This window comes from Chitinophaga sp., from assembly GCF_017745275.1.
GTDB lineage: Bacteria > Bacteroidota > Bacteroidia > Chitinophagales > Chitinophagaceae > Chitinophaga.
On sequence record NZ_JAGHZS010000004.1, the window covers coordinates 519,045 to 576,715 of the forward strand.

General features: G+C 45.5%; 42 protein-coding genes and 1 tRNA gene (2 of these 43 cut by a window edge). 13 read left to right on the forward strand and 30 right to left on the reverse strand.

Annotated features, from left to right (window positions below; translation table 11 throughout):
- Together J7623_RS14870 and J7623_RS14875 are read left to right on the forward strand one after the other, a co-directional pair.
- Positions 1-1,617 carry the 3' portion of an ATP-binding protein gene (locus J7623_RS14870; protein ID WP_291921407.1) on the forward strand. 432 nt of this gene lie to the left of the window's left edge, so only the last 1,617 of its 2,049 coding nucleotides appear in the window; its start codon lies off the left edge, out of view; the stop codon is at positions 1,615-1,617.
- Between the two features lie 8 nt (positions 1,618-1,625).
- The gene (locus J7623_RS14875) at positions 1,626-2,318 is read left to right on the forward strand and encodes a uracil-DNA glycosylase family protein (RefSeq protein WP_291921409.1); all 693 of its coding nucleotides are present in this window, start codon (positions 1,626-1,628) and stop codon (positions 2,316-2,318) included.
- Positions 2,319-2,336: 18 nt separating this feature from the next.
- Here the strand turns inward: J7623_RS14875 and J7623_RS14880 are convergent, their stop codons facing one another.
- The 9 genes from J7623_RS14880 to J7623_RS14920 all read right to left on the reverse strand — a co-directional run bounded on the left by J7623_RS14880 (position 2,337) and on the right by J7623_RS14920 (position 11,616).
- Complete coding sequence (locus J7623_RS14880) at positions 2,337-2,552, reverse strand: hypothetical protein (protein ID WP_291921412.1); 216 nt, start codon at positions 2,550-2,552, stop codon at positions 2,337-2,339.
- A gap of 47 nt (positions 2,553-2,599) precedes the next feature.
- Positions 2,600-2,884, reverse strand: a complete 285-nt coding sequence (locus tag J7623_RS14885; protein ID WP_291921415.1) for a hypothetical protein — start codon at positions 2,882-2,884, stop codon at positions 2,600-2,602.
- 2 nt (positions 2,885-2,886) lie between these two features.
- Positions 2,887-3,192 (reverse strand): hypothetical protein, encoded by a 306-nt coding sequence (locus tag J7623_RS14890; RefSeq protein WP_291921417.1) that lies wholly within the window; start codon positions 3,190-3,192, stop codon positions 2,887-2,889.
- A gap of 375 nt (positions 3,193-3,567) precedes the next feature.
- Positions 3,568-4,398, reverse strand: coding sequence for an SDR family NAD(P)-dependent oxidoreductase (locus J7623_RS14895; protein WP_291921420.1), 831 nt, complete (start codon positions 4,396-4,398; stop codon positions 3,568-3,570).
- 34 nt (positions 4,399-4,432) lie between these two features.
- Positions 4,433-5,482, reverse strand: a complete 1,050-nt coding sequence (cbiB, locus tag J7623_RS14900; protein WP_291921423.1) for an adenosylcobinamide-phosphate synthase CbiB — start codon at positions 5,480-5,482, stop codon at positions 4,433-4,435.
- The gene (locus tag J7623_RS14905; protein ID WP_291921427.1) at positions 5,467-6,489 is read right to left on the reverse strand and encodes an aminotransferase class I/II-fold pyridoxal phosphate-dependent enzyme; all 1,023 of its coding nucleotides are present in this window, start codon (positions 6,487-6,489) and stop codon (positions 5,467-5,469) included. Before J7623_RS14905 ends, cbiB begins: the two co-directional genes overlap by 16 nt.
- 12 nt (positions 6,490-6,501) lie before the next feature.
- Complete coding sequence (locus J7623_RS14910; RefSeq protein ID WP_291921430.1) at positions 6,502-7,977, reverse strand: cobyric acid synthase; 1,476 nt, start codon at positions 7,975-7,977, stop codon at positions 6,502-6,504.
- Positions 7,978-8,114: 137 nt separating this feature from the next.
- Positions 8,115-10,724 (reverse strand): M1 family metallopeptidase, encoded by a 2,610-nt coding sequence (locus J7623_RS14915; protein ID WP_291921432.1) that lies wholly within the window; start codon positions 10,722-10,724, stop codon positions 8,115-8,117.
- Positions 10,725-11,046: 322 nt separating this feature from the next.
- Positions 11,047-11,616: a DUF308 domain-containing protein gene (locus tag J7623_RS14920; RefSeq protein WP_291921435.1), complete on the reverse strand. Its 570-nt coding sequence runs from the start codon at positions 11,614-11,616 to the stop codon at positions 11,047-11,049.
- A 169-nt stretch (positions 11,617-11,785) separates the two neighbouring features.
- Here J7623_RS14920 and J7623_RS14925 point away from each other — a divergent pair, with 169 nt between their 5' ends.
- Both J7623_RS14925 and mgrA read left to right on the forward strand, forming a co-directional pair.
- Entirely contained in the window at positions 11,786-12,697 is a 912-nt protein-coding gene (locus tag J7623_RS14925; RefSeq protein WP_291921438.1) for an acyl-CoA desaturase, read from the forward strand.
- Positions 12,698-12,875: 178 nt separating this feature from the next.
- Positions 12,876-13,868 (forward strand): L-glyceraldehyde 3-phosphate reductase, encoded by a 993-nt coding sequence (gene mgrA, locus J7623_RS14930; RefSeq protein WP_291921441.1) that lies wholly within the window; start codon positions 12,876-12,878, stop codon positions 13,866-13,868.
- Positions 13,869-13,888: 20 nt separating this feature from the next.
- Here mgrA and J7623_RS14935 read toward each other — a convergent pair whose 3' ends face one another.
- Positions 13,889-14,959, reverse strand: a complete 1,071-nt coding sequence (locus J7623_RS14935; protein WP_291921444.1) for an NADH:flavin oxidoreductase/NADH oxidase — start codon at positions 14,957-14,959, stop codon at positions 13,889-13,891.
- 268 nt (positions 14,960-15,227) lie between these two features.
- Between J7623_RS14935 and J7623_RS14940 the strand changes: the two genes are divergently transcribed.
- The 3 genes from J7623_RS14940 (at position 15,228) to J7623_RS14950 (ending at position 22,113) form a co-directional block, all read left to right on the forward strand.
- Complete coding sequence (locus tag J7623_RS14940; RefSeq protein ID WP_291921447.1) at positions 15,228-19,973, forward strand: PKD domain-containing protein; 4,746 nt, start codon at positions 15,228-15,230, stop codon at positions 19,971-19,973.
- Positions 19,974-20,144: 171 nt separating this feature from the next.
- Positions 20,145-21,398: a hypothetical protein gene (locus J7623_RS14945; protein WP_291921450.1), complete on the forward strand. Its 1,254-nt coding sequence runs from the start codon at positions 20,145-20,147 to the stop codon at positions 21,396-21,398.
- A 1-nt stretch (position 21,399) separates the two neighbouring features.
- Positions 21,400-22,113 (forward strand): phytanoyl-CoA dioxygenase family protein, encoded by a 714-nt coding sequence (locus tag J7623_RS14950; RefSeq protein ID WP_291921453.1) that lies wholly within the window; start codon positions 21,400-21,402, stop codon positions 22,111-22,113.
- A 100-nt stretch (positions 22,114-22,213) separates the two neighbouring features.
- Here J7623_RS14950 and J7623_RS14955 read toward each other — a convergent pair whose 3' ends face one another.
- The 4 genes from J7623_RS14955 to J7623_RS14970 form a co-directional block, all read right to left on the reverse strand.
- Complete coding sequence (locus J7623_RS14955) at positions 22,214-24,022, reverse strand: RagB/SusD family nutrient uptake outer membrane protein (protein ID WP_291921456.1); 1,809 nt, start codon at positions 24,020-24,022, stop codon at positions 22,214-22,216.
- Positions 24,023-24,049: 27 nt separating this feature from the next.
- Positions 24,050-27,601, reverse strand: coding sequence for a TonB-dependent receptor (locus tag J7623_RS14960; RefSeq protein ID WP_291921459.1), 3,552 nt, complete (start codon positions 27,599-27,601; stop codon positions 24,050-24,052).
- A 56-nt stretch (positions 27,602-27,657) separates the two neighbouring features.
- Positions 27,658-28,695 carry a FecR domain-containing protein gene (locus J7623_RS14965; RefSeq protein ID WP_291921462.1) on the reverse strand — a complete coding sequence of 346 codons (1,038 nt, stop codon included), beginning with the start codon at positions 28,693-28,695 and terminating at the stop codon, positions 27,658-27,660.
- Between the two features lie 66 nt (positions 28,696-28,761).
- Entirely contained in the window at positions 28,762-29,373 is a 612-nt protein-coding gene (locus J7623_RS14970) for a sigma-70 family RNA polymerase sigma factor (RefSeq protein ID WP_291921465.1), read from the reverse strand.
- A gap of 591 nt (positions 29,374-29,964) precedes the next feature.
- Between J7623_RS14970 and J7623_RS14975 the strand changes: the two genes are divergently transcribed.
- Both J7623_RS14975 and J7623_RS14980 read left to right on the forward strand, forming a co-directional pair.
- Positions 29,965-31,479 carry a glycoside hydrolase gene (locus J7623_RS14975; protein ID WP_291921467.1) on the forward strand — a complete coding sequence of 505 codons (1,515 nt, stop codon included), beginning with the start codon at positions 29,965-29,967 and terminating at the stop codon, positions 31,477-31,479.
- 154 nt (positions 31,480-31,633) lie between these two features.
- A tRNA-Pro gene (locus tag J7623_RS14980) sits at positions 31,634-31,707 on the forward strand.
- Between the two features lie 165 nt (positions 31,708-31,872).
- Here J7623_RS14980 and J7623_RS14985 read toward each other — a convergent pair.
- A complete protein-coding gene (locus J7623_RS14985; RefSeq protein ID WP_291921470.1) occupies positions 31,873-32,280 on the reverse strand; it encodes a helix-turn-helix domain-containing protein in 408 nt (135 codons plus the stop codon).
- A gap of 92 nt (positions 32,281-32,372) precedes the next feature.
- Here J7623_RS14985 and J7623_RS14990 point away from each other — a divergent pair, with 92 nt between their 5' ends.
- The 3 genes from J7623_RS14990 to J7623_RS15000 are packed head-to-tail and all read left to right on the forward strand — an operon-like array spanning position 32,373 to position 35,089.
- The gene (locus J7623_RS14990) at positions 32,373-33,176 is read left to right on the forward strand and encodes an SDR family NAD(P)-dependent oxidoreductase (protein ID WP_291921473.1); all 804 of its coding nucleotides are present in this window, start codon (positions 32,373-32,375) and stop codon (positions 33,174-33,176) included.
- 56 nt (positions 33,177-33,232) lie between these two features.
- Positions 33,233-34,060: an alpha/beta hydrolase gene (locus tag J7623_RS14995; protein ID WP_291921476.1), complete on the forward strand. Its 828-nt coding sequence runs from the start codon at positions 33,233-33,235 to the stop codon at positions 34,058-34,060.
- A gap of 27 nt (positions 34,061-34,087) precedes the next feature.
- A complete protein-coding gene (locus tag J7623_RS15000; RefSeq protein WP_291921478.1) occupies positions 34,088-35,089 on the forward strand; it encodes an NADP-dependent oxidoreductase in 1,002 nt (333 codons plus the stop codon).
- A gap of 310 nt (positions 35,090-35,399) precedes the next feature.
- Here the strand turns inward: J7623_RS15000 and J7623_RS15005 are convergent, their stop codons facing one another.
- The 3 genes from J7623_RS15005 to J7623_RS15015 all read right to left on the reverse strand — a co-directional run bounded on the left by J7623_RS15005 (position 35,400) and on the right by J7623_RS15015 (position 37,974).
- Positions 35,400-35,738: a hypothetical protein gene (locus J7623_RS15005; RefSeq protein WP_291921481.1), complete on the reverse strand. Its 339-nt coding sequence runs from the start codon at positions 35,736-35,738 to the stop codon at positions 35,400-35,402.
- A gap of 919 nt (positions 35,739-36,657) precedes the next feature.
- Positions 36,658-36,774 (reverse strand): transposase, encoded by a 117-nt coding sequence (locus J7623_RS15010; protein WP_291921484.1) that lies wholly within the window; start codon positions 36,772-36,774, stop codon positions 36,658-36,660.
- 108 nt (positions 36,775-36,882) lie between these two features.
- Positions 36,883-37,974, reverse strand: coding sequence for a galactosyltransferase-related protein (locus J7623_RS15015; protein ID WP_291921486.1), 1,092 nt, complete (start codon positions 37,972-37,974; stop codon positions 36,883-36,885).
- A 257-nt stretch (positions 37,975-38,231) separates the two neighbouring features.
- Here J7623_RS15015 and J7623_RS15020 point away from each other — a divergent pair, with 257 nt between their 5' ends.
- Positions 38,232-39,002, forward strand: coding sequence for a 4'-phosphopantetheinyl transferase superfamily protein (locus J7623_RS15020; RefSeq protein WP_291921489.1), 771 nt, complete (start codon positions 38,232-38,234; stop codon positions 39,000-39,002).
- A 9-nt stretch (positions 39,003-39,011) separates the two neighbouring features.
- On the opposite strand, the gene J7623_RS15025 is transcribed toward J7623_RS15020, so the two are convergent.
- The 12 genes from J7623_RS15025 to J7623_RS15080 all read right to left on the reverse strand — a co-directional run.
- Positions 39,012-41,150, reverse strand: a complete 2,139-nt coding sequence (locus tag J7623_RS15025) for a hypothetical protein (RefSeq protein ID WP_291921492.1) — start codon at positions 41,148-41,150, stop codon at positions 39,012-39,014.
- Positions 41,151-41,169: 19 nt separating this feature from the next.
- A complete protein-coding gene (locus J7623_RS15030) occupies positions 41,170-42,921 on the reverse strand; it encodes a carbamoyltransferase N-terminal domain-containing protein (RefSeq protein ID WP_291921495.1) in 1,752 nt (583 codons plus the stop codon).
- The gene (locus J7623_RS15035) at positions 42,918-44,174 is read right to left on the reverse strand and encodes a glycosyltransferase (protein ID WP_291921498.1); all 1,257 of its coding nucleotides are present in this window, start codon (positions 44,172-44,174) and stop codon (positions 42,918-42,920) included. The genes J7623_RS15030 and J7623_RS15035 overlap by 4 nt, the downstream gene beginning before the upstream one ends.
- Positions 44,175-44,220: 46 nt before the next feature.
- Entirely contained in the window at positions 44,221-45,780 is a 1,560-nt protein-coding gene (locus tag J7623_RS15040; protein WP_291921501.1) for a glycoside hydrolase family 44 protein, read from the reverse strand.
- Positions 45,781-45,863: 83 nt separating this feature from the next.
- Positions 45,864-46,616 (reverse strand): hypothetical protein, encoded by a 753-nt coding sequence (locus J7623_RS15045; protein WP_291921504.1) that lies wholly within the window; start codon positions 46,614-46,616, stop codon positions 45,864-45,866.
- Positions 46,617-46,685: 69 nt separating this feature from the next.
- Complete coding sequence (locus J7623_RS15050; protein ID WP_291921506.1) at positions 46,686-49,166, reverse strand: M1 family metallopeptidase; 2,481 nt, start codon at positions 49,164-49,166, stop codon at positions 46,686-46,688.
- A gap of 117 nt (positions 49,167-49,283) precedes the next feature.
- The gene (locus J7623_RS15055; RefSeq protein WP_291921509.1) at positions 49,284-51,734 is read right to left on the reverse strand and encodes an outer membrane beta-barrel protein; all 2,451 of its coding nucleotides are present in this window, start codon (positions 51,732-51,734) and stop codon (positions 49,284-49,286) included.
- A 191-nt stretch (positions 51,735-51,925) separates the two neighbouring features.
- A complete protein-coding gene (locus tag J7623_RS15060) occupies positions 51,926-53,323 on the reverse strand; it encodes a M56 family metallopeptidase (protein WP_291921514.1) in 1,398 nt (465 codons plus the stop codon).
- Positions 53,324-53,333: 10 nt separating this feature from the next.
- Complete coding sequence (locus J7623_RS15065; protein ID WP_291921517.1) at positions 53,334-53,711, reverse strand: BlaI/MecI/CopY family transcriptional regulator; 378 nt, start codon at positions 53,709-53,711, stop codon at positions 53,334-53,336.
- Positions 53,712-53,796: 85 nt separating this feature from the next.
- Positions 53,797-54,702: a glycosyltransferase gene (locus tag J7623_RS15070; protein ID WP_291921519.1), complete on the reverse strand. Its 906-nt coding sequence runs from the start codon at positions 54,700-54,702 to the stop codon at positions 53,797-53,799.
- 53 nt (positions 54,703-54,755) lie between these two features.
- Positions 54,756-56,336 carry a condensation domain-containing protein gene (locus J7623_RS15075; protein ID WP_291921522.1) on the reverse strand — a complete coding sequence of 527 codons (1,581 nt, stop codon included), beginning with the start codon at positions 56,334-56,336 and terminating at the stop codon, positions 54,756-54,758.
- 11 nt (positions 56,337-56,347) lie between these two features.
- On the reverse strand, positions 56,348-57,671 hold the 3' portion of the coding sequence (locus tag J7623_RS15080; protein WP_291921524.1) for a non-ribosomal peptide synthetase. The gene runs 5,234 nt beyond the window's last position; only the last 1,324 of its 6,558 coding nucleotides appear in the window; the start codon falls outside the window, past its right edge; it ends in the stop codon at positions 56,348-56,350.

Here is a 57,671-nt window from a genome sequence, read left to right on the forward strand (position 1 = left end):
GTGATCACCACGGAAACTGCGCAGACCAAAGGCAGGAAGAAGTTGTTTGGCCGCCTGAAAGACGCCATCAGCAACAAGGCTAATATTCAGCAAACAAATAAAGAGGTCCGGATTGTACAGCATGATGTTTCCTCTAATAATAAAGCATTTACAAAAGAACAACTGCAAAAAATACAGGACGCCTATACGAAGTTTATAAAGGAAGCTACCGAAAGCCACAATAACCTGAAGCAGAAAGAATATGCACTGGTTGTAGCCAATGAGCGGTTGTTTACTGAACTGCTGCACCAGATGGCAGCATTGAAGCAACAGATGCTGGATGAAACGGATAAACGGCGCCTGCAACTGGGACAGGATATCGATCATTCCCTGTATAAACTGGATAAACACAATTACTGGGAAATCCCTTTAATCCTGTTAATGGCCGGTATTATTATTTACGGCCTGATTCGTTTATATCGTTATGACCTGGCACTGTTAAGAGCCAAGCAGGATGCGGAAAAATTTGCGCAGCAGAAAAGTGATTTTGCTGCCACCATCAGCCATGAACTGCGTACCCCGGTACAGTCGATCCTTGGCTTTACCTATTTACTGGAACAGGACAAAACACCGGAAACGGTATCGGCTATACGTCACTCCGCCGATATGCTGTTGCAGGTAGTGAATAACGTGCTGGACTACACGCGGATGGAAGCTGCGGAGCCGGTACTGCGGCAGGAGAAATTTGCGCCCCGTACCGCCATCGAGGAAGTGTGCAACTCATTGGCTGTGCAGGCGGAAATGAAATCGCTTTCCCTGATCGTGAATATTTACTTCCCTTCCACCCTGCTGGTCATGGGGGATGCTTTCCGGCTGAAGCAGGTGCTGGTAAACCTGGTGGCGAACGCCATCAAGTTTACGGAACAGGGCAGCGTTACCGTTACTGCGCATGTGCGGGAAGATAACCTGTTGCAGGTCAGCGTAAAAGATACCGGCCCCGGTATTTCCCATAAAGAATTACCTTTGGTATTCGACGCTTTCTCCCAGGGAACTAATCATTATCATAAGGGCAGTGGATTAGGATTACATATTTCCAGGAAAATTATTGATCTTCACAATGGTAAAATCCATGTGGAGAGCCTTCCAGGGAAAGGCACTACTTTTTATTTTGAAATCAGGTACCAGTTGATAACACCCTCTCCTGCTACCAAAAAAATTATTGTCCCCGTGAGCAATACGTCCCCAGGCCCCATTATTCCAGCGGGCATAAGATTGTTAGTGGTAGAAGACAGCATCCTGAACCAGAAGCTACTGGCGCTTATGCTGGACCGCATGCAGGCATCCTACCTGATTGTTTCCTCCGCAGAAGAGGCGCTGGAAGTATACCAGCGGGAATCGTTTGATTTTGTGCTGACCGACATCGACCTACCGGGCATAGATGGCCTGATGCTGACAGCTATGATCCGGGAACTGCCCGATAAAAAGAAGGCTGCGGTCACCATTATTGCCATTACCGGTAATGTATTGGAAGATGATATTGCGCTGTATCTCCGCTCCGGGTTAAATGATTACATCATGAAGCCTTACCGCGAAGAGGACATCCTGGAGAAAATTACACGCCATCATCAAATGGCGTAAATTGCCGCATGACTATCGCCGATCAGATTATTGCATTCAACGGTCACCTGCATTTTCCGGGCAAACTGCCAGCGGGTATCCGTGTCATGAATCCTTTTAAAGAAGGACCTGGTATCATGGATATCATGACCCGGTTTTATAAGAAATTTTATGACGATAAAAAGCCCCGGCAACTCATCCTGGGCATCAATCCCGGCCGGTTAGGCTCCGGATCAACCGGCGTTCCTTTTACAGATACCAAACGAATGCTGGAGAAGTGTGGCATCGAAATCAAGGGGCTAAAAACCCATGAACCTTCCTCTGTATTTGTATATGATGTGATAGATGCCTATGGTGGCGTAAAACCCTTTTATCAGCATTTTTATATCAGCAGTATTTGTCCGCTTGGATTTACCTCCCTGCAACCGGGTGGGAAAGAAGTGAATTATAATTATTACGACAGCGCAGCGCTTACCAAAGCGGCCTACCCTTTCATTGTGAGTAGCTTAAAGGAACAGTTGGAATGGAATATTGACCGGGAAGTTTGTTACTGTATGGGTACGGGGAAAAATGCAGCATTCCTGCAGGCGTTAAATGCGCAGGAAGGTTTCTTCAAAACGATTGTGCCATTGGAGCATCCACGGTTTGTGATGCAGTATAAAAGCAAAACCAAAGACCAGTACGTTGATAAATACCTGTCGGCTTTTGCGGAACATCAATAACCACGCTTTGTGGATTTTTTACGCTGTTTGCTGGCTGATCTGATCGGCGATACTGTTGAGTAAACCCATTTCGAAACGATGACCGTTGTCTGTAGCGCCTGGTGCGCGTACATATCCGTCTTCATCTTTCTCCATCATTATTTCCTCCCCGTTTACATCTACTAAAAAGCGTTCTGCAGAACTGGCCTTTACATAAAAGCGGCCTCCGGATGTTTTAATCATAAAAGTATTCATAAGATCTTTTTTTTAAAGATCTTTCAGCAAATCACGGACCAGCTATGTCAGGACAAAAAATAATAATATTGGTTCCAGATCAGTTCAAATTCCGCCTGCGTTATCAGTTCAGGAAAGAATTGCTTATCGCCGCTGATGTCGGCTATTTCAGGCATTACAAGATCCGACAACGCCGTGCCTCCAAAATGAAAATTGCAATTGGCGATACCGAAACTTCCGTCTTCGTAAATTTCGATCTTACGGTTTTCAAAACGCTGATTGTCAATTTCACTGTAGAGAAATATGGGTTGATCTTCAAAACGATGCAGCCATGAAATTTTCAGGTATTCCATGACTATACTTTTACCAGGCGGCAATCCCAGGTATCCTTGGGTTGTTCTGTAGCAGTATCCGGCGTTACCACGCCCGTTATCTGGTAAATATTTCCCTCTTCGTGTAAGCGGTCCCCTATCTGTGGAGTAAGGTCATCTTTAAACCGGATAGTGGCAATAATACCGAAGGATTTGTAACTGTGAATTTTTACAATATTCGCAGATCTTACCGGCAGCAGGTATTCGGCCTTCTTGCGATTGTGGCTCCGGTAAAGGGTAAACATCAGCCCTAATGCAAGGGCAAACAGGCTAAGTAGCAGCAGATTCACGGCTTTAATCAGGTTTAGGTGATATAATCTTTCAATGGTTAAAAAGTACCTCCCGTTGGCATAGTGAGGTAATATACCAATATAGCGATTTTAATATATGTAAACAAATTTTTTTTGAGCCGAAGGCATAAAGCGGAAAGCAAAAAGCTATTTTAGCGGATGATCTGAGCGGATTTTGTCTTTAAGCAGTATACTGATTTGCTTTTGAGGAATTAAAAAAATAGCGGAGATGGATGAGCAATATCCCCATCCATCTCCGCTATTTTCATCTGTCTATCAAAATATTAAAAATAGAAAGCGGGAAAATCAGCCCAATCCTGGTTGAAAACAAAATCCGCTCAGATCATCCGCTAAAATAGCTTTTTGCTTTCCGCTTTATGCTTTCTGCTCACTAAATACCATCAAGGGATCATCGTATTTGAACGGATACCCCAATGCATACCGGAGTTTGCGGGAGCTGACTATTTTATATGGCTGTTCTTCTGCCGGTAAACGGCGTGGAACCTGTATTCCCATAGCCTGTGCGGCTGCTTTATAATAGTTGCATCGTTGCGGATGCCCGGTGGCGCAGGCATTGAATGTTTCGCCCCAGATCTCTTTTTCTATAATTGTCCGGATCACGCCAATGCAGTCGTCCCGGTGAATAACGTTCATCGGTTGCTCATTATTCCGTTTGCCTTCACGGATGCGATTGGCATCTGGCAGGCGATCGTAGCCGATTAATCCGCCGAAACGCAGAATGGTGGTTTCAAAGCGGGTGGCCATGATCAATTGTTTCTCCGCAGCCCGCAGTGCAAGGCCGTTGGGGGTTTCCGGCAATTCCTGGCTTTCTTCTGTAACAAGTCCGTTGATATCAGCGTATACAGAGGTAGAGCTGATGAATATAACTTTGCTGATAGTCGTAGTTTCCAGGAAACTGCTCAATAAAGCAATTTCTTCTACATGTGCCTCCGCCCCTCTTTCTTTACGGGGAGGAATATTAATGATGAGTATATCTGCGTCCCAGAAGGCATCAGGGCCGGTGAGTACATCTGTTGATAAAACAACTTCATATGCTTCCAGGCCCAGGGCGGTGAGTTCCGCCACACCGGCGGCAGATGTTCTGGCGCCTTTTACCGCATAACCAGCTTCCTGGAGATGCAGTGCCAATGGCTTACCCAGCCAGCCACAACTTAAAATACTGATCTTCGTTTGCTTCGTGTGCATATTAAAACTTTACCATGGCCTAACCACTTTCTTACTATATCCGTAATAAAATACAGTTTGGATTTTGTGGAGCTATATTCTCTGTCAACCCATATGGTGCTGAAACTGCCGGCCGCGAAGTTAAAACATCCGGTCTATTGTTGGCATTCCAGATCAGGTAATATTTTAGGGCAGCGATGCAGATGACCACCACGAAAGTAACGGCATGATTGATATACATCACCTTTTTGAATTCCTGGTGCTCAATGTCGCGTTCATTTTCGCCGATATAAGGCTTATTCACCAACTCGCCGCCATAGGTATTGGGGCCACCGAAGCGGCAGTCGAGAATCCCTGCCAGTGCGGCTTCCGGGTAACCTGAGTTGGGGCTGGCATGTGCTGATCCATAACGGAGCATGAAATGCCAGGCGCGACTGCTGCCATATAACAAAATCATCAGCAATGCGGTAATGCGGGCGGGGATGAAATTCGCTACGTCATCCAGCCGGGCGGCAAAACGGCCAAAGTAGCGGTACTGCTCATTTTTGTAGCCGATCATCGAATCCAGGGTATTGATCATTTTATACAGCATCATGCCCGGTAACCCGAATATGGCGTAGAAGCAAAGCGGCGCAACCACTCCATCGCTCAGGTTCTCCGACATAGATTCCAGCACTGCGATACGAATCTGCTGTGGTGATAATTGTGCCGTGTCACGTCCTACAATCCACGACAGCCGCGCCCGGCCAGCTTCTACGCCCTCATTATGCAACGTATCAAATACGGCTTTGCCTTCCTGCAACAGGCTTTTATTGGCCAGTGCAAAAAATACGAAAACGCTGCTGAAGCCATACCAGGCCAGTGGCCAGCGCTCCAGCCCCCGTTGTACGAAATAGAAAAAACAAAAAACAGTGGTACATAGGATCATGGTGAGTAAAGCGCCTTTCCAAAAACGGGCCGCTCCTTTGTTCAACCATTGGGTGCCCCATTGAATCATGGTACCGTATAGCTTCACCGGGTGAGGCCAGCTACGCGGGTCGCCCAGTAATAAATCAGCGGCATATCCTAACAGTAACGGTAATACGAATTTTAATACAGGCTCCATTGGCGCAATGCGGTAATCAGTAATGTATTATCGGCGGAACGCTGACAGGCCACGCGGCAATGTCCTTGTTCCAGCCCGTAAAAGTTGGAGGCATCCCGGATGAGGATACCATGGTTTTCCATCAGCCATGCTTTCAGCGAAGCCGCGGTTCCTGTCAGTGTTTCGAACAGAAAAAAATGTGTATGCGTTGGCGATACCCTGAACTCCGGCATTTTGCGAATGCCTTCCCAGAAATGAAAAGTATCCTGTAAAAGAGATTCCTTTGATAATGCAAATTGTGCAGGATGTTCCAGGATATAATAACCTGCCTCCAGTGCGAGGCTGTTTACCGACCAGGGCATTCTAAAGGCACGTACGCGGTCCAGCAGTTGCTTTCTTCCTGCAATATATCCCAGGCGTAAACCAGGAATACAACAGGTTTTGGTAAGCGACCGGAGCACCAATACATTTGGTAAACGGTGCAGATGAGGCACAACGGTAGCTGCCCCCAGCGTAAATTCAATATAGGCTTCATCGATAATAAACACGGTGTGTTTGTTCCGCTGAATCAGCCTTTGCAGCGCCTGATCATCGAGCGCCTGCCCGGTAGGGTTGTTAGGATTGCAGAGAAAAACCAGGTCAGTGCTGAAGCTGGTATCGGGCGTTAGCTTATCCCACAACAGGTATTGCACCTGGTGACGATACAATTTACAGGCATCCGCATATTCGGCGAAAGTAGGCGCTACGATAGTTGTTGTAGCACCTGCAAAGGCCTGGGCTACAAGGTAAATCGCTTCTGTACCACCGTTGGTAACCAGGATGGTGCCGGCAGGCAAACCCGCCTGTTCTTCCAGCATGCGCTGCAATTTTGCTGCGCCCGCATCAGGATAGTGATCAATGCCGCTTACCTTATTACTAAGATGAGTTTTCAATCCTTCCCGGAGGCCGCCGTACCAAACATTAGAGCTGAAGTCCGCTTTAACGGGCTGGTCAAACAAATAACCATCGTCGCCATGTCCCTGTATCATAAGATCATAAAGTTATAATTCCAGTGCCTTATAAACAGCTGAAATGTCAAGATGTTCACGAATATGTGTGGCCAGTTTGTTATATTGTTCCTCTTTAAATTTTTTATAGTCGAACGCTTTTACTACCGCGGATTTATCACATTGCGACAACAAATCGCTGATGATCGTATCATTGTCGAGGATACCATGCAGGTAAGTACCCCAACACCGGGCATGGAGGAAATAGCCATCTGTGGAGCCGTTGGTCAGTTCATTGAGCGGAGCAGGCTGCCGGGCAGTGGTTTCGCCCATATGAATTTCATATCCTTCACAAATCTTTTCCTGGCCGCGGTAACGGAAGTGACGTTGCTGTGTAGTTTTTTCACGGGTGAGTACGGTGGTTACCGGTAACAGGCCCAGGCCCGGAATGCTGCCGGCAGGGCCCTCTACGCCAAATGGGTCTGCAATCTCCTCTCCCATCATCTGGTAGCCACCGCAAATGCCGATGACCACTTTATTTCGTTTATACGCCTCCGTTATAGCTCCGGCGGTGCCGTTATTTTTAATAGCCACCAAATCGCTGATGGTATTTTTACTGCCGGGAATGATAATGATATCCGCGGCTATGATCTCCGCGGGATTATCGGTATAAAAAATATGTACGCGCTCATCTTTTTCCAGCGCGTTAAAGTCGGTGAAGTTAGACATATGCCGTAGTAATACTACGGCAATATTAATGCGACCTGCCATGCGCTGCCGGTGTTTCAATGATCCGGCTACGGAGTCTTCTTCTTCAATATGGATATCGTGATAATACGGCAGCACCCCTGTAACCGGCACGCCGGTAAGGCTTTCCAGTTGTTTGCGCCCGTCATCAAACAGGCGGATATCACCACGAAATTTATTGATGATGATACCTTTGATCAGTGTTTTCTCTTCCGGAGGCAACAGGGCAATGGTACCATATACACTCCCAAAAATTCCGCCGCGATCAATATCCGCAATGAGGTATACTGCGGCGCCGGCATGCAAGGCGATGCGCATATTGGTGATATCGCGGCTACGAAGATTTAGCTCAGAAATGCTACCGGCACCTTCCATGACAATGGGGTTATAACGCCCCGCAAGCCGGTTAAAGGATTGTTTTACTTCTTCAAATAAGGCGTACTTATCTTTCTCCATAAAATATTCCCAGGCCGACTGACTACCGGCAGGTTTACCATGTAGTACCAGTTGTGCACGCTGATCGCTGGTAGGTTTCAGCAGTACCGGGTTCATATCTGTATGCGCGGGTACACCGGCTGCTTCTGCCTGTACCGCCTGTGCACGGCCTATTTCCAGTCCGTCGGGAGTTGCATAGCTATTGAGCGACATATTCTGCGCCTTGAAAGGAGCAGGTGTATACCCATCCTGCCGGAAAATACGGCAAAACCCGGCGGTAATCACGCTCTTTCCCACGTCAGAGGCGGTACCCACAAACATGACCGGCCGAAGATCTTTTTTATGCATGGGACGAAGATAGAATAAAGAAGCAGAAAGCAGAAAGCAAAAAGCTATTATAGCGAATGATCAAAGCGGATATTTATATATTCTACGCTTTAATCATTCGCTATAATAGCTTTTTGCTTTAAGCTTTCTGCTTTCTGCTATTTAAAAATATCATCGCTTAATCCACCATTCACCGTGGCTGTTTTCAGTTGCAGGTTGGTATTGTATCCACCCATGCTGGTAGCCATTTTGAACGGGAATTTGATGCCGCTAACTTCGCGGTAATCGCTGTAGTCGACAGTAGATTCCCCGCCGCCGCCTTCTTGCCCGGCGAGTGTTACTGCACGTACTTTCAGGCCGGTTTTAGTATCGTAGTAGTTACGGAATAATGCGCCACTGGGAGTTGCGATATTTACCACGTAGGCTTGCGAACCATTTACATCTTCTGTTACAGGAGCTACTTCCACCTTGGCATTATAGTCTGGTGCTGTAAAATACAGTTCCTGGAACAAAAGGTTTTTATCTTTCAGGATGGCTTTATCAGTAGCCGACAACGGCATATCTTTTCCCGAATTCGACATGGTAATGTTATTACCATTCGCCACCAGCTTCATGGCCATCAGGTTAGCGATCGGAATAAATACCTGGGTCAGTACCTTATCGGGTTGTTTGTGTTTCATGGTGTACTCGAGTGCGGTACCCGCTACTTCTCCCTCTTCCAGTAAAGACAGGTCTTTAACGGCTTTCAGCTTATCGGCGCCACCAATAGCGTCAATATACTTTTTCAGTATAGCCGTAGCCGTAGTACCTGCAGGTATAGGCTGACCGGCATCGGCTTTCCAGCTATTGTTGGAAGGATTGACATCCGGGAAATTACCTGCCGGATCAATTACTACGCTGGCGAGTTTCACGGTAGACGGATAGTGGAATGTCCAGGTGGCGCCCCGTTGCCATACTTCTACCGGCAAACGCACGGTATCTGATTTACCATTTACGTCTTTAATGGCTATTACTACCGGCATCGGTAATTGTTCCAGGTTCTGGATGGTGATCATTGCACCTTGTGCAGGATCATTTTTCACGTATTGTACACCTTTCACGCCCTGATCCAGCTTCCAGGTATTAAAGAACCAACCACGCCAGAACCAGGCCAGGTCTTCGCCGGAAGCATTTTCCATGGTACGGAAGAAGTCCCACGGGGTGGGGTGTTTAAATGCCCAGCGTTTGATGTATTCGCGGAAAGCGTAATCGAAACGTTCTGGTCCGAGGATTTGATCGCGGAGCAAATTCAGGCCCATTCCGGGTTTGAAGTAAGCAGCCACACCGAGGTAGCTCATATCGAGTACATCGGGAGTAGTTAAAATAGGTTCAGCCCTGTTAGAGAACAGCATTGGTGCAATTCGCTGTGCCGGCTGCGGCACTTTGAATTCTCCTTTGTTGAATTCAGCGGTGGAGATCCCGTTGATGAAGGTATTGAAGCCTTCATCCATCCACGCATATTTGCGTTCGTTGGAACCTACTATCATCGGGAACCAGTTGTGACCGAATTCGTGATCGGTTACGCCCCACAAGCCGCCTTTTGTAGATCTCCAGGAGCAGAATACGATACCGGGATATTCCATTCCTCCTACGGTACCGGCTACGTTGGTAGCTACCGGGTACGTATATACGTACCATTGTTTGGAATAATGTTCAATACATCCTTTCACAAATTCGGTAGATCTGCCCCAGGCATTGTTGCCGGCCACTTCTACAGGGTAGAGTGACATGGCAAGGGATTTTTTACCACCGGGCAAATTGATACGGGCAGCATCCCAGATAAACGCAGCGGAAGCACCCCAGGCTACGTCGCGGGAGTTCTGGCATACGAAATGCCAGGTGCGGTTGCCTTTCGCGGTGCCGGTATTAATTTCTGAGCTGTCGCGGATAACCACCGTCTGATCGCTGTTGCGGGCTTTTGCAAGGCGGCTGATTTCTTTCGGTGTCAGTACCTGTGCTTCGTTGACCAACTGGCCGGAGCCACTCAGGATCATGTTGGCAGGTGCGGTAATGCTGTAATCAAAGTTCCCATATTCCAGGTAAAACTCTGATGCGCCCATGTAGGGAATATTATTCCATCCGAGTATGTCGTCGTACACGGACATACGAGGATACCATTGTGCAATTTCGTATATCCATCCGTTAGTGGTACGCAGGCGGGAGGTACGATCGGTGCCATATTCCGGAACGGTGTAGGCATATTCAATTTTTATCTGCAGGGAGGTACCGGATTTCATGGCATCAGCCAGTTTGATCTGCATACGGGTATCGTTCACCAGGTAATTGGCGGCAATGGTTTTACCATTGCTGATGATGCTCACATTTTTCAGTTCAAAGCCCTGGGTGTAGGTTTTGTTCGCAAAGCGATCGCCGGAAACGGCTACCGTAGCGGAGCCACGGGAGTCTTGCCGGTATATATTCTGATCCAGTTGCAGCCACAGGAAAGGCAGGTGATCCGGACTGTTGTTCTTGTAAGTAATGACAACGGTACCACTGATACGATGTTGTAAAGTATCCAGGGTGACGTCTAATTTATAATCGGCAGCATTCTGCCAGTATTTGGGGCCTGGTTGTCCGCCGGCACTGCGGTACTCGTTACCGGGTGTAGGATAAAACAACGGAGCAAAAGCCTCATGTTGGTCGTATTTTGACGTGGTTTGGGCTGTTCCCTGCTGTATCCCGCCACATAGTAACATGGATGCGATAGCATAGATTTTGTTGAGTTTCATCGGAAGAGATTAGATTATGATAGATCGAATATATCAAAAAAAGCATAAAGCATAAAGCCGAAAGCAAAAAGCTATTTTAGCGGATGATCAGAGCGGATTTTGTCTTTAGACAGGATTATACTGATTACTTTTTTGATTAAAAAGATAAGGGAAGATAGATGAATAATATTACTCATCCATCTTCCCTTATCTTAATTATCTTCTAAACTATCTTCTAATATTCTAAAAATAAAAATCAGTATAATCAGTATAATCAGCCTAATCCTGTCTAAAGACAAAATCCGCTCTGATCATCCGCTAAAATAGCTTTTTGCTTTCGGCTTTATGCTTTCAGCTCCTTTTTTATATGCCTTAAGCGGAAGGCAAACACAATGCTGAGAATACCGGTGGCCCAGAAGGCGGTGGCCATGAGTCCCAGGATGGCGGCTACGCCCAGGGCGGGATTATCAAGTATTACAATCGCGATAATAATTAAGAGTATTCCTCCTATCAGCAGCCAGCCCCAGTTAGGGATTCCTTCGGTTTGCAGTTGTATGGAAAAGCCAATGAGGCTGATACCTTTGAACATAAACCAGAAGGCCAGGAATAATGGGAGTACAGCCATACTGATAGCAGGATAGCCTATCAGTATCCCTCCTATCACCACATCTACGATCCCCGACGCCAGTGACCATCCCCATCCCGTATGAGAGGCCCGGTTGCCGAGGGCAAACGCGATTTCAAAAATCCCGGTTACAAATAATGTGACGCTGAAAAAAATACTGAGTAATACGTAGCTGCTGAATGGATTGGAGAAAACAATGAAACCGGCAATGAGAAAGATAATCCCATTGAGCAGATAGAGCCACCAATACTTCACATTATTACGAATAGCAGAGATGATTTGTGACATAATCGTTACTTTAATGTTAAATAATGGGTAGTAGTACTGTTCCTCTAACACTATGTATCGTAAAAAGTTCGGTGGAATTTCATCCACGGAAAAACGACAGAAAGCACATAACTTTGTCAAAATGATTAAAATCATAGTTTAAACAAAAGACGGAAATTATCTTTGCGGCATGAATAAGGCGATTAAGCAAGACAGAAAGCCACCTAATTGGTGGCACCAGGTAGATTTCATGGGCATACACGCTGTGCCTCTATTAGCTTTCTTTACCGGCACAACAGCATTTGACTGGATTTTATGTGGCGTATTGTATGTAGTCCGCATGTTCTTTGTAACGGCGGGTTATCATCGTTATTTCTCGCATCGTGCCTTTAAAACGTCGAGATTCTTCCAGTTTATCCTGGCTGGTGGTGCGCAGAGCAGCTTGCAGAAAGGCGCCTTATGGTGGTCAGCCAATCACCGTATCCATCACAAACACAGTGACACCCCGGAAGATCCGCATTCAGCAAATGTTTACGGTTTCTGGTATGCACATATTGGCTGGATCATGGGACCGGAATATAAACCTACCCGTTTTGACCTGATCAAAGATCACAAAGCCAAAGAATTATTGTGGCTGAACAAGTGGCATATGGTGCCTGCAGTAGTACTGGCTATTGCCGTGTATTTTGTGGGTAATAAAGTAAATGGTACCGGTTGGTTCGACTGGCACGCAGGTTTATCTACCTTGCTGATCGGGTTCTTCCTGAGCACGGTGATATTATACCATGGTACTTTTACCATCAACTCTCTCATGCATAAAATTGGTAATAAAAGATATTATACAGGAGATGAATCCCGCAACAGTGCTATCCTGGCTTTGGTTACGCTCGGTGAAGGCTGGCATAACAACCACCACTATTATCAGAGTGCTGCCAGACAAGGATTCTACTGGTGGGAGTTTGATATCACCTACTATGTTATCAAAACATTAGGCTTCCTCGGTATTGTATGGGAAATACGCCCGGTACCTGACAAACTGAAAAACAGTAATAAGCTGAAGCAACTGGCTTCTGAGCGGGTACCAGTGGAAGAAGTACATTAGTAAAGAGCAGAAAGCGGAAAGCATAAAGCAAAAAGCTATTGAGGCGAATGACATGAGCGAGTATTAGATTACTTATTCGTTTATGTCATTCGCCTCAATAGCTTTTTGCTTTATGCTTTCCGCTTTCCGCTTTCTGCTCTTTATTTTCTATCTTGTCTCCCTAAAATCTAAAACATCCATGCAATACGCTCCAGCAGCCAACAGATACAGTCAAATGACCTATAACCGTTGCGGCAAGAGTGGCGTTCAGCTACCGGCCGTTTCACTGGGATTATGGCACAACTTCGGTTCCATCGACAATTTTGAGAATGGACGCAGTATTATCCGCAATGCCTTTGATAAAGGGATTACTCATTTCGACCTGGCTAACAACTATGGCCCGGTGCCGGGTAGCGCGGAGGAAAATTTCGGCCGGATACTGAAACAGGATTTTACCGGCCATCTCCGGGATGAACTGATTATTTCCACCAAGGCCGGGTATACTATGTGGCCTGGCCCATATGGGGACTGGGGTTCCCGCAAATACCTTGTTTCCAGCCTGGATCAGAGCTTACGCCGGATGCAGTTGAACTATGTAGACATCTTCTATTCTCACCGCCCGGACCCGGCTACGCCAATAGAGGAAACCATGGGTGCCCTGCATAGTATTGTGCAACAGGGAAAGGCGTTATACGTAGGACTTTCCAACTATACGGCCGAGCAAACCAGTACCGCCGTTGCAGTGTTGAAATCGCTGGGAACACCTTGCCTGATTCATCAGCCCAAGTACAGCATGTTTGAACGTTGGGTAGAAAATGGGTTGCTGGATGTGCTGGAAGCGAACGGAGTGGGTTGTATTCCTTTTTCGCCGCTGGCACAGGGTTTACTGACCGACCGTTACCTGAACGGTATCCCGGCTGGCTCACGTGCCAGCAAGCCGAGTGGCTTTTTGCAGGAAGGCGATGTAACGCCGGCAAAAATTGAACAGGTAAAAAAATTAAACCAGTTAGCGCAACAACGTGGACAATCTCTCGCCCAGATGGCGCTGGCCTGGATACTGAAAGACAAACGTATTACCACCGTGTTAATTGGTGCCAGCTCTGTAGCACAACTGGATAATAACCTGGATACGTTGAAAAATACTGTTTTTACGAAAGAAGAACTGGATGCCATCGAAGCCATCCTCAAATAATTCCCGGACGTGCAAAGATGCTACCGGCGCATCTTTGCACGTTCATATTGTATTGGCCATTTTATTTCCGCGTGTAATGCATGCGCTGCATGCAATGGGAAATACGGATTTCTCAACAACTCCCTCGCCATGAGCACCATATCTGCCCGGCCTTCTGCAATAATACTTTCCGCTTCTTCTGCTGTTGTAATCATTCCTACCGCCCCGGTGGGGATACCTGCTTCTTTCTTCACTTTCTCCGCAAACGACGTTTGATATAAAGGCCCTGTTTTGATTTGCTGGTGCGCCGCAAGCCCACCGGACGAGCAGTCGATCAGGTCTACCCCTTTATCTTTCAGAATACGGGCCAGTTGTACGGATTCTTCCGGGTTCCAGCCACCTTCTGCCCAGTCGGTGACAGAGATTCTGACCAGTAGCGGGTATTGCTCCGGCCACACCGAACGTACGGCAGTTACCACTTCCAGCAGGAGGCGTATCCTGTTTTCAAAGCTGCCGCCATATTCATCAGTACGGTGGTTGCTGAGGGGAGATAGAAAATTGTGCAACAGGTATCCATGCGCAGCATGCAACTCCACCACTTCAAAACCGGCCTGTAAGGCCCGTACAGTGGCCGCCTTAAAGTCTTTCACTATTTTACGTATCCCCGTTTCCGTAAGCGCTTCCGGTAATGGATATACGTCGTTGAACGGGATGGCGCTGGGGGCTACTACCTGCCAGCCACCCGCTGCTGCGGGGAGTGTGCCGCTCCCCTCCCAGGGCCTGAGTGTACTGGCTTTGCGGCCTGCATGCGCCAGTTGTATCCCTGGTACGGCTCCCTGCGCGGCAATAAAGGCGGTGATACGATGCAACATAGGAATATGTTCGTCTTTCCAGATCCCCAGGTCATGAATAGAAATACGCCCTTCCGGCGATACAGCGGCAGCTTCGGAAAGTACCAGCCCGGCGCCTCCTACTGCCCTGGTGCCAAGATGCACCAGGTGCCAGTCGTTCGCAAAACCATCTTCGGACGAATACTCGCACATAGGAGATACCACTATGCGATTCCGGAATTCAACTTTTCTCAATGAAAAAGGTGTAAACAAATGCGACATAATCTGTTGCTTTTAAGTTCGTTAAAATTAAGCATAAATCATATAGCGAAAACATACTCATCAAGTGGCATACTACACCGGAAAAATGTCCGGAAATGCGTATTTTTAGGGCCTTATACCTATAATTACGATGTATCTGTTCCCTGCCAAGTGCAACATTGTTGGAGCCCTGTTGCTATTTCTGTTTGTGAGTTTTTTTAGTGTCCAAGGTGCTTATGCGCAACAGAAGGCGGATTTCTCGGCTTCTGTTGTGAGCGATTGCGAATCGGTGAGCACAACATTCAACGATTTATCTACCGGCACACCCGTAGCCTGGCTATGGGACTTTGGTAACGGGAATACCAGTACGAAAAAGAAGCCATCCGCTACTTATGTGAAAGTAGGCAGCTATGCCGTGACCCTAAAAGTAACTTACGCCGACGGCAGTACGCAAACCACCACCAAACCAGATTTTATCCACGTAAGAGCAAAGCCCACAGTTGACTTCAGCGTATCTCCCACCAAAGGTTGTGTTCCATTCACGCCAACCTTTACAGATAAGTCCAAACCAGGAGATGGCACCTTACAGAGCTACAGCTGGGATTTTGGCGATGGTGGCGCCGCAGAAAATGCAGCCGGTACGGTTACGCATAATTATACAGTACCGGGTATATACAGTGTGCTCCTCACCGTTACTAACAGCTATGGCTGCACGAATTTCAAGGTGATGGACAAAGCAGTTGACGTGGCAGCTGCTTTAAATGCCGACTTCACCGTAGCAGAAAAAACGCTTTGTAAAGCACCGGTAGATGTGCTGTTTACCAACACCTCCTCCGGCAACGGTACCCTGAGTTATAAATGGGAATTTGACGATGGCGGCAGCAGTACCGCCAAAGATCCCGGGAAACATACTTTTACCACCAAGGGCACGCACAGTATTAAACTCACGGTGAGCAATGACCGGGGATGCACAGCAGAAAAACTGGTAAATGATATTAATGTCGGCAATTATACCTCTACGCTGACAATGCCCACCCTGGCCTGTACCAATCAATACACCGTCTTTCAGGCGGCTTTTTCCCCGGTACAACCACAAAGCACTACCTGGGAAGTAAACGGACAATGGACCTGGCCCAACAGCAACAACAGTCTCTCCTATTACCCCGCTGCTGCCGGTCCGCTAAAAGTGAAAGTAACAGCCATGTTTGGCAACTGTGCAGACGTAGTAGAAAAAACGATTGACGTAAAACAAACGCCTACAGTCGCCATTGTTACGGATAATAAACCTATCTGTGATATACCCGCCACCGTTATCTTTACCGGCAACACTACAGATGCCACCACCTGGGCCTGGACTTTCGGTGATGGACAAACATCCACCCTGCAGAACCCTACACATATATACAACCGGGAAGGATCATTTTATCCCAGGCTGCAGGCAACAAGTAAGGACGGCTGTGCTGCCACAACAGAAGGGTATTTATATATCAGTAAAACAACGGTAGGCGCCTATGCCAACATCAGTGATGGCTGTGAAGGTTTGAGCGCCGAATTCTTCTCCAACATTAACAGTACGGACCAGATTAAAACCTGGTTGTGGGATTTTGGAGACGGCAGCACATCTACACAGGACAAGCCGGTGCATACTTATCCAAAGGCAGGTAATTATAGCGTTTCCCTGAAATATACCACCGTCAATGGTTGTAGCGGGACTGTAAATCTCTCTTCCCTTATAAAGGTATATAAAAAGCCTACCCCGGACTTCAGCTCGCCGGATGCGCCAACCGTATGTGGGAACACCTCCACCACCTTCCTCGACAAATCAGATGTGGGAACAGAGTGGCAATGGAATTATGGAGATGGTTTCAACGGATATGGAAAAAATTCTGTGCATAGCTACCAGGAACCGGGTACCTATGACATTACCCTAACCGTATACAATGGCACCTGTTCAAATACGATTACCAAAAAGGCTTACATCACTACTGTAAATCCTTTCCCCCGGTTTACGGTGAACCCGGTAGACTGCGATAATCGTATGACCGTTAGCGTTACAGAGAAGTCTCTCGGGGCTACCAGCTGGAAATGGAGCTGGGGAGACGGAACAGAAACCAGTTCTACAGTTCATAGTGACATCGTGAGTCATACCTATGCTAAATCCGGCACTTACACCATACAACTGACCACGTCGGATGGGCACTGTACCACCTATCTCAGCGGACAGGCGAGAGTGATAGCGCCATCTCCCGTAACTATCACTACCGACAAAACAGTACTTTGCAGCAACGAAACAGTTATTGCACGCGTAACACAGGAAGATGCCAGTATACATGGTACCTTTCCTTATCACTGGTTGATGGACGGCGCTGATTATTGGTGGTACAATTACAATAACAACATCTCCTACTCCAATCTTACGCCCGGCAAACATGTGGTAGGTTTAAAGATCATTGACCAGTTAGGTTGCCCCAATACCAGTAACAATGTAGATCTTACTATACGCGGTCCGCTGGCAGACTTCAACCTGCCTTCACAGGTAGAATGTAAAGGAACCGAATTGACTTTTACAGACAATACCGATCTGACCAACAGCAGTGGGATAAAAAAATGGGTCTGGAATTTTGGTGACAATACCTCTCCTGAAACCTTTACCAGTCCGCCGTTTAAGCATACCTATGCCCAAGCCGGGAATTATACGCCTACCCTTACCGTTATGGATAAAGATGGTTGCGTGAATACCTCTGGTAGTAAATACCTGCAGGTGAATGGACCATTTGCAGACTTCAACCCCGACGCTTATGTTGTTCAACCAGGCAGCCTGGTGAACTTCTGGAATGCATCTTACGAAATTGGTGGTACCATCACGGATTATAAATGGGACTTTGGAGATGGCTCCACCGCCAGCGACTGGAATTATGTAACTCACCTGTATCCTGAGAAAGGCGTATTCCCGGTGACGCTCAAAATGACAGACGACAACGGCTGTACCGACACCAAAACCAAAACCATCAAGGTATCTGCAGTGGGAGCAGGTTTCACCTACACCGGCTCGTTTGTAAACGGTGGAAACTGCGCCCCTATGATTTTCCGTTTCAACAATACCTCCATCAACTACTTCACCAGCTCCTGGGATTTTGGAGATGGCGCCACTTCTGACCAGGCCTTCCCCGTACATACGTTTACAGAGGCCGGACACTATAAAGTAACCCTTAAAGTAAAAGGTATTGCTGATTCAGAAGATGAATACAGCGAAATAGTGGTGGTAAAGGGCCCTTATGCCACCATTACCACCAGCGCCGAGGGAGGTTGCCTCGAAAAGGAAATATCGTTTAAAGTGAAGCCTGAAAATGCCACTTCCTTTAGCTGGGATTTTACAGATGGAGAAGTGGAACAAACCGATAAGCTGGAAATTACCCACCGTTTCACCGAACCAGGCATTTACAAGCCCAGGCTATTACTGAAAGATGATGCCGGCTGTAAAGGCGCCGCCTTCCTGGATCACCCGATTGTGATAGATCAACTGGATATAAAACTTCATCCGAATCCAGACAAAATATGCGGCGAAGGTACGCTGACTTTTGCGCCAGTATTCAACAGTTATTCGGTAGATGAGCTGAAGATAGCGCCCACCTTCACCTGGACTTATGATCCGGACCTGGCGGCTAAAAATACCAATACCACCACACCAACGTTTTACCTGGATAAAACAGGCACGTATAAATTTGGCCTTACCGCCACTACCAAATACGGCTGTACCCAAACCGTGGAAGAGCCATACAACGTATACCCGCAACCGTTAGCATCCATTAGCGGTGCAGTAGAAGTGTGTAAAGATGCGCCCATCAGCTTTATTGGCAATGTGGCGCCGTCGGCCGATGTTACCTGGGATTGGGAATTCGGTAACGGTAAAACCAGTACGAAACAACAACCAGCGGCGCAAACTTATTCCACCGCCGGCGATGCAACTGTAACGCTGACGGTAACCAGTAAAGACGGCTGTATCGACAAAACCACCCATGCACTGACAGTACTGCCTTTACCGGATATTAAGGCCAGTGCACCGGCAGAATTTATTTGCCTGAATAACACCACAATCTTACATGCCGGCGGTGGCATCCGCTATGAGTGGACGCCTGCCGATGGGCTCAATGATCCGGCCATTCCGAATCCTACCGCATCGCCGGCAGTGACCACTACTTACCAGGTAAAGGTGACTGACAACAAAGGCTGCGTGAATACTGACGAGGTGAAGATCAGGGTGGTACAACCTTTCACCATTCATGCCACGCCTGATACCGTGCTCTGTTTGGGCGATCCGTTGAAACTGCAGGTATGGGGCACCGATTACTATGTATGGCATGGGTTTGGGCTTGATAAACCTAACTCTCCCACGCCGGTAGCTACCTTGAAACATACCGGTCAATATACCTATGACGTAACCGGGTATGATAAAGACAACTGTTTCTCCGATCATACTTCGCTGACCGTACATGTAAATCCTACGCCTACCGTGAACGCAGGTATTGACCGGCAAACCATGGCAGGTGTTCCGGTATTCCTGGCCAGCAACAACAGCAATGACGTGATCCGCTGGAGCTGGACACCACCGGAATACCTGGACTGCACCAACTGCCAGCGGGTACAGGCCTTACCTAACCTCAGCACCCTTTACAAGGTAGAAGTAGAAAACGTATATGGCTGCAAGGCTTCAGACGATGTGATGGTTCATGTGCTGTGCCAGCAGAGCGCCATCTTTATGCCGAACGCATTTACGCCTAACCATGATGGCAAAAACGAACGTATTTACCCTAAAGGTAAAGGAGTGAAGGAAGTAGAATGGCTGCGCATTTATGACCGCTGGGGCACCCTGGTGTTCGAAAGAACGCACTTCCCGGTCAACGTGCCTTCCGCCGGATGGGATGGACGTAGTAATAACCGCGAAGCGCCGCTGGGCACCTATATTTATTCCATGCAAACCGTGTGTGAGAGCGGGGAGAAATTTGAGTTTAAAGGAAATATTGTTTTAATAAAATAAATCTCTTTCTATCAAAGCGCGCTCAAAACCGGTTGTAAAAAATTTAAAAAAGGTTGTTATGTCTATGTGCATGATAACCTTTTTTCATTCTTATCTACCATGTTAAAGAAAGCCTAAACGGATATTTCATTGATAAAAAAATGATTAATTCGTAGCAGATAAAAAATGCACATGGAGCAACTCAATGAACCTACACGCCCCTGGTCTCTTTTCAGCAAATTATCTTTCAGGTTCTGGGCTATTTACTTCTTTCTTTACTATACGGGAAATTTTAGTTTTTCTCAACCCTTCTGGACGCCGCTGGCTAACCGGGCGGGCAAATTACTGATTCGCAGAGATTTTGAGGTTACCGTATGGACTAACGGCAGCGGGGATACGACGTATAACTACCTCGTTGTTTTTTGCGCATTCCTTTTAGCATTGCTGTTAGCTGTAGTATGGTCTGTACTTGACCGTAAGCGGGAAGGTTATGACCGGTTGCAGTACTGGGTGAGCGCAGTTTTATGTTATTGCCTGGCAACCGTCATGATCAGCTATGGCATGGCTAAACTAACAAAATCACAGTTTCCGTTCCCGGGGCTTTCAAAATTGGATGATCCGTTTGGAAATACCTCTCCGATGGGGCTGGCCTGGTGTTATATGGGATATTCTACCGGCTACAATATATTTACCGGTATGGCAGAATTCCTGGGAGGCTGCTTTCTTTTCGTTCGCAGGACCCGCCTGTTTGGGGCATTGTGGTCTATGACGGTGATGTTGAATGTAGTTGCGATGAATTTCTTTTATGATATTCCCGTAAAACTATTCTCCACCCATTTATTCCTGATAGCACTATTCATCGCCGCACCTGATATACCCAGGTTACTTCAATTTTTCTTTTCACAAAAGCCAGTGGAAGTGGCCACACGCTGGGTACCGGCTTTCCGTTCAAAATGGAAGCGCATTACCTTCACTTCCTTAAAATACCTGCTTATCAGCACTTATTTGGGATGGACAATATATGACGGCCTGTTTACTGTAAAATGGATAGCGCAGGATAGCAAAAAGCCACCATTATACGGTATTTATGAGGTTACCCAGGTACGGGCCGATTCATTATTCAACCCGTGGATAGCGGAAATCCGGCGCTATCAGAAAATTTATATTGAAAAAGAATATGGTTTAACGACCCGCAAAAATAATAAAGATCTATCCTTTTATTATTCGAAAACAGATACCATCAAACATCAGCTATCCTTCTGGGACAACGCCGGTGGCGACACCGTACAACTGCATTATCAACAGACAGGGAAAAATGTATATTTGCTGGATGGTACTGCCGGCAAAGACAGTATACATTTACAATTGAAAAGAAAGGACCCGAATGACTACCTGTTGGTAAACAGAGGTTTTCATTGGATCAATGAGCACTCTTTGAATCAGTAATATGACCATAGCAGAACATCGCCAACGTATATACGAAAATGGATTTACGGTAATAGACGCTGTATTTGACCAGGGAGTAATTGATGCTATGCTTGCCGTGATAAGTAATACAGACGCTTCCGGACCTTTATTCCGTAAAACAAACGACCTTTTCGCCATCCGTCGCTTCCTGCAAACGGTACCGGATATACGACCGCTTATTTTCTCAGCGTCTCTGCAAAGCTTACTGGAAGCGCTTTTCGGCGAAGGCTATTTCCCGGTAAAATCCATTTACTTCGATAAGCCCGGACAATCGAACTGGTTTGTGGCCTGGCACCAGGATCTCACCATTTCCGTGGCAGAAAAACTAGCCGTAGATGGCTACGGCCCATGGACCGTGAAACCCGGTCAATATGCGGTACAGCCACCGGTTGCATTGCTCGAAAACAACTTCACCATTCGCATTCACCTGGATGATACCGATGAACATAATGGCGCGTTGAAAGTCATACCCGGCTCCCACCGGAACGGTGTTCACCGGGCTGACACTATCAATAGAAACATGACACCGGATGTTAGTTGCAACGTACGCAAAGGCGGCGTAATGATTATGCGTCCGCTGCTCATGCATGCCTCCAGTCGCAGCAGTAATGGGCATAACCGCCGGGTGATACATATTGAGTTTAGTAATCAAACCCTGGCGGGAGGGTTGCGTTGGGCAGAGCAGAAAGCATAAAGCTATTGTAGCGAATGATCAGAGCGGATATTTATATATACTACGCTTTAATCATTCGCTACAATAGCTTTATGCTTTCTGCTTTATGCTTTCTGCTCACTCAATATCCCTGGTTCTGCTTCAGCACTGACGCACCGTTTTTCACACTCAGGTCTATCTGGCGTTGAGGAATCGGGAATCGTACATTTTTAGCAGCGAAGCTGCCATTGGCAATATCTGTTGTAATCGTTTTTTCGTAGTCGAAATAACGATTGATTTCTGTTTGCGCAATGCCCCAGCGAACGAGATCAAAATAACGATGACCTTCCATTGCCAGTTCCAGCTTACGTTCAAACCGGATGGCTTTCATGGCCCAATCCTTACCTCCTGTAGTAAAGGCTCCTGGCGGATAAGTACTTATTTTATAGTTAGCGGCCGGCGTATTGGTATATCCCGCCATAGGCTGTGAGGGATCGATATAGGTTTTTACCCATCCGATAGGGTTAGCAGCGCGGACACGGACGGTATTAACATGTTCCTGTGCAATATTCAGGTCTCCTGCCTGCGCCTGGCATTCTGCAGCCATGAGTAATACATCTGCAAAGCGGATCAGTACATAGTTGATGGCATTACCGGGCGCCCAGCCATTTCCATCATAGTATTTATCCTGTGTGGCCTGCATGTACACATTCTTCAAAGCAGAGTATGGGCCGGCCGATTGCTGATCACGGATCCAGTCCATACCGGGATGGTTGCCCCAATCCAGGAAAGGAATGCCCCGGCGGCCAACGGTCCAGTCGAGCCGCGGATCCAGGTTATCTGCATCCGGCGTAAATGGCACACTGCTGGCAATGCCTTTATCGCTTTTAACAGCATGGTCATTGAAGTTATCCAGGTAAGGGAGTCCTTTGGCATCTGTACGATAAGAATTCACGAGGTCCTGTGAAGGCTGATAAAAACCGCAGCAGCTAAAAGGGCCATTATAAGGGTAATTCAGCATCTCTCCCTGGTTGGCGTTACCAGTGCCCCCGGAACCATCGTTAGCGCTGTATTGGATAGAAAAAACGGCTTCTGCGTTGTTTTCCGTGAAGGCATCGAAGTTATCGTGGAATTTTTCCATCAGGTGGAAAGAAACACCTTTGGCGGTTTTGCCATTAGCGATGATATCTTCAAATACCGGCAGGGCATCTGTATATTTTTTTTCATAGAGATAGGTTTTGGCCAGGTAAGCTTTAGCAGCCCAGTTGTTGGCGCGACCTATCACATCCTGCACCTCGTTCAGATTCTCCGCTGCATATTTGAAGTCGGCTTCAATCATAGGCCAGATATCCTTATCATTCGGAATTTTATAATCGTCTACGTTCAGCTTCACATAACTCTCTGCATTTTCATCTACCCAGGGTACTTTATCAAACATTTTCTTCAGGTCGGAGTAGAAATGTCCGCGCAGGAATCGTGCCTCAGCAGCCAGTTCTTTTTTCTCATCTTCCGTCATATCTTTTACATTCTTCAATACATGCAATACAAAGTTGCAGCGGCGCACGCCTTCATAATCTACACGCCACTTGTCGTTGAAGAAACCGTTGGTAGCATTTCCGAAGAAAGTACCTATCTGCAGAATGGCGGCGGCATCGCCGGGATCGCTGCCTTTATGCGCTTCCCCACCGCATACGCTGCCATAGATCCAGTTATCCGGGGAAACGGTATACCCGCTGCCACCAGCCAGGTTCAGCAAATCTCCATCTTTAAAATCCTGTCCGTCCAACGCGCCATAGGCACCTATCAACAGGTTATTGACACCTTTTTTGTTTGTCAGGGCTGCTTCATCGAGGGAAGATTGCGGGGTACGGTTGAGGAAACTTTTACCACAACCGGTTAACAGAGAAGTGGCCATAGCTGCACTCAGTAGTATATGATAAAATGATTTCATGATCATACGTTTTTACTTAAGCAATTGTTAGAAACCCAGGTTAATACCTACCAGGAACTGGCGTTGATTAGGATAAGCGCCTTCGTCGACACCAAAGTCGGTGATATCAGAGCCGCCAATCTCGGGATCTAAACCGGAGTATTTCGTGATGGTAAACAGGTTAGCCGCCTGCACATAAATACGCAGCTTTTCCACCTTTAAACGGGTAAGAGCGCCGCCTTTGAAGGTATATCCCAGTTGCATGTTTTTAGCACGCAGATAGGCGCCGTTTTCCACCATATAAGAATTGGGAACGTTGTTGGTACTGGTAGAACCATCCACCTCCTGGATGGGCGCTTTAGCATTGTGATGATCCGGCCGCCAGGAATCATAGAGGGCTGTTTTACTTTTAGCGCTGATAAAAGGCCCGTAGAAATCGTGCCACCAGCGTACGTTGTTCCAGATCTGGTTGCCGTGTGTACCAAAGAGGAAAAGACTAAAATCAAATCCTTTGTAAGTGACGCCAATATTCAATCCATAAGAAAAGTCGGGGTTCGGGTTACCCAGGATAGTACGGTCGTCTGGTGTAATAACACCATCGCCATTTACATCCTGGTAACGGAAGCGGCCCAGCCCCTCTCCTTCCTGGTAGGTGGCATCCGACTGGCCGGTAGCTTTTTGTGCCTGTTTATCGGCAGCCGCCAATTCTTCTGCACTGTTCCAGAAGCCAATTACTTTATAACCGAAGAAAGAGGATACCGGCTGACCTACTGCGTTGCGGATAATGTTGCTACCATCAAAGCGACGGCTATCACTATCGAAGTAGTCTACGCCATCTGCGATCCTGACGATTTTATTTTTGTAGGTAGTCAGTGTACCCGTTACGTTTAGTTGAAGGTCTTTATTGATATTTTTATGCCAGCCCACGGAGAAGTCGAATCCCTCGTTTTTCATTTGGGCAATATTTACATACGGCTGTGCGGAAGTACCTGCAAGGCCCGGCAGTTCAGGGTTGTACAGCAGGTCCTTGATGTCTTTGCGATAATAATCTGCGGAGAAGTCCAGTTGTCCATTGAACAGGCTTGCATCAATACCGATGTTTGCATTGACATCACTTTCCCATTTCGCATCGGGGTTACCGATCTGGAAGCTGGCAAACCCGGCAGTGAGGCCGTTATTGACGCCTGCCAGGTCGTAGTAGGTAGAGCTGCGTTTACCACCATACAGGAAGTAGCCGTTGTTGACGCCCAGGTTTAACTGGTTCCCCATGATCCCCCAACCGCCACGTAGTTTCAGGTCAGATATCCAGGTTACCTTCTTCATAAATTCTTCCTGGGAAATACGCCAGCCGGCGGAGATGGCAGGAAAAGTACCATAATGATTATTCACAAACTTGGAAGAGCCATCGCGGCGAACGGTAGCACTTAGCAGGTATTTATCTTTATAAGCATAATCTACCCGGCCTAAAATAGAAAACAGGCTTTCTGATTCCCGGTTGCTGTAGTTGGTTTGCACGCCGGTACCGGTAGTCAGGTCAGGGAAGTTAGGGTCGAAAGTGAAATAATCTTTGGTAGTGCCTCCTACCGCCCTGTGGCGGCTGTCATAAGCTTCTGTACCTGCCACCACTTTCAGGTCGTGTGCATTGTTGAAATTTTGGTGGAAAGTAAGGGTGTTGGTCCAGGTCCACGCATGAGAATTAGTAGAACCTTCTGTATAAGAGTTGCTGGTAGAATTTTCCTTATTCTCATATTGTGGATAGGTAAAAGAATGGGACCAGCCGGAGGCGATTTCACCACCAAAGCTGGTGCGGAAGGTGAGGAATTTCAGGAGGTCAACTTCTCCATATACGTTACCAAACAAACGGCTGTTAAATCCTTTATTATTGCGGCTCCGCGCCTGTATAGCTACCGGGTTATTGGCATCTCCCAAAGCATCACCGGCAGAACCGGCATAGTTGCCTTTGATGTCGTATACCGGTATAATACTCTGTTCACGCATAGCATGACCAATGGCCGCATCCGCAGTGTTGATGTCTACCGTAGGATTTTCGGACATCGCAAAAGCCAGGTTTTCCCCTACGCGGATACTATTGCTGATATTATACTGGGTATTGGAACGAACTGTGTAGCGGCGCAGATAGGTATTCATTAACGTACCTTGCTGATTAAAATAACTTAAGGAGAAGAGATAGTTTCCTTTATCCCCACCTCCACTCACGGCTACGTTGTGGCTTGTAATGGGCGCTGGACGGAATATTTCGTGGTACCAGTCGGTGCCCGCTTTATTTGCTTTTACAATCTGGTAGAATTTATTATAGTCGTCCAGGTCTGTATAGTCCGGATTGAGGTAATACAGGGAAGGGGTTACCCGTGGGTCGCCTTCCATGGTGCCTGATGGCAATATATAATCCGGGATCACCGGTGTAGTCCCGCTACCATATTGGTCTGTTCCGGGATTGGCGCCGGAATTTTTATAGGCAAGCCATCTGAGTTCTGCCTGTTCCTTTGGGTTGAGCGTATTCCATACATTCCCTTTTTTAGGGTATTGGCGGCCATAATAGCCATCGTACGTTACTTTCACTTTACCGCTGCCACGACGCGTAGTGATAATGATCACGCCGTTGGAAGCGCGGGAGCCATAAATAGAAGCGGCGCCGGCATCTTTTAGTACCTGCATGTTGGCGATATCGTTGGTGTTAAGATCAGCGACATCTGTGGTGGGTACTCCATCTATTACATACAGTGGTGAGTTGGAGCCGAAGGTATTTACACCACGGATACGAATTTGCGGTGATTCACCTGGCTGGCCGGAACCGATGACTGTTACGCCGGAAGCTTGTCCCTGCAGTTGTTCTGTTACCTGTGCAGATGGCTGTTTGATTAAGTTCTCCATATTTACCACGGCTACAGATCCTGTCAGGTCTTTCTTCTTCTGGGTGGTATAGCCGGTTACTACTATTTCGTTGAGAGCGCTGGCACCTTCTTTCAGGGTAATGTTAATAAGCTGTCTACCGCCAACGGCTAAACGTTGGGTTTCATATCCGATGAAGCTTATTTCGAGTTCATCATTGCTTTTGCCGGGAGCAGCAATAGAATAGCTGCCGTCTGCATTCGTAATGGTTCCCACATTGGTGCCGCTGATACGCACGGTTACGCCTGGAAAGGGATTGCCTTTTTCGTCTTTCACTACGCCCCTGACAGGGTGTTGCTGCTGCACGGCACCTGGTTCTGCAGGTGCAGGAGCGGGCGCTTTTTCGGAGATCATATAAAAATGTTCCCGTACTTTTTCGTAGTGGAGGTTGAAGGGCATAAGGGCTTTGCCCAGCGCTTCTTCCGGCGACTGGCAGGTAGCGACAGACAGTTGCACCTTTTTATTTTTCACGAGGTTGCTTTTATAAGCAATGGACACGTTGAAGTGTGATTCAATGAGGTGCAATACATTTTTCAGAGAAGATTCGTCGGGTTGTTCTTCTCCCCCGTTATTTGATTCAGGGGGAGTCTGTGGCCTGGCCATAGCAGCGAGGTCCTGTGCGGACACCGTTTGGGATAGGAAATACAGGGCTAATGTTTGCATTAGCAAAACACGTAAACCTTTTTTCATTTGAACAGGTTTTAACGATTAAGGAATAGACTATTTATAGTTACGAGCGGCGATGCTTATTTTTTACGGATCCAAACTTCATCACCTCTTTGGTTGAATTGCATGCGGAAAACCTTTCCCAGCTGAGTCATCATTGTATCAGGGTTGTAAATAACAGGCATTGACCCGGATACTTTATAGCTTAATAATTGTGTGTCTGAAACGATGAGTGTTTTACCAAATACCTGCTGCATAAAGGCGGCAGCATCGCTGAGGGTGAAGTCGTCCATGACCAGCCTGCCAGTATGCCAGGAGGTGTAGTTGTCGGCTATCACACTCTTCTTGGTATAGTCGCTATCCAGTTTATTATAGCGCACCATTTCACCCGGATGCAGGTACAGCGCTGCGGTTTTGCCGTCGGCAGGTGCGCCTATATTGAGCAGGATACTTCCCTGCTGCAGTACTACTACAATCTCTTTACCGCTGTTATTGACATTGAACTGCGTGCCTAATACTTCCACGTTGAGGTTATCGTAAGTATGTACGATAAACTTCTGATGAGCAGGCGTATGTTTTACGTGGAAGAAGGCTTCGCCATCGAGCCACACTTCCCTTTTGCCGCCCGGGGATGCGCTGTAAAGCAATCGTGAATTGGCGTTCAGCGTTACTTCTGACGAATCCGGCAGCGTCATTTTTTTCGTTTCTCCCAACCGGGTATGTACACTCACGATTACCGGTTGCGGGCTGCGAAATTGCCACCACCAGGCAGTGGTCAGCAACACGCCCAAGAGTAATGCTGCCGCATATTTGCCGGTTTGTTTCCACCAGGGTGTAGCGGCAGTGATATGCGTTGCAGGTTGTTCCTCCTCTCCCAGCCCGTTCCATACAGCATCCCATAGCTGTTCCTTCTCTGTACCAGAGAGTGTGTATGAACGGAATTTTATGCTATGCACCAGTTGCCGGGCGTCCTGGATGACAGTGTTTTTTTCGGGGTGCTGGCGGAGCCAGGTTTCCCAAAACACATTTCCCCGTTCCGGGTGCAATACCCATTCCTGGAAACCTTCATCCATGGCAAACTCCCTGGCGGTGTATGATAAATAGTTGCTGGTTGCCAAGAGAACTGCTTTTATCTAAAGAGACCGTAGTGATAAAAATCTCATCACTTTTTTTAAAGTTTTTTTTTATTTGCTTAAAAGCAGCAACAGGAGAGGCAGGGAGATATTTTTCCGGAGGATGCTGATGGCTTTGGAGATGGTATTATACACCGAGTCTACCTGCATGGACATGACGTCGGCTACTTCTTCGTAATTGAGGTTTTGGAAGAAACGGAGGTAGATGGCTTCGCGCTGGCGACGGGTAAGGCTGGCCAGTCCTTCCTGGAGGAGGCGTTTTTGTGCTTCCAGTGTTTCCTGCTGGATTAACTGGTTTTCGAGGGGGAGTGTGTATTCAAATTCAAAAGCTTCCCAGGAATCGCGGTGCTGGCAGCGGCGATCTTTGCGGAGTGCGCGGAGGAGGCGCCTTCTCAGGCTGCTGATCAGGTAATAACGTACATGCTGAATGTCTGGCGACAGGTGTGTTCTGCTGGTCCAGAGGTCCTGGAACAGGTCCTGGAGACAGTCTTTCACTCTTTCCTTATCCTGGCAAAAGTGCATGCCATAATGAAAGAGGTCATCAATATGTGCATCATATATTTCGGCGAAGGCGTGGCGGTCACCCTGTAGAAATCGTCCCCAAAGTGAGGAATGGGAAGTCACCACGCGCAAGCCTGATTTATGGGCTTTCCCTGTGTGCATACCTGTTTTGGTTGATGTGTTAAAGCTTGTGAATTATTCTGACAACTGCAAATATATTTTGGTACAGGATATGTCCTGGGATATATAACATCAAAACTAAAGACTATGAAACTCATTTCTTATTGGTTATTAACAGGCCTAGTTCTTTTGCTCAGCAGTTGTGAGGTAATCGGTGGTATATTCAAAGCGGGTGTTTGGACAGGTATCCTTGCGGTAGCGTTAGTAGTAGGCCTTATTATATACCTTGTAAGCCGGGGCGGAAAGCGGGACTAATGCTGTCCCGCCTCCCTTCTTTATTGCAATAAAATATTTTCCATAAAGTTAATTTATTCTAAACAAATTATTCTTATCTTGGTATCCGAGTAAGTCTTAACAGGAAATTAAGACGTTTACCTCAGTGAACATTGAAGGAAAAGTATAGTTATCCTAAACCCTTAATCTTACCTTTTCCATTGCGGTTTTATTATTTGCGGTGTGCCTTTACCTCCTGTTGCCACGTGATGAAGTGTGATTGTTAACCGGTGTAAACAGGTTTGTATGTCTTGTATTTTCTGTTAAATAAACATTCACAAATCCAAACCCACTAAACAAATGAAAAAAAACCTGACGGCAATCAGCGTTTCTCTATTTGTTATGTTCGTGGCTGGCAGCAGCTGTACGAAAAACATGCAGGAAAACCCTACCCTTGCCCACACCGGAAAATTAAACGCCAGCGCCACTGCAACCCTGGCAACTATCGACACTGCTACCATCACCCTCAATTGGACCACCACCTATCAACGTATTGATGGTTTTGGTTCGTTTGCTGGTCGCGCTACCCCTTTCTTTGAATCACCCAAGCGGGATTCCATCATGCAACAACTTTGGGGCGCCGATGGATTACAGCTAAACATGATCCGCGGCGAAGTGCTGTACACTTATCCCTTCGACAAACCCAGCGGCGTAGTGACCATCAAGCCCGCGGGTAGCAGTATAGACATGGACGTTAACAGCGCCGCCTACCAGGCGTTGACCAGCGATCAAAAAGCACAAATCGCGCAGCTCTGGATCTTCAAAAAAGTAAAAGAACGCTACCAGGTACCGATTATGTTTGCCAGCACCTGGACACCGCCGCTATATATGAAAACCAACACCAGCAGCGTAAGTGGTCAAAATTTCAATGGACTCAACTATAGTTGCTGCTCCACGGATTTTGCCAACTATGTAGCAGGATTTACCAAAGCCTACCAGGATGAAGGCATTAACTTTTATGGCGTATCTCCCAGCAATGAACCTGAAAATGTTTTTTCATCCTGGGCATCATCCTACTGGACTGCCGCGCACCTGGGACAGTTTATCACCAATAATCTCCGTCCCGCTTTAAACGCCAAAGGGCTTACCACCACCAGGATCATTTCTTCCGAGAATGCCGCCTGGGGTACCGCTAACAATTTCCTTTCCGGCATGGACAAAAGTAATGTAGACATCCTCGCTGGTCATGGCTACGTGGAAATCGGTGACCTGATCCTGGGAAAAAGAGGATTGAATCCCAATCCCGCTATCTGGAATTATGCTACCGGTAACAAACCCGTATGGATGACCGAAGCCAGCGACGACAGCGGCGTATATGATGGCACTATGGTGGGAGGCCTTAAGCTGGCTGTGAACATGCATCAATTCCTGGCGGTATGCAACGTCAATGCTTACGTTTACTGGCTTGGCATGCTGGCATTCAATAACAACGAATCGCTGATCGGTGCCAACGCAGATGGCAGCCTCGTATATCCGAAAACGTTCGATGTCATGGGGCAATTCACCCGCTTCGTACATGCCGGATACTATCGTTTCAATGCCGGCCTGGCAAATAATTCCACCCTGAAAGTATCTGCCTATAAAGATCCTGCGACAGGCAAATTCAGCGTGGTGGTGATCAACCCGGGTGGTAATGAAACCCATTGCCGGCTAAACCTGTCTGGTTTTACCGCGGGAGCTATCAACTCATACCTCACTGCCGACAACTCCAGTGCACACTGGCAGCAAGGCAGCGCTGTTGCGCAGGGCAACGGTAGCTATGTATTGACCGTGCCACCTTCCAGCGTGATCACCTTTACCGGTGTCGCTAATTAACTAATGAAAAGACCGGGATGTTTGTTGTCCCGGTCTTTTCCTCTTAACAATTAATTGCTTAAACATTTTTCAAAAAAAGTATACCTATGATTTTGAAAAATGAAATAATTGCCTACTTTTGCATCCCGTCAAACAAAGAAAATACCGGTTAAAACGGGACGTAGCGCAGCCCGGTAGCGCGCTTGCATGGGGTGCAAGAGGTCGCTAGTTCGAATCTAGTCGTCCCGACAAAAAAATGAAACCCTTCAGATCGTTGGATTTGAAGGGTTTCTTAATTTAAATAATATTGCATCCATTCGGTCTAAAAGCGTCACTACTTTCATTTTTAATACGTTACAGGAAGTTCGAATCCATTTAAGTTCGGAAAATATTATTTAGCGTTAGCATACTGCGTTAACCCATCAATTCTTTTGTCGCTGCTTTAATAAATCCTGCCTTATCCTTTTTCACATCTTTCAACATTGCCTTTCTGTCATCCGGAATAGGAAAATATTTTTCGGCCCATAGATGTATTTCAATCAGTACAGGCATTAAGTCAACTCCCTTTTTGGTTAACCGGTATAACACTTTTGCTTTACTATCCGGATGGTCTAATTTCTCAATGATCTTATTTTCTTCAAGAGATTGTAGTCGTGAAGCCAAAATATTCGTGGCTATGCGTTCCTGGGCTTTTAGAAAGTCGCCATAAGTACACTCTTTTGCAAACATTAAATCCCTGATAATCAACAGCGACCACTTGTCTCCCCATATATCAAGCGAGTTGCTGATAGGGCAATCTGATCTTTTTTTCGTTTTGTTCATAAAAAATATATTTCAAATATACACTTGCATATTGCAAGTAATGTTTACATTTGCACTTGCAATATGCAAGTAAAATTACAAAATGTTGAGACATGAAACAAACAATATTAATAACTGGCGCTTCTTCAGGTTTTGGATTGCTGACTGCCCAAAAGCTCCATGAAAGTGGCTTCCAGGTAATTGGAACAAGTCGTAACCCCGAAAAATACCAGGCTAAACTGCCGTTTAAATTGTTGGCATTGGATATTGCCGATTACAACTCAATCGCGTCTTTTAGTAAGAAACTCTTCAGGGAGATCAATAAGTTGGATGTGCTTATAAACAATGCAGGATACTTAGTGACAGGGCTTGCCGAAGAAACCACAATTGAAATAGGTAAACAGCAGTTTGAAACCAATTTTTGGGGCACTGTTAAACTTACAAACGAGTTGTTGCCTTATTTCAGAAAACAGAAGCAAGGCAAGATAATTACCGTAGGTTCTATTCTTGGGTTAATTAGTCTTCCCAATGTCGCTTATTACGCAGCTTCAAAACATGCATTGGAAGGATATTTCAAAGCCTTGCGGCTTGAATTAAATCAATTTAACATACAGGTCAGCATGGTTGAACCTTCGAGCTTCAAGACAAATATTGGTAATAGTTCAACCGCCGCAACAGGGGATATCAAAGATTACGATGTATTTCGAAAAAAGATTTCAGCTTATTCTAAAACTCAGTTTGAGAATGCACCAGGGCCAGAACCTGTTATAAATACGGTTTTGAAAATCATAAATGAAAAAGCGCCAAAATACAGTTATCCTGTTGGCAAAGGAACTTCTATGCTTCTAACCATGCAACGTTTTGCATATAACGTACTTGAAAGTACTGTTTTGAAAAGGGTGAATGCTGCGAAATAATTTAAAAGAGCTCTGGCAAAAAATGAAAAAAAACATTCCTAATAATATTACTAATCATGGCAAAGACAAACGCATCCCCTGCCCAAAATACTGTAGCAAACAATGATGTCAAAACCGACTTAGGTATTACATTTAAAAATGTAAAAACACAATCTGTCAATATTGGTGGAACAGATTTCTATTATCGAAAACTTGGTGATAATAATGCTGGTGTACCGGTAATTTTTTTAAACCATTTAGGCGCCACAATGGATAATTGCGATCCCCGGATTATGGATGGCATTGCTTCAGCGCATCAGATAATTTGTTTTGACAATCGTGGTGTTGGTGCTACGAAAGGTAAAACGCCGAAAACTATTGCTGAAATGGCAAAAGATGCAAGAGCATTTATTCATGCTTTAGGGTATGAAAAAGTCGATTTGGTTGGCTTTTCGATGGGCGGTTTTATTTCGCAGGAAATATTACTTCAGGAGCCACAGCTTGTTCGCAAAGCTGTAATAACAGGTACTGGCCCGGCCGGTGGTGAAGGGATCAAAAATGTTACAAAGATTACTTATACAGACATTCTAAGAGGCTTATTTAGTTTTAAAGATGCAAAAACTTATCTTTTTTTCAATAGAAATGAAAATGGAAAAAAATCGGCAAAAGAGTTTTTAGCCCATGCCTGGGCGCTGCAAACACCACAGGATCTATCAGTAATCAAGCAACCTGTATTAGTAGCAAATGGCGATAATGACAGAATGGTGCAGAGCAGTAATACTCATGAATTAAGCAAGCGTATTCCCAATTCCGAATTAATCATATATAAAGATGCCGGCCATGGTGGTATGTATCAATATCATGAGGCGTTCGTAAAAAGTGCATTAGCGTTTTTAGCGAAGTAAGCTATTTATGAATAACAATTAATAAAAATGAAAGCATTTATTATAAACCGATACGGCAAAAAAGAAAATTTGCAATCTGCCGAGATCGCAGAACCGGTTTTAAGGGCAAATGATGTATTAGTGCAGATTCACGCTGCCAGTGTAAATGTTCTGGATTCCAAAATAAAAAATGGTGACTTTAAGTTAATTCTACCTTATAAGCCTCCTATTACGCTGGGACACGACGTAGCGGGAATCGTAATAAAAGTAGGTTTAGGTGTAAAACAATTCAAACCCGGCGATGAAGTGTATGCGCGTCCGGCAGATCATAGGATTGGCACTTTTGCAGAACTTATTGCGATTAATGAAAGCGATGTTGCATTAAAGCCCGGAAATTTGTCAATGGAAGAAGCTGCGTCTATTCCATTGGTTGGTTTAACCGCATGGCAGGCGCTGGTTGAAAAGGCAAATGTGAAGAAAGGGCAAAAAGTTTTCATCCAGGCAGGTTCTGGTGGTGTGGGCACATTTGCCATTCAGTTAGCGAAACATTTGGGCGCTACTGTAGCTACCACAACAAGTGCCAGTAATATTGATTTAGTCAAAAGTCTCGGTGCAGATATTGTAATTGATTATAGAAAAGAGGATTTTGAAACACTATTGAAAGATTACGATATAGTATTAAATAGTCAGGATGCAAAGACTCTTGAAAAATCTTTGCGAATATTAAAACCTGGGGGAAAACTTATTTCTATCTCTGGTCCGCCTGATCCCAGTTTTGCAGAAGAAATCAAAGCGCCCTGGTTCATGAAATTAATAGTGCGCCTTCTGAGCGCCGGAGTGAGAAAAAAAGCAAAGCGACTCAATGTAAGCTATTCATTCCTTTTCATGAGGGCAGAAGGAACTCAATTAGGCCAAATTACTTCACTTATTGATGCAGGTATCATAAAACCAGTTATTGACAAGGTATTTCCATTTGAGCAAACCAATGAAGCTATGGGGTATGTGGAAACAGGGCGTGCAAAAGGTAAAGTTGTTATCAAAATAAAATAAAACTATTGCTAAAAAAAATCAGCTACTTCAATAAGAACTAACCATTGTCTTAAGAAAATCGGTTTCCAGCGGTAAAACAGCAATAATTGTCTGATTAGTTTGCTTTGCCATTTTGTCATGTTAATTAGATACTTTTGCTATTCCTTATTAAGGCTTACAAAGCCAGTTAAAATCTTTAAATCCTGTATCAGCAGGTTCGAAATTTGTCAAGCTGACCCGACTTAAAAGAAGAAGCTCACTCAGAGATGAGTAGGCTTTTTTGTTTTTTGAGAATGATGTAACATTAATGGTATCGCCTCGCGGGCGTGCTTTATTGCTTGTTACTTAATATTTCCGTTACCGCCTCCTGGAAGTCTTCATTCTTCAATTGCTGTAATATTTCTTCAAATCTATTGTCGCGTTTAGCTCTGATAAGTAGCCCTTGTGCCAGGTAAAGATGTGTTTCATATCGCATATCAGCGAGTTGAATGTCTATTTCCCGTATAATGTTGTTGGGCAACTTTCCGTCTACTGATAGTCGGATCAATACTTCTAAGGCAGTGGGCTGTGTCCAGTCATAGTCTCCATAGGCCACTGACTTAAGAAACGCGAGTGCCTGTATATCCAGTTGATAGACGACTTCAAAAATGGCGTATTGACAGGTTGCCATCCAGCCCCCTAATCCAAGAGGAATTTCGCTTATGTCAGGATACTCCGGCGGTGGTTGATGAAATTTACTTCGAAGATATGGTAGGTCCCTGACACTGATATCAACTGATTGTTTTCGCGCCATTGCTTCGAATTGATCGGGTTGAGTTAATAGTGCTACTGCAAGCTGGGAAATAAGTTGATCGATATAGGTAGCTTGTCTTGAAGAAAGATTCATATAAGTATTTTACCATAACGAATATATGTCGTTTCCATCTCTTTTTATTTATCCGGCCGCTTTTAAACGGAGATCTTTTTTCGTTACTAAATAACACCTCGCTATTTTGGTAAAAAAGTCAGCCGCACTATATTTAGTGCGGCTTATTGGGCTTATGCTAAGAAGATTTGAATTGAATCAATATTATCATCCAAATCTCCAGAAACATCTGTTCTTGAACTTGGTCCATAAGTATCCACATGATCGCCGCCAAAGTCTTCGTCATCATAAACGACTACTCTGGCACTAGCCCATGGTTTCTATACTACCTATTTTATCTCCCCAATCATGATCGGCCCCCGGCAGAGCTTTAAGATTTTTGAACTGTGCTGGTCCGTTTAATTATAGTCTTTCCCCTCTAAATCCCGAAGAAGCCATTTTTAGCTTCATTGATGGTTTTCAGTTATACCTACCTGCGCAGAATGTATCAATTGCGGCCAAATCTTCTAGTAGAAAGTTCGAACTCGGTCCAGTCGTCCCGACAAACGGGGTAAATGGTTTGTAATACTTTATTATAAGCTACCCAAAAAGCCCGTAGATGTAGCATCTACGGGCTTTTTTCATTTCGTCATATTGGATCAAGTTTAATACTTGGGGGGATTTAGTAAATTTTTAAGCATAGCGTTTGTATAATCTAAACAGAAAAGACTCCACCTCCCTTCTCTTATCCACGAAGCGCATTACTGAGGGCTTTTATCTTAGCGTTAAATGATTCTGCTGCAGCATTTGTAGCTCTGTTGTTGAAGAAGTTGAGGATACCCAGATAGTAAATGCTTCTCATAATTATTCCCGGTAAGCATTCCAATGTAAGCATTATACTTTTTAAAAATAAAAAACGGTTGAGGAAACTGCCCAACCGTTAGTAAAGTAAGCTCCTTCTCCTTACCGCTTAGTTGATAACAAGGGGGGTGTTCATATCAAAGTTCATGTATACTGTTCCTTTTCCCCAGCCATTATCATTCACTGATTTTCCCCCTACTTCATTCTTCATGTATTTTTTACGGTTGATGCATTCTCCATAAGCCATAATAAGTTCCAGGTAATTTCCATCATTCCTGGCTATTTGGGTCCATGCGGAGGATTCTCCGTTATGATGTGAATACAGTAACGGGTCCTTGTTATCCAGGACGCGCTCTTCATTTCCCTCAAAGCGCAGTACCAGTTTATTGTCTTTATAATTAAACAAACCCGTACGCAGGCCGTGTTCTCCAATCGTCCAGCCATGGTAGGTCTCCACGAGATTGTTTTTCATATGTTCATTATAGTTGAACGTCACTTCATAAAAAGTTTTGTCGTTAAACAGGAAAAGGATCCCATTCTTTTGTTCCCTGTTTTCTGTTACCAGCATGTACATTTTCTCCAGCTTATGATAGATGGGGTAATTGCGAAGACGTTCTTCGAGAGAGTGTCCTATGAACTGCAGGAATTTTTCATCTTCTATAAAATACCGGTTGCCACCGGCTTTCTCTACCCTGCGAACCAGGTCTACATCATCTATACCATAACCTGTAAGAGCTTCATCAAAACCTTTTACCCGGTAAAAAAGCTCACGGTTGAAACAAAGTTTACCACCCTGATCGCGGTATAGAATGCGGTCTTTATGAAGTGTGGTAATAATGGTATTTCCACCCTGGGCATCAAATACGGAAGATATCCAGTTTGCGTAATTGTGGCCCGCAAAATTATCGGCGTCTATCAGGCAAAGGATGTTACCGGAACCAAGTCTCATCGCCATATTCTTGGAATGCGAAAGATTAAAATACTTAGGTTCATAGGTTTTAAAGTATTTTAATACACCGGAGTCAATATGCTCCTGCATATTTGATTTTACCCAATCTTCCATTCCATCGCCGGAATTATAATCCAGCACAACAAATTCAATATTGCCGTGATCTTTATTCTGGGCAATATTCATCGGAAGTGTTTCACGCAAGTGCATGAGCCTGTTCATACAAACAGTACAAATTGAAATCTTATTCATGGTAACATATGATTTTTATGGTAAAGTTTTATGAACTGGGTGAAGCAGTAATACCCGGAAGGTATTTAGGTGCAAACATGCCTATTCCCGGCGCCCCGCCCTTTCGCCTCATTTGATGACGCCACAAAACCTGTAAAATAGCTCCTTCTTTAAAACCCGATTGATTAAACGGAGGAAGCAAAAAGTCATGCCCTTCGGCAAGCGGGATGATTGTTCAAAAGAAGATGAAAGAGTATATTCGTAAAAAATCGTCCAACTTGAAAAACGGGACCTATGAAAAAGGGAGTATTTCCCTTCAAAGAAAAGAAGTTGTTTATGAAGCCCGGTTCTGCCTGATCAACAGTACATTACCCGATCTCATACCACAGTTGCCCTTATTACATCCGCGGGAACTGACCTATTTTAACAATCTTCCGTCTGACCTGCGCAAACAGAGCTACCTGTTGGGCAGGGTGGCAGCGAAACAAGCCATCGCTGATCTCACAGGTGTTCATGACATGGCTGCTTTTTACATAGATTTTGGGATATTTAATTTTCCGGTAATCAAAAATATCGGCAACCATAACGTCCAGGTTTGCATCAGTCATTGTGATAATATAGGCATTGCCATTGCCTATCCGGAAGAACACCCCCTGGGTATTGATATAGAGGAAATCAATCACAGCACATTATCGGCCCTGGAAACTGTTATTACCGACCATGAAACCTCCCTGCTGACCGGTATTAAAGAAGATGCTGCATTCAGTCACGGGATGTTATGGACCATCAAAGAGGCGTTATCCAAAATATTAAGGACAGGCCTGATGTTCGACTTTAAACAAATTGAAGTGGACATCCTGGAAAAAAAAGAGCACATATATCTCAGCAGCTTCCGGCATTTTGCACAGTACAAAGCGATCTCTTTCCCTATGTCGCAACATATCTGCTCTCTTGTGCTACCCAGGAATACTACCGCCGATATCAGTATGCTTCAACGTAGTATCCGCCACATCATTCCCGGCATAAAAAGCGGTCCCTCAATGCCCTGACGGGAAAAATTACCGTAACATCTCTTCATCCAAAGCCATGGAAGTAGTCAATGCCTCCTGCGTGCCAGGCTGTGGCCCCACGGCAGTGAAAGAAAAAATTTCTCCTGCCACCGGGTACAAAGCCGTTACGAATGCAGGCAGGGAGTGATAGCTGCCTTGGGGCTGGTATAGCGAAACATCCGGCCAGGCGACAATGATTTCATTAACACCGGTTAACAGTCTTTCCCGGCTCACAGTAAAAAACACATTGCACCATTTCTCCGAAGCCCCGAAAGTGACCAGCGGAGAGCTATCTCCATTCAGGTATAACCGGATCTCCGAAAGGGAGGAGGTATCTGCAAACGGTGTCCGAAAGCATAGTTCAAAATCAAGATCCGTAGACCCGGCGCTTACAAACTGAAAACTGCTTTCGGCCTGGCGGGACTCATAGCAATGGTTTTCCCTGCCTATAAAGAACGTGTGATAAGATGTACTGGCATAATACGACTGTAGCAGATCGCATTTCTTTTCACTAATGGCATGTTCCGCTATCCTCAACTGCCGGATCGTATCGGCTGCCGGAACACCAGCTGTTTCCAGGGATTGTACAATGGCATTCACCAGGGTAATATCCATCAGTTTTTTCCCACGGGGAGGACATAACAGGATACCTCCTTCATATTGTCTCATGCTGCCATCCCGGATAATATCTTCAAAAGATTTACAAAAAAGGGTATATGCATAGCGGCTGGCAAAATCAATATAATGCAGCATACCTTTCTGCACCCGCCTGGAAAGGCCTAATGCCTGATGGCAATGATACTGTATGATTTCTGCTGGCTGCCCCGAATGTGCATTGTAAATGGCTGCGCTGAAGTGCGCAATGGCGCAGATGTTGTTATCCGGCTTCATACCGCTGAACGGCACCTCTTCCAGGGGATAAGCACCACCTGCAAAAATCTGTAACAAAACCTGTGCTGTGTGGCGCATAGCGTGCATGATGCCTGTTGCGGTAAGATGACAATTATCCAGGAACAGTTGCCGGTCCGGTAACTGGTCCGGATATATTTCTCCGAATACTTCCTGCAGGTCTACCATATGCATTCCATACAAGGGTCCCGCTGTCAACAGCTGTTCCCTGATCGCGGTAATGCATCGTGGCATGCTGCCTGCACTCCGCATATATACAATTGTATCCCGGGCCACTCTCAGGCAGGCGGCGGCTTTGTCATTTTCCTGCCGGCGAAGATGAAATGCCGCCATGAACTCATGCCCCAGCGGATTTGATGGATCCAGCCTGATCATATGATCCGCACTCTCCTGTAACAACGCATCATTGTGGTCAGCCAGCGCCTTTGCTGCCAACTTTTTTTGCTCCCTCCATTGTGCCCATCCGTTTCCTGGTAACCAGGGTTGTAGTGTTTCCGCAGCACTACTCTTCCAATCCTGCAGGTTAAATTCAGGCACCACAAATACTACCGGAATATTCCTGTCTGTGAAATGCGTCTTTATATCTTCCAACAGCCCTGTTACCAGTAATGTTAGCCTTTCTTCCACCATAGCTTTTTGTACTGTTGATGAAGGCGCGCTATTACCCGGCTTCTGCCAGATATCCCTGTCTACTTCCCCAAATGCATTAAAGATCCAGTTATTGCCGGCGAAGATTACCACTGCATCGGGTGACAGCAGGTGAGCCGACCGGATGATATCCTGCAAACCATCCAACAACATACTCGTTCTCGCCAGGTCAATCACTTCTGCTCCTTTTAAAAGCGTGGTTTTATTGACCACTGCCTCCAGTTCTTTGGCAACGTTATAGAACGGATCGTAAAGAAATCCGCGCGCAGCAGATTCTCCCAGCAATAAAATCCGTTTCCGGTTTTGCTTCGGCTGGATTGCCTCCACATCGGCCCAGAGATGCCATTCTCCACTTTTAGCATCATCGCGGCGATATACTCGTGCATCGTTTTCAGAAACCTCACGCCAGATACCTATGCCATTAGCTGTTGATTTTTCTTCAGGCGCCGGTTCCACCGGTAAACGCGGAGCTGGTTGCTGTAACTGCGACAACAATCCTTGCATTTTTTCATTCTCTTTACTGCCGGCATAGATGAGGCCAGCTAACTCCGTAGCGACAGTCCTGGTAAATTCAGAAGGTCTGTATGGCATAAAAAGTATTTAGAATAAATTAAATAAATGTGTACACTTCTTGGGAGATGCCGGCGGAACGGCTTGCCTCATAAGAGAAGAAAAACCGCAGCGTCTCCAGGTCATTAGAAGCGCGGTCTACGATAAAATCTTCTATTACCAGTGTATCTATATCCGTTAGAATAAAACATTTGATAGCATCTTCGGGGCTACATACAATTGGTTCTCCTTTTACATTGAAAGAAGTATTCAATAAAATAGGACAACCGGTGAGGCGGTCGAATGCTTCCAGCAGTTGATAAAATCTTTCATTTCTTTCGCGATGCACGGTCTGTAACCTGGCAGAACCATCCACATGTGTAATAGCTGGTAACGGCAATGCTGATTTTACCTGGCAGGTTTCCAGCATAAAGGGAGAATAGTGGTCGATATTGAAATGTTCTTTCATCTTTTTATCCAACACCGCCGGTGCGAATGGCCGGAAACCTTCCCGCTTCTTCACCATCTGGTTGATCCTGTCGCGCATCTGTTCATTCCGTGGATCAGCAATAATAGACCTTGCGCCCAGGGAGCGGGGGCCAAATTCCATTCTTCCCTGGAACCAGCCTATTACTTTTCCTTCGCTGATCTTCTCTGCGGTAGCCGCCAGCAGTCCTTCACGGTTACCACGGAAATCCTGGTACTGCAGCGAAGTAGAGTCGAGCAGCCTCGCTACTTCATTTCCAGAGAAAGAAGGTCCCAGGTAAACATGTTGCAAAGGGCTCATCGGCGGGCTATCGGCCCGCAATGAAAAATGCGCCAATGCAGCTGCTCCGATGGCGCCGCCGGCATCATTGGCTGCAGGCTGTACAAACAGGTCTTTAAACGGTCCCTTTGCGCGAATTTTGCCATTGGCCACGCAGTTCAATGCCACCCCTCCACTCATACATAAATTTTCACTGCCTGTTTGCTGGTGCAGGTAGTTCACTTTTGCCAGCAACAGTTCTTCTAAAACCACCTGTAAACTTCTGGCGACATCTTGATGAAACTGCTCCACACTATCGCCCCGCATACGTGCCGGCTTTCCCATCAGTGCTTCCAGCTCGCAGGTATACATCCTGTTCTCCTGCAAAAAACCGAAGTATGCCATATTAAGACTATACTGCCCGTTTTCACCGGATTGGATTAATTGCCAGATCTTGTCTGTGTAAATAGGCTGTCCGTATGGCGCCAGGCCCATTACTTTATACTCGCCCTCATTCACTTCAAACCCGAGATAGCTGGTAATAGTGCTGTATAATAGTCCTATTGAATCGGGGAACTGAACTTCTTCCAAAATAGACAGCCGGGTTCCTTTACCTATTCCGTAGGTGGTGGTAGCCCACTCCCCTACGCCGTCCACTGTTAATATGGCGGCTTCTTTAAATCCGGAAAAAAAGTAACTGCTGGCGGCATGTGCCTGGTGATGGTCTGCATAGTGAATGGGGCCTTCATATCCCAACATTTCCCGGATACGTTTCCCGACCATGCCCGGTTCCAGCCTTTTCAGCAGATCCGGTGTATTTCCCAGCATACCGCTCCATAATTGCCGCGCCAGTTTTTTCTGCGGATCTTCATAATAGGCGATGCAGTCTACATCTGCCACTGACAAACCTCCTTCCTGCAAACAATACCTGAAAGCTTTTACAGGCAAAGAGGGATCTGCTTTTATGCGGGAGAAGCGTTCTTCTTCTGCCGCTGCTTTTAGCTGACCGTCCTGCAACAGGCAACAGGCGGCATCATGGAAAAAAGCTGAAATACCAATAATATTCATAACTGAATGATTGTACGGTCAATGTTTGAAATCATCATATCGGTTGGCAGCAATGCCTGTATCACGCGTCTAGCTATATTCTCCTCCTCCTGCTTCCGCAGAAGGGCTTTCATCGCATTTACATTTGTGCGGATGCTTTCATTCGCCAATATATCGGGTATCATCTTTTTCAATGCGGCTACCGGCACATCCAGGATATCTGCGGTTTCTCCCAATCCATGATGTACCATCCTCCGGGCATTGTCCGGTTGATCGCGTGCAATAGGGAATACAATAACCGGTACGCCATAATACATGCATTCTTTTAAGGTGCCAATTCCACCATGTGTTAATACCAGTGCAGCATGTTGCAGCAATCCGATCTGAGAAATCCAGTTAACGATCATCACATTTTCTCCCGGCGTATCCATATCGCTCACCTGCAGGTCGGGCCCAATACAGAGCACCAGAAAGGTATCTGCCAGCGCCGGGTCCTGCATTACAGTAATTATTTTGCTAAAAAAACGTTGGTAGGCAGGTCCATAGCTAACTATTTGCGACCCCAGCGAAGCGAAGATCAATGGCCGGTTTCCTTTCTTTTGTAAGATGTCTGATAACACCGGATCCTGCTGTTCATCCAGATCTTTTCGGCGGAGAGAAGTCCCCAGGTAAAAGACATTGGGATACTTTTCCGTGAAAGGAAATTCCAGTGCTTCCGGGCAGGCCACCAATTCTTTCCACTCATTGATGGGCGCTACCAGTTGCTTCATGGTGCTTACCTTTACTTTATGGCGCACCAGGTAGTCAATCAGCAATCCACTTACCTCTACCGGCATACGCATCAGATCAGCCATGCAATCGTCTGACAGCCGGTGGCCGGGCCCTCGCAGGAAAGGCGTGAATATAGCGGGGCGGATATTAAACCGGTAATACATCAGCAGCATATCAAACTTCAGGAAGGAGCTTATCACAAAAAGATCCGCCTGAAGGGATTGGATCAACGTTTCGAAAGGTGCGGCTGTCAGCTCCTCCAGGTGATCCCATTCGGGCATATCGGGATACTCTCTCCGTTTATACTTTTCCCTGAAGCCAGGAGGATAAGTCTGTATAAAGACCGGTTGAAAATCAAACCCCTGCTGTCGTACCATCTCCCTGTTGTCTTCCACACTGAGATATAATACATGGTGTCCTTCTTTTCTGAAAGCATCCGCCAGCCCGAAAGAAGGCAACAGATGCCCTTCTTCGATATCCATTATGAATACGATCCTGGACATAGCGTAGTATAATTTAACTTAAATAAAAGTGCAGGTAAGCATAATATTATCCTTCGGTGGATAATACAAAATGAGCGACGGACAACGGAGGTAAACAAATATTTCCCTCATAAACATCCTCCATCAGCACCAGGTGCCGGGTGATTACAGGGCTATCTTTTTCCAGTCTGAATTCCAGGGCATGTGTATAACGGTGCATATCCGGCATGTTGAAAGAAGCCAGTTGTGGTTGTGTGGATTTGTTGAGAATAATCAGATGTAACCGATCATTATTGCCGGCATGTGTAGCGGCATATATTGCGCTGTTGACCACGTCATCGCTGCTGGCTGCTATGCTGGTATCTCCAAATGCGCTTCCTTTTCCATCATAATCGAGAAACAGGTTATACGCGGCGCCAATGAAATCATTTTCTTCTCCCAAAGGCCAGAAAAAGGCAGCGTAAATATCATGTGTACCGAAAATACCCAGGTAATCAGCAGCGGTGATGGCGCCTGAAATATGTTCTCCCCCACCGAAATTAATTTCTGAAAATGAAAGACGGGTACCTGGAAAATACTGGTCAATCGATGCCTGCAGCCGTGGTATCAACGGTAGAAAATGCCCGTAGTTATTGGCTATCCAGGTGCCATCTCTAAAGCCTTCCTGCCATAAGGTGCGCGTAGCCTGCAAACGGTTATATACTGCAGCCTCCGTATTTAAACCAGGTTCAGTGATACGCAACTGTCCCGCTACTTCAGGATACCAATGCACATCGAGTACATCCAACAAACGGATACCGGACTGCTCAGAGGCTTGCCGCATACTATCCAGGTAATAATCAATGAGCCACGCATACCTATCGCCATAGGTGTCAGCATCTGGCGCCTCCTGTAAATGCAGCATTTCGGCGAAGCCATATGCCACCAATCCGTAGACATCGGCCTGGGGGGCTATCTTTTTTATAGCTGTTGCTAAGGCGACAGACCGTGTTACCAGCTCCTGCCAGGTTATCTTATCCGGATGAAGACGGGCATGTGTTTGCGCCCACAGCGCAGGCTCGTTATCCAGCATATATGCCCTGATACCGCCTTTGTCCGGCGCTCCTTCCGTCGTACAAATAAAATGAAGACACTCGTCAATATAAACTTCAGGCGCGGTGTTATCCGGCGTTAAGGTAAAATCAGCCGGTTTTTCCAATACCAGTTTCTTCCAGCGCGGTGAAGGTGCGCACTCGTCTTCATCCACAGGACCCAGTCCATCTGCTGCTACATAACCTGCCATTGGCAACGACACCACATCATACGCCCCATCACGAAGCGCCGAGCGGTGAAAATCAGTCAGCAGCACACCAGGTATCAGTCGCTGCTCTTTCGGCAAATGCCTCACCAGGTAATCATCGCTGGCATGAAAATAATCATTACCGGCATTAGACATATTATTGACCCAGTTATAGCCGGTGATTCTGTTACCTCCCAACCGATAGGCAGAGAAGCGTTTCACATTCGGTAACCGTTGGTTGCTGCCGTAGATCATAGGGCTGATAGCACGCGCTTGACTGGGATCAATGGTGAACCGGGTACGTAATCGTAAATCAACGTTGTCTGAAAGTGGAGGTGTTGTTTGCATACGCTGCTTTATAAGGCGATTCCGGGAAAAACGCCCGTTTTACCCGTTTTAAATGTAACATTTTTCAGCCGGGTTAACGGTTGCTATTTCTTCAATTTGTCTGCCGGCAGCAAATGATGCTTCAACTTTGCTTCAATACCGTCGAGCGACTTAAACAGATCAGCAAAAGAATTAATTACGAAATATTCTTTCTGCAATTTCAGGTTATCATAAGGTGTACAGAAAATATGCTCTACATCAAATGCATGTTTGGGTATGGCATCAGATTTTACATTGATCATTTCACCGGAAGAAGTAATAATAGCGCCGCCATAAGGCTTATGAATACCATCTTCCGCAATAATACCCATCTCATAGGTAAACCAGTAAAGCCTTCCCAGGAGTTCTACCGCTCTTTCATCGTCTACAAATTTCAGTGCAATAGCACTGTATGTTTGCAGAAATTTCACAAAATCTATATTAGTCAGCAATGGTAAATGTCCGTATATGTCGTGGAAAATATCCGGCTGTTCGCTAAAGTCCAGTTCGTATGGCTTCCTGATAGGCACGGTAATAGGATACTGGTGATTGGTCAGCATGTAAAAAAAATCTCTTGTTGGAATCAGGCCATCTACTGATAACAGGGACCAGCCGCATATTTTTTGCATATGCGTGCTCATTTCATCAATTTTCACGATACGATTGGGGTCCAGCTGCAACTTCCGGAAGCCTTCCAGGTATGCCTTACTGACAATGCCATCATGCAGCAAAGCCTGACGATTGCTGAGGGTCTGCCATGTCTTGTGATCTTCTTCTGTATAAAGAAGATAGTCCTGGATGATAAGGTTATCATTCATGAGTGTTGGGTTTTACTGTTATAAAATTGGAGAAGTATTGACGGGGTAAAATATATTCCGGGGCCGCTATCAGCGGTGGTTCATCTTATCGTTGATATAGCGTATCTGTTCTTTTTCTTCGTTACCCGCGTTGGCCACCGGTTTGCTACTGAGGCCATCAGCGAGCCCTTTCAGGATAACGTTGTCTATTAAAGGATCTGTTTGTTCCTTATAGGGATAAGGAATAGCATCGCGGAATCTTACAATAATATCTATTCCATTTTTAAACCTGTTGGCATCAGTAACCCTGTTCAGGCATTCCGCGAAATAGCGCAACATATTCAATTTACTTTCCGACAATGCCATCTTATCAAATTTTGCGGCCAGGTAATCAAAATCTTCCGGGGCGCCTTTCATCATCAATACATCAGTGACCACCTCTCCCAGTTTACCTTTTGGCTCTTTCCGCTTTAATTCCTGCGCTGCCTGCAGTACGAATGCCGTATCAAATTTTAGTATTCCCTGCAACGCTTCACCGGAAACAGTATAGGAGGCATCTTTATAAGCGGCTTTAAACACCGGCAGGTAAGCTACATCATTGTAGTTGCGCAATAGCTCTATAGCTCTTGCTTTTACATGCGTATTGGTTTCATGCGTTACCAGTTCATTCAGCACCGGTTGTATCGCATTACGAACAGCAGGACTTTTCGCGTCGATCACCATTAGCGAGTGGAATCGGATTCCGTCGAAAGGATCTTTCATCGCCCGTTTCAGCCATGCTACCGCTGCAGTATCATCCAGGTGGTAGCCCCAGTAGTTGACAGCCTCGCGCCGTGAAACATAAGACCCGCCATGTACATACTGAAAGGCATAATTGGCTGCCGTTTTGTTTTCCTTGCGGGTACATACAATAATATGATCACCATCTACATTTACCAGGTCTGGCCGGGTGATATAATCATAAGAGAATTCATACGTTTTCCCCGTTACCGTAACCGGATAGTGTGCTATTTTATCGCCAGTATATACATCAATTGTTACCGGAAGGGTAAAAGCAGGACCAGCCTGTAGTTGTTTAATGATCACTTTTCCCGTGTTGCTGCTGTCGTTATAAACATACTGAATATCCAGATCAGGATGCAGGCTGCCATAATACCATTGGTTAAAAAACCAGTTGAGATCCAATCCGGTTACTTCTTCAAAGGTTATACGCAGTTGTGGTACTTCCACCGACCTGAGTTTATTATCTGCCAGAAATTTATGCAGAGAGGCAAAGAAAGCGGTATCGCCTACATATTTTCTCAGCATATGCAGGATACCGGCGCCTTTATTATAGCTCACCGCGTCGAACAGGTCATTACTGCTTTGGTAGGAGAACCTGACCAGCGGTTTGTCGTTGCCGTTACTATACAGGTAATTCAACATGAGGTTGTATTGTAGCTCATCTGCTTTTTCCCGGCCATATTTATGTTCGTACCAGAGCACTTCTGCATACCGGGCAAAAGATTCATTGAGGGTAAGATTGCTCCAGCTTTCTGCTGTCACATAATTACCAAACCACTGGTGAAACAGTTCGTGTGCAATATTCGTTTCCCAGCGGTTACCATCTGCCAGTTCTCTTTCGTCCTGTTGTATGGCGCTGGTGAATAAGGTGATGGTAGTATTTTCCATTCCTCCGGTGAAGAAATCCCTCACAGCAATCTGGTCATATTTGGGCCAGGGATAATCAATGCCTGTCAGGCCGGAAAAGAAACGCATCATATCAGGGGTGGCGCCAAATATTTTTTTTGCGGTAGGGAGACTACCGGGTTCCACATAGTAATTCACCGGCTTTCCGGCGAAATTGTCTTTTATCACGGCCCAATTTCCTACCGCCACAAAGAAGAGGTAGGGAGCATGTGCCAGGTCCATTTTCCAGTAATCAGTCCTGGTACCACCGGCATTTTTGACCTGGCTTATCAAAGCGCCGTTTGACAGGGTCATATATTTGCCGGGAACGGTGAGGTACATTTCTGTGGTAGATCGCTGGTTGGGTTGATCAATTGTAGGACACCATACTGATGTTGCCTGCGGTTCGCCATGGGTCCATATTTGAACAGGTTTATCTTCTTCTTTTCCGGTGGGATTAATAAAATACAAGCCTTTATTAAACATGGCCGCTTCGGTGCGGGTACCTTTCCATTCGTTGGGCCTGGCGGTATAACGGATGTATACTGTATAGGCTTCATTTCTCCGGTACACTTTATCCAGCCGGATATGGAGGCGGGTGCTGTCATAAGTATACTTTAACGGCGCCGGTATTTTGCCGCGCAGGATGGCTACCTCCTGGATATCCATGCCCTTGGCATCTAATAAAAGGCTATCTGTGGCGTAGAAATGCGGGGAAAGCCTGATGGTAGCTTTCCCGTAGGCACAAGCTTTTTCATAATCGAAAGCAAGGGCAAGCCGTGTGTGCTGCAGATCATTTACGCGATCTGCCGACGCTCTGTAAATACTGGTATCTGCCGGCGCCTGGGCGGATACAGCCAGGCAGCACAGCAGGTAGAACAGCAATGCGGGTAATGTTTTCATATATGGAAGATTAATAAACACAACAATACAGCACCGTAAAAACGGTGCCGTAATAGCAGTGTTTAGATAATTGATTGTTGAAGAAAAATTGGGGTTAATTCAGGGTTGTATGTAGCGTTATTTTACCCTTCCCTGTTCATCACGGGCGCCATTACGGTCTCTGGGATTTTTATTTTCTTTATTATTTTTTGCAAAGCGGTAGTTAAATGACAGCATAAAAACACGGCTGTCGCCCCGGGTTACATAATCAGCATCTGATTGAGAAACATTTACAATGCTGCCTTTACGGATAGCAGAGTAGAAAATATCATTTACATTCAGTCCAATTGATCCATTATTATGAAACAGTTGTTTTTTCACGCCAAACCTTAACGCAGCAATACCTTTTATAACACTTTGCCCCGAAAAAGTTCTGCCGCCCCAGTCAAATGCCAGCTCTCCGGACCATCCATTTTTAAAGGTGAAACGGTTGTAGTAGTTAAAGGAGTTGGCAAGAAAAGATGTATCTACCGGCACGCCATTGAAGCTGGTATTCAGGTGCACCCATTCCGGGTTAAGGGTAAGATCAATATTCCACCATTTTGTTACATCCAGGTTATAGGAGAACAAGGCCCCCAATAAAGATAAATTACCCACGTTTTCCGGCCGTTTAACATAAGCATCTCCCTCGGCAGTGATCACCTGGCTGAAGTTGCTCTCTATATAAGTATAATACAGGTTGGAGGTAAGCTTATCTCTGTATACATGCGTTAATTGCGCTGTTTGTGAAAACTCAGGATTCAGGAAAGGATTACCCACTTCCTGGTTATACTTCTGTACCAGGGAAAGAAATGGATTCAACTGATCGTAGGCGGGACGACTGATCCTTCTGCCATAACTAAAAAACAACTGGTTCCTGTTAAGCGAATCCATTTTATAAGATAAAAACAGGCTTGGAAACGCGCTGAGATAATGCCGGTTAAAAGAAGAATCGCTGCGGTCACGGTTGCCCAGCTGATGTCCTTTCGAATTAGTTTGTTCCAAACGAACACCTGCTTTTATACCAAATCTTCCGAATTCTTTATATCCTTCCAGGTAAGCCGCATTTATATTTTCTTCATAAATAAAAGTATTTGTGCGATTGTAATCCGGTACTTCTGTACTTCCCTGTGCAATAAAATAATTGGCTTCGTTATTTGTATTTACCACGCTTGATTTCAAACCCATATCCAGTTTCAAACCATTTTTCATGGGGAGACTATAATCTACTTTCGCTGAATATATTTTGATAGTCCTTGGCAAATCACCGCGCAGGAAATCCCTGCTAAGCCATATTTTATTGAAGTTATATGAATTGTTTTCAAATCCCTGATCACTATGCGATTTATAATACGCATAATCAAGATCAACGTTGAGTTCCTGACCGGTAGAATCAAAGCGGTGTGCCATATTCAGATTCACGGTACCATTCCGCCATTTGTTATCGACATTATTCCTGGAAAAAACGGTGGAATCGAGTTTATAACCACCATTGTACATCGCGTTTTCATTGATACCTCTTTCCTCCACTGAACGGCTTGTACCATTAAAGATCACGCCAATAGTAGTTTTACTATTGAGGTAATAATCCATTCCTAATTTTACGTTCGCATTTTTACGGGCGTATTTAATGAATGACTCCTGGTTCAGGATAGAATAAGGATCGCCATGCTCGTTAAGGTTGCGTCTTGTTCCACTGGTGATTTCAAAATCCCTGGGAGCGCCATAGCCAATATTGGAAAACAGGTTTACTTTGTTGATCCGGTAATTAAAGTTCACGGAACCATTTGCTTTACTATATACCCCTTGTCCTGCATTAAGGTTAATGCCGCCGTTAAATCCAAATTGCCGGTTCTTTTTTGTAATAATGTTGATAATACCACCGCTTCCGGCAGCATCATATTTTGCAGGAGGATTTGGTATCAGTTCTACTTTATCCAACTGATCTGAAGGCAGCGATTTAAGATAGGCGGGCAAATCGGCGCCGGACAGATAGGTAAGCCTGCCGTCGATGTAAACAGTGGCTCCTTTACCGAGTAAATTTATACCACCTTCTTCGGTAACACGAAGACCGGGTAATCTGCCGAGAATGTCGAAGGTATTGTTTCCGGCATTACCAATGAAACCATCTATATTGACAATGGTTCTATCAATTTTTCTTTCAATAAAAGGTTTTTTAGCATTTACGGTGACTGCTTTCAGCAGGTTATCCATTTCAGTTAGTTCGATAGCAGCTAAAACAGGTTGCCTGTTATTTTCTGAGACCGTAACCGGAGCGCCGTTAAATTTCCGGAAGCCGATGCTGGTGATCGTGATGGCATAAGTGCCGTTTGCAAGGTCATTAAAAGTGAATGCACCTTGTTCATTGGCACGCACTGCTTTTACAACGATGGTATCGTTTGCTTTACTCAACAACACGGTAGCACCAATCACCGGATTTTTATGTTTGTCTGTAACTACCCCGCTGATCGCACCCGATCCCTGCTGGGCATAGGTGATACTAACATTCAGGGCCAGACATATTGTCAATAACAATAAAGGTAATTTCATACAAAAAAATTTGAAATGCTGGATATTATAAGGAGGCATTTTTAACCGGGTAATGGATACAGGTTCTCCTCACGCCATGGATGGCACGAAAAAAAACACACAAATGGCAATGGGAGTTATGCTTTCAGGCAGAATAAGTAACCATCCTGCGTCACGGGTTCAACCAGGATATTTATTAAAACGGGTATTGATCAGGGTTTGACTTCATTATTTTCTTTCATGGCTGCCCGGTTTCTATGGGCTTCTTCGCCCTGGCGTTTCCACAATTCTTTGAGCATTTCACCGACCAGTTTATTATACTTTACTTTCTCCCATTCGGCAGTCACTTCCCTTCCATCTATATATAATACCGGGCGACCATCTCCAACAGCTACCAGCTTATAGTGTAAACCGTTTTTATCAGTAGTGGTTACAGTAGACAAATATATTTCCCGGTCGTCTGTTTTTTGGGAAAGATCCGGAAAGCCGATTTCGGTAGACGTAGTTGAGCTGGCAGCCTGCTTTTTCTCTGTCTGGTGAGCGGTACTGTCTGATACACGCTGTGCATTGGACGGACTGGTGAATAACAACGGAAGTACACAAATCATTATAATGCTACCGAGCAGGATTAATTTTTCCATGAGATTGAGGTTACGGTTTTCATTACTAACTATTCTTTTCACCCTGTCCAGCAAAGTATTCTGTGTGCCGGGAAAGGCCATAGCCATATTTCCCATGCCGCTGTTGTTTACAAAATGCTGTTGAAAAGCCACCAATGCACTGATATAACCTTTTTTGGAACTCGGACCTGCTACCACCATATCATCGCAACAGTTTTCTCTTTCTGCGCGGATCAGGGATGACAACCACAGTACGGCCGGGTTAAAGAAAAACAATGTTTCAGCGAAGCTTTGCAACAGGTTCACGAAATAATCATGTCTTCTGATGTGTGCCAGTTCATGTAGCAGGATGGCTTCAATCTGATCAGCTGATAATTTTGATAACATGCCCAATGGCACGAGGATAACGGGTTTCAGCATTCCGATGGCGGCAGGCACCTTTATCAGTTCTGATTCCAGCAATGCAACGGGTGTGCTCAGTTGCAACCGGGCGGCCAGTTCATGAACACGTATCTGCCAGTTTTCGTCCGGGGTATGTGTACCATAATACCTGATTCTTTGAATATACCCGATGTCTGCAAACATCCTGATCAACCGGATGGAAAAAATGATGAACCAGATGGTAACGATTAATGCCGCATGGCTGTTGAAATAACCAATAAATTGTTGTAGGAAATCGGGTGCTACCTCTGTGCCGCCATATACTGCGCCTCCAGACATTGCGGTTAATTCCCGCCCGTTTATTTGCAACGCATCCCTGGCAACAAAAAGCTGTTTTATAAAAGTGGCAACTGTGGTAATGATAAATAACCCAAACAAGGCAGAGAGCATATTATACCTCACCGCCGGACGGGATTTTCTTGTCAGCGTAATAACCAGTGCTATAATAACAGACAGCACCAATCCCTGCCAAAGCGAGTGTATAAACGTCCAGCATAATGCCCGGATAATTTCGCCAGAGAAAAAGTAGTTAACAAATAAAGTTTTCATAAGAATGCGTTTATAACTTATTAAGCAGATTCTTTATTTCGGCTAATTCTTCTTTAGACACTTTGCTGTTATCAAGCAATTGCATCATTAAATTACTGGCGGAGCCATTGAAGGTAGATGCCAGGAACCGGTCCAGTAATAATCCTTTCATTTTTTGTTCACCTTCCGCAGATCTGTAAATATGTTTCATGCTGCTTTCATCACGCAATAATAATTTTTTCTCAAACATGATCTGCATCAGTTTCAGAGTGGAACTATATTGCACTTCTCTCTTCTCTTTATTTAACTGGTCATTTACAAATCTTACAGTACTTGGCCCATGCTGCCACAGGATCATTAATATTTCCAGTTCGGACCTGGTGGGTTCTGGATTTTTAATATCGGCCATAACTTAATGTTTGAACAGTTCAAAGGTAGGAAATTTTTCGTACGAACAAAATATTACCTTGTTTTTTTTACTGAAACAGGGAAAATTATTTTTCGATACCTACCAACTCCATGATTATCAAATCATTAATATCTACAAATTCATTTCTCATGTATGTATCGAAAAAGATCCGTGTTTCCAGGGTAGGGAACTTTTGATGGAAGTAGGCACAGTTCAGGTGTCCTTCTTTTTGTCTTTCTCCTTTATCCTTTCCATGAGGATAGTGAATGGAAGTAGCTGCTCTCAACAGGCCTATTTTCACGCCACCCTGGTGCAGCCGGAATGCCAGTTCATTATCTTCACTCCCCCACCGGCCATCAAATTTTTCATCAAATAAACCCACCTGCAGCAACTGTTCTGTGGGTACCGATACATGGCAGGTCCAGAAATAATACCAGGGCGCCGGCAAACCTTCCAGTTTATCTTCATACTTGGTATAATGCACATCACGCACATCAAGATAAACGGAGTACTGCGATAATCTTTTGATTGATTCAGCCGGATTAGTGATCACCACCAGTTCTTTTAAAAATTCTTCTGACTCTTCGTTATGATCAAAACCGTACACATATCCAATAGCGGCAGCCTTCCAGCCGTTGCGCGCATAAAAATTCAGGTGTTCTTCCAGTGAATTTAAGTTCAGGATAACACTGGAATCTATAAAAACACATAGTTTTCCTTCTGCTGCCCTTATGCCCATATTGCGGGCGGATGCGGGCCTGTAGCCTTTATCTTCCTGGTACAAGTATTTCAGGTTAAGTTTGGTTGCATATTGTTTGACCATCTCACCCGTATCATCAGCGGAGCCGTCATCTGCAATAATTACTTCAAACCTGTCTTTGCTGATCGTTTGCAGCAACAAGGATTCCAGGGTATAGCTCAATAATTTGCTACGATTGTAAGTAGGTATTATTACCGAGATATCATACTTGTAGTTTGTACTTTCCATCATATGTTTTTTAAATGTTACTTTATATGGGGAGATGATTTTTATTTTACGGGTGATCAGGCAGAAAAATTTTCCACTGTAGTTTGCATGAAATTTCTAAGGCCATCAACAAATGAGGTGATGACTGGCTCTTCATACATATCGGCATTGTAAATGATCTTGAAATCCATTTGATTGTTGATGTACATAAAAAAGCATTTCATATCGGTATTGATTACAAATTTCTTAGGGAGTTCCGACAAGGGTACAATATCCATATCTGCCACCTGCGGCGTATCCGATGTTGTATTTTCATTGCGGGTAAAAAATCCGTTGCTGTCGAGATAGTCCAGCAGCACCTTTGTAAAGCGGCCGATCCTGTTATCCGGCGGCGGTACTTTTGATTGCATGGTTTCCAGTAAAGTAGTAGCTGAATAAGTGTGCATGTCTGCATTGGACAACTTCACTTTTTCAATAGTTGCAGCCAGGCTTTCTTCTCCTGAAAAAATAGTTCTGATAACGCTGGTAGTGGCATACACACCTATCTGGTCTTCCGCATCCATCAGGATATCCCGGCCAAATCCCTGCAGGCCAATAACTATATCCTCCTGACCGGTGATCTTCCGCAGGTATAATTTGAACAGTACCTGTATGACCACAAATAAGCCTGTCTGGTGCTTGCTGGCGATCAGGTGTAACTGCTCTATCACTTCCCGTGATAAAAACGCGGATAACTTACGCGCATCATAGCAATGTTTTTCTGATCCTATCATGCCGGGTTTAACACCCGGTATGACCAGGTCTTCCGGTAAATGCGGAAACCGGTTTTCCCAATACGCTTTATGTGCCTCGCCATTCTTTTTTATGTGTCGGTTCATCAAAGACATATACTCTTTGTACTGAAATTTCATAGGCGGCAGCACTGGCGTTCTTCCCCCGGAATAAAACAGGTAGGCGGTAAAAAGATCATGTCTTAACACATCAAATGACCAACTGTCGTACACCACATGATGCATATGTATAGAAAAATAATACTCGGTTTCTCCAGTCTGGTAAAGCTTCGTAGCGAACAAGGGCCCTGTATTCAGATCAAAATCGATCTGCCGGCTCATGATTTCCTCCAGCATCTCACTTCTTACAGTATCGGGCATCGTTCTTAAATCATTATACTCAATTTTGAAAAGAGTTTCTTCTGCCGGTAAAATCCACAGGTAATTTTTATCACCTATTTTTCTGAAAGCAGATCTCAGACTTTCATGTCGCTGTGCAATATGCAATACTGTTTGCTGCAGTACCGCAGGACTAAATCCGGCTCCTGTAATTTTAAAACAGAACAAGCCATTCTGATTTTTCTTTAAGATAGTATCGCGGGTTTCGTCTACCCACCAGCGTTGCACGGGGGCCAGCTCATAATACCGGATGCCTTCCTGTATAATATAACCGGCTTCCATTTCGCTCCCCCTGGGCTTGAGCTGACCGCTGAGATATTCTTTCAGCCGTGTTTTATGCTGTTTCAGGTTGGCCAGCAAGAGTGGATCTATCTCCTTTGACCGGGAGAATTTGATAATGAGTTCATCCTCCCGAAGGCTGATGACAATTCCTTGTTGATTAGCCCGTTCCAATAGTTCAAGAACAGCGCTCAGTAGTACTTCTGCCATGAGGATAATGATTACAAGGTTATTTCTGCTTCGTCTTCAATGACCAGTGCAGCGTTTTGGAGGGTAACACGAATGGCTTTAGCCAGTGACCGGATATTGGCAAATTGAAATAGTACCTGCAGGGGTATCTCTACGTTTAGTCGTTTCCGAATCTCGAGAGATACCCGGAATGCCAGCAGCGAATGCCCCCCCAATTCAAAGAAGCTATCGTGTACTCCAAATCCGGTAGTGTTCAACAATTCTCTCCAGATATCATGCAGCACCTGTTCCGTTTCATCCCGGGGGCCTTCATTGACCGTTGCTGCCGGCAGTTGCCATGGCCGTTCCGCCAGTTTCTTTTTATCTGCTTTCCCGTTGATGGTTAACGGTATGGTATCTATTTCTATAATTTGTACCGGCACCATATATTCCGGTAACCTTCGATGCAGGTATAGCTTTACGGCGTCTGCATCGTAACCCGGTAACGACTGCACATAGGCTATTAATATTTTATCGTCTCCGCCGGCGCCTCCTTTTAGAGGCAATACCACAGCTTGTTTCACGGTATCCACTGACTGCAGCACATTTTCTATTTCTCCCGGTTCAATCCTGTATCCTCTTATTTTTACCTGGTCATCTACCCTTCCGAGGTATTCCATATTTCCATCGGGGAGCCACCTGGCGATATCGCCCGTTTTATACAACCTGCCAGGTCTATATGGATTCGCCACAAATTTTTCAGTGGTTAGTAAGGGCTGATTTAAATAGCCTGCAGCTACCTGTACCCCACCGATACATAATTCGCCAATGGCGCCATATGGCAGCAATTGCAGTTGTTGGTCGAGGATATACAACCCGGTATTCCATACAGGTTTTCCTATGGGCACCGTTTCCACTTCTTCGCCGTTATCCGGCGCGGCCCAGCAGCTCACATCAATAGCGGCTTCTGTGGGTCCGTATAAATTATACAATGCTATTCCACGCAACTTTTCTTTAAAATCATTCACCTGTCCGGGTTTCAGCTCTTCACCGCTGCAAAGCACTCTCCTGAGCGGTAACTGGCAGCCTTCTTCCAGGCTTTCCAGGAAAACTGACAACATGGAAGGAACAAAATGGATAGTAGTGATGTGTTGTTGCTGAATCACCTGCTGCAGGTAATAAGGATCTTTGTGCGCACCAGGTAATGCCAGCACCAGCTTTGCTCCTGCCATCAGCGGCCATAATAATTCCCATACAGATACATCAAATCCAAACGTAGTTTTCTGCAGCACGGCGTCGTTGGCAGTAAGTCCAAAGTACCCCTGCGTCCATAACAGGCGGTTTACTACCCCCGCATGGTGGTTTATCACCCCTTTG

Coding starts and splice junctions, on each gene's coding strand:
- J7623_RS15035 (WP_291921498.1), bottom strand. CDS start 44,174: ATGTCCAGGATCGTATTCATAATGGATATCGAAGAAGGGCATCTGTTG.
- J7623_RS15040 (WP_291921501.1), bottom strand. CDS start 45,780: ATGCAAACAACACCTCCACTTTCAGACAACGTTGATTTACGATTACGT.
- J7623_RS14915 (WP_291921432.1), bottom strand. CDS start 10,724: ATGAAACTCAACAAAATCTATGCTATCGCATCCATGTTACTATGTGGC.
- J7623_RS14945 (WP_291921450.1), top strand. CDS start 20,145: ATGGAGCAACTCAATGAACCTACACGCCCCTGGTCTCTTTTCAGCAAA.
- J7623_RS14935 (WP_291921444.1), bottom strand. CDS start 14,959: ATGTCGCATTTGTTTACACCTTTTTCATTGAGAAAAGTTGAATTCCGG.
- J7623_RS15075 (WP_291921522.1), bottom strand. CDS start 56,336: ATGGCAGAAGTACTACTGAGCGCTGTTCTTGAACTATTGGAACGGGCT.
- J7623_RS14910 (WP_291921430.1), bottom strand. CDS start 7,977: ATGCATAAAAAAGATCTTCGGCCGGTCATGTTTGTGGGTACCGCCTCT.
- J7623_RS14955 (WP_291921456.1), bottom strand. CDS start 24,022: ATGAAATCATTTTATCATATACTACTGAGTGCAGCTATGGCCACTTCT.
- J7623_RS14920 (WP_291921435.1), bottom strand. CDS start 11,616: ATGTCACAAATCATCTCTGCTATTCGTAATAATGTGAAGTATTGGTGG.
- J7623_RS15055 (WP_291921509.1), bottom strand. CDS start 51,734: ATGAAATTACCTTTATTGTTATTGACAATATGTCTGGCCCTGAATGTT.
- J7623_RS15005 (WP_291921481.1), bottom strand. CDS start 35,738: ATGGCAACCTGTCAATACGCCATTTTTGAAGTCGTCTATCAACTGGAT.
- J7623_RS14875 (WP_291921409.1), top strand. CDS start 1,626: ATGACTATCGCCGATCAGATTATTGCATTCAACGGTCACCTGCATTTT.
- J7623_RS14880 (WP_291921412.1), bottom strand. CDS start 2,552: ATGAATACTTTTATGATTAAAACATCCGGAGGCCGCTTTTATGTAAAG.
- J7623_RS14885 (WP_291921415.1), bottom strand. CDS start 2,884: ATGGAATACCTGAAAATTTCATGGCTGCATCGTTTTGAAGATCAACCC.
- J7623_RS15015 (WP_291921486.1), bottom strand. CDS start 37,974: ATGAATAAGATTTCAATTTGTACTGTTTGTATGAACAGGCTCATGCAC.
- J7623_RS14990 (WP_291921473.1), top strand. CDS start 32,373: ATGAAACAAACAATATTAATAACTGGCGCTTCTTCAGGTTTTGGATTG.
- J7623_RS15060 (WP_291921514.1), bottom strand. CDS start 53,323: ATGAAAACTTTATTTGTTAACTACTTTTTCTCTGGCGAAATTATCCGG.
- J7623_RS15050 (WP_291921506.1), bottom strand. CDS start 49,166: ATGAAAACATTACCCGCATTGCTGTTCTACCTGCTGTGCTGCCTGGCT.
- J7623_RS15070 (WP_291921519.1), bottom strand. CDS start 54,702: ATGATGGAAAGTACAAACTACAAGTATGATATCTCGGTAATAATACCT.
- J7623_RS14975 (WP_291921467.1), top strand. CDS start 29,965: ATGAAAAAAAACCTGACGGCAATCAGCGTTTCTCTATTTGTTATGTTC.
- J7623_RS15030 (WP_291921495.1), bottom strand. CDS start 42,921: ATGAATATTATTGGTATTTCAGCTTTTTTCCATGATGCCGCCTGTTGC.
- J7623_RS14895 (WP_291921420.1), bottom strand. CDS start 4,398: ATGCACACGAAGCAAACGAAGATCAGTATTTTAAGTTGTGGCTGGCTG.
- J7623_RS14995 (WP_291921476.1), top strand. CDS start 33,233: ATGGCAAAGACAAACGCATCCCCTGCCCAAAATACTGTAGCAAACAAT.
- J7623_RS15045 (WP_291921504.1), bottom strand. CDS start 46,616: ATGAATGATAACCTTATCATCCAGGACTATCTTCTTTATACAGAAGAA.
- J7623_RS15025 (WP_291921492.1), bottom strand. CDS start 41,150: ATGCCATACAGACCTTCTGAATTTACCAGGACTGTCGCTACGGAGTTA.
- mgrA (WP_291921441.1), top strand. CDS start 12,876: ATGCAATACGCTCCAGCAGCCAACAGATACAGTCAAATGACCTATAAC.
- J7623_RS14925 (WP_291921438.1), top strand. CDS start 11,786: ATGAATAAGGCGATTAAGCAAGACAGAAAGCCACCTAATTGGTGGCAC.
- cbiB (WP_291921423.1), bottom strand. CDS start 5,482: ATGGAGCCTGTATTAAAATTCGTATTACCGTTACTGTTAGGATATGCC.
- J7623_RS15010 (WP_291921484.1), bottom strand. CDS start 36,774: ATGAGAAGCATTTACTATCTGGGTATCCTCAACTTCTTCAACAACAGA.
- J7623_RS14905 (WP_291921427.1), bottom strand. CDS start 6,489: ATGATACAGGGACATGGCGACGATGGTTATTTGTTTGACCAGCCCGTT.
- J7623_RS14950 (WP_291921453.1), top strand. CDS start 21,400: ATGACCATAGCAGAACATCGCCAACGTATATACGAAAATGGATTTACG.
- J7623_RS15000 (WP_291921478.1), top strand. CDS start 34,088: ATGAAAGCATTTATTATAAACCGATACGGCAAAAAAGAAAATTTGCAA.
- J7623_RS14970 (WP_291921465.1), bottom strand. CDS start 29,373: ATGCACACAGGGAAAGCCCATAAATCAGGCTTGCGCGTGGTGACTTCC.
- J7623_RS14985 (WP_291921470.1), bottom strand. CDS start 32,280: ATGAACAAAACGAAAAAAAGATCAGATTGCCCTATCAGCAACTCGCTT.
- J7623_RS14960 (WP_291921459.1), bottom strand. CDS start 27,601: ATGAAAAAAGGTTTACGTGTTTTGCTAATGCAAACATTAGCCCTGTAT.
- J7623_RS15065 (WP_291921517.1), bottom strand. CDS start 53,711: ATGGCCGATATTAAAAATCCAGAACCCACCAGGTCCGAACTGGAAATA.